Origin of the sequence: Halalkaliarchaeum sp. AArc-GB (assembly GCF_031432225.1) — an archaeon.
GTDB lineage: Archaea > Halobacteriota > Halobacteria > Halobacteriales > Haloferacaceae > Halalkaliarchaeum.
In genome coordinates, this window is sequence record NZ_JAVKGM010000007.1 from 54483 (window position 1) to 111055 (window position 56573).

Annotated in this window: 53 protein-coding genes, 4 tRNA genes and 1 pseudogene (1 of these 58 only partly in view); 24 read left to right on the top strand and 34 right to left on the bottom strand. The window is 64.8% G+C overall.

The window, feature by feature from the left end; translation table 11 throughout:
• Nucleotides 1-116: the 3' portion of a RimK family alpha-L-glutamate ligase gene (locus RH858_RS08725; protein ID WP_310561619.1), read on the top strand. The gene continues 1234 nt to the left of window position 1, outside the view; only the last 116 of its 1350 coding nucleotides appear in the window; its start codon lies beyond the left edge, outside the window; the stop codon is at nt 114-116.
• 13 nt (nt 117-129) lie between these two features.
• Here RH858_RS08725 and RH858_RS08730 read toward each other — a convergent pair whose 3' ends face one another.
• Both RH858_RS08730 and mvaD read right to left on the bottom strand, forming a co-directional pair.
• Complete coding sequence (locus RH858_RS08730; protein WP_310561620.1) at nt 130-1377, bottom strand: FAD-dependent oxidoreductase; 1248 nt, start codon at nt 1375-1377, stop codon at nt 130-132.
• Nucleotides 1378-1451: 74 nt separating this feature from the next.
• Nucleotides 1452-2447, bottom strand: a complete 996-nt coding sequence (gene mvaD, locus RH858_RS08735) for a phosphomevalonate decarboxylase MvaD (protein ID WP_310561621.1) — start codon at nt 2445-2447, stop codon at nt 1452-1454.
• 132 nt (nt 2448-2579) lie between these two features.
• Here mvaD and RH858_RS08740 point away from each other — a divergent pair, with 132 nt between their 5' ends.
• The 6 genes and pseudogenes from RH858_RS08740 to RH858_RS08765 form a co-directional block, all read left to right on the top strand.
• Nucleotides 2580-2924, top strand: a complete 345-nt coding sequence (locus tag RH858_RS08740) for a 2Fe-2S iron-sulfur cluster-binding protein (protein WP_310561622.1) — start codon at nt 2580-2582, stop codon at nt 2922-2924.
• Between the two features lie 82 nt (nt 2925-3006).
• Nucleotides 3007-3921, top strand: a complete 915-nt coding sequence (gene pyrB / locus RH858_RS08745) for an aspartate carbamoyltransferase (RefSeq protein WP_310561623.1) — start codon at nt 3007-3009, stop codon at nt 3919-3921.
• A 5-nt stretch (nt 3922-3926) separates the two neighbouring features.
• Nucleotides 3927-4388 carry an aspartate carbamoyltransferase regulatory subunit gene (gene pyrI / locus RH858_RS08750; RefSeq protein WP_310561624.1) on the top strand — a complete coding sequence of 154 codons (462 nt, stop codon included), beginning with the start codon at nt 3927-3929 and terminating at the stop codon, nt 4386-4388.
• 177 nt (nt 4389-4565) lie between these two features.
• On the top strand, nt 4566-5432 hold the full coding sequence (locus RH858_RS08755) for a hypothetical protein (RefSeq protein ID WP_310561625.1): 867 nt from the start codon (nt 4566-4568) through the stop codon (nt 5430-5432).
• Nucleotides 5433-5458: 26 nt separating this feature from the next.
• The gene (locus tag RH858_RS08760; RefSeq protein WP_310561626.1) at nt 5459-6343 is read left to right on the top strand and encodes a dihydrodipicolinate synthase family protein; all 885 of its coding nucleotides are present in this window, start codon (nt 5459-5461) and stop codon (nt 6341-6343) included.
• A 199-nt stretch (nt 6344-6542) separates the two neighbouring features.
• Nucleotides 6543-7331, top strand: a pseudogene (locus RH858_RS08765) (formate/nitrite transporter family protein); the annotation flags it as partial.
• A 122-nt stretch (nt 7332-7453) separates the two neighbouring features.
• Here the strand turns inward: RH858_RS08765 and RH858_RS08770 are convergent.
• The 6 genes from RH858_RS08770 to RH858_RS08795 form a co-directional block, all read right to left on the bottom strand.
• Nucleotides 7454-8860, bottom strand: coding sequence for a class II fumarate hydratase (locus RH858_RS08770; RefSeq protein WP_310561627.1), 1407 nt, complete (start codon nt 8858-8860; stop codon nt 7454-7456).
• A 93-nt stretch (nt 8861-8953) separates the two neighbouring features.
• Nucleotides 8954-9223: a BolA family protein gene (locus RH858_RS08775; protein ID WP_259533952.1), complete on the bottom strand. Its 270-nt coding sequence runs from the start codon at nt 9221-9223 to the stop codon at nt 8954-8956.
• A gap of 67 nt (nt 9224-9290) precedes the next feature.
• Nucleotides 9291-9848 (bottom strand): class I SAM-dependent methyltransferase, encoded by a 558-nt coding sequence (locus RH858_RS08780; protein WP_310561628.1) that lies wholly within the window; start codon nt 9846-9848, stop codon nt 9291-9293.
• 64 nt (nt 9849-9912) lie between these two features.
• Complete coding sequence (locus RH858_RS08785) at nt 9913-10926, bottom strand: A/G-specific adenine glycosylase (RefSeq protein ID WP_310561629.1); 1014 nt, start codon at nt 10924-10926, stop codon at nt 9913-9915.
• 58 nt (nt 10927-10984) lie between these two features.
• The gene (locus RH858_RS08790; RefSeq protein WP_259533949.1) at nt 10985-11185 is read right to left on the bottom strand and encodes a hypothetical protein; all 201 of its coding nucleotides are present in this window, start codon (nt 11183-11185) and stop codon (nt 10985-10987) included.
• A 342-nt stretch (nt 11186-11527) separates the two neighbouring features.
• Nucleotides 11528-11631: transfer RNA gene (locus RH858_RS08795), tRNA-Arg, on the bottom strand.
• Nucleotides 11632-11740: 109 nt separating this feature from the next.
• On the opposite strand from RH858_RS08795, the gene RH858_RS08800 reads away from it, so the two are divergent.
• The 3 genes from RH858_RS08800 to RH858_RS08810 all read left to right on the top strand — a co-directional run bounded on the left by RH858_RS08800 (nt 11741) and on the right by RH858_RS08810 (nt 13406).
• On the top strand, nt 11741-12301 hold the full coding sequence (locus RH858_RS08800; protein ID WP_310561630.1) for an AAA family ATPase: 561 nt from the start codon (nt 11741-11743) through the stop codon (nt 12299-12301).
• Nucleotides 12298-12723, top strand: a complete 426-nt coding sequence (locus tag RH858_RS08805; RefSeq protein WP_259533946.1) for an RNA-binding domain-containing protein — start codon at nt 12298-12300, stop codon at nt 12721-12723. The genes RH858_RS08800 and RH858_RS08805 overlap by 4 nt, the downstream gene beginning before the upstream one ends.
• Nucleotides 12724-12785: 62 nt before the next feature.
• Entirely contained in the window at nt 12786-13406 is a 621-nt protein-coding gene (locus RH858_RS08810; protein ID WP_259533945.1) for a methyltransferase domain-containing protein, read from the top strand.
• 65 nt (nt 13407-13471) lie between these two features.
• Here the strand turns inward: RH858_RS08810 and RH858_RS08815 are convergent, their stop codons facing one another.
• Nucleotides 13472-13954, bottom strand: coding sequence for a type IV pilin (locus tag RH858_RS08815; RefSeq protein WP_259536446.1), 483 nt, complete (start codon nt 13952-13954; stop codon nt 13472-13474).
• A gap of 192 nt (nt 13955-14146) precedes the next feature.
• On the opposite strand from RH858_RS08815, the gene RH858_RS08820 reads away from it, so the two are divergent.
• On the top strand, nt 14147-14599 hold the full coding sequence (locus RH858_RS08820) for a hypothetical protein (protein WP_259533944.1): 453 nt from the start codon (nt 14147-14149) through the stop codon (nt 14597-14599).
• Nucleotides 14600-14625: 26 nt separating this feature from the next.
• On the opposite strand, the gene RH858_RS08825 is transcribed toward RH858_RS08820, so the two are convergent.
• The 4 genes from RH858_RS08825 to RH858_RS08840 form a co-directional block, all read right to left on the bottom strand.
• Nucleotides 14626-16953, bottom strand: coding sequence for a heavy metal translocating P-type ATPase (locus RH858_RS08825; protein ID WP_259533943.1), 2328 nt, complete (start codon nt 16951-16953; stop codon nt 14626-14628).
• Nucleotides 16954-17013: 60 nt separating this feature from the next.
• On the bottom strand, nt 17014-17988 hold the full coding sequence (locus tag RH858_RS08830; protein WP_310561631.1) for a glycerophosphodiester phosphodiesterase: 975 nt from the start codon (nt 17986-17988) through the stop codon (nt 17014-17016).
• A 207-nt stretch (nt 17989-18195) separates the two neighbouring features.
• Complete coding sequence (locus tag RH858_RS08835; RefSeq protein WP_259533941.1) at nt 18196-19371, bottom strand: lycopene cyclase domain-containing protein; 1176 nt, start codon at nt 19369-19371, stop codon at nt 18196-18198.
• A 104-nt stretch (nt 19372-19475) separates the two neighbouring features.
• Nucleotides 19476-20174, bottom strand: coding sequence for a carbonic anhydrase (locus RH858_RS08840; RefSeq protein WP_259533940.1), 699 nt, complete (start codon nt 20172-20174; stop codon nt 19476-19478).
• Nucleotides 20175-20289: 115 nt separating this feature from the next.
• On the opposite strand from RH858_RS08840, the gene RH858_RS08845 reads away from it, so the two are divergent.
• The gene (locus tag RH858_RS08845) at nt 20290-20751 is read left to right on the top strand and encodes a transporter (protein WP_259533939.1); all 462 of its coding nucleotides are present in this window, start codon (nt 20290-20292) and stop codon (nt 20749-20751) included.
• A 9-nt stretch (nt 20752-20760) separates the two neighbouring features.
• On the opposite strand, the gene RH858_RS08850 is transcribed toward RH858_RS08845, so the two are convergent.
• Nucleotides 20761-21963, bottom strand: coding sequence for an MFS transporter (locus tag RH858_RS08850; protein WP_310561632.1), 1203 nt, complete (start codon nt 21961-21963; stop codon nt 20761-20763).
• A gap of 144 nt (nt 21964-22107) precedes the next feature.
• Here RH858_RS08850 and RH858_RS08855 point away from each other — a divergent pair, with 144 nt between their 5' ends.
• From RH858_RS08855 to RH858_RS08865, 3 genes are all read left to right on the top strand, one after another.
• Nucleotides 22108-22704 carry a helix-turn-helix domain-containing protein gene (locus tag RH858_RS08855; protein ID WP_259533937.1) on the top strand — a complete coding sequence of 199 codons (597 nt, stop codon included), beginning with the start codon at nt 22108-22110 and terminating at the stop codon, nt 22702-22704.
• A gap of 133 nt (nt 22705-22837) precedes the next feature.
• Nucleotides 22838-23377 carry a winged helix-turn-helix domain-containing protein gene (locus RH858_RS08860; protein ID WP_310561633.1) on the top strand — a complete coding sequence of 180 codons (540 nt, stop codon included), beginning with the start codon at nt 22838-22840 and terminating at the stop codon, nt 23375-23377.
• Entirely contained in the window at nt 23377-23865 is a 489-nt protein-coding gene (locus RH858_RS08865) for a hypothetical protein (RefSeq protein WP_259533935.1), read from the top strand. The genes RH858_RS08860 and RH858_RS08865 overlap by 1 nt, the downstream gene beginning before the upstream one ends.
• 263 nt (nt 23866-24128) lie before the next feature.
• Here RH858_RS08865 and RH858_RS08870 read toward each other — a convergent pair.
• The 3 genes from RH858_RS08870 to RH858_RS08880 form a co-directional block, all read right to left on the bottom strand.
• A tRNA-Phe gene (locus RH858_RS08870) sits at nt 24129-24202 on the bottom strand.
• Between the two features lie 70 nt (nt 24203-24272).
• The gene (locus tag RH858_RS08875) at nt 24273-24482 is read right to left on the bottom strand and encodes a hypothetical protein (RefSeq protein ID WP_259533934.1); all 210 of its coding nucleotides are present in this window, start codon (nt 24480-24482) and stop codon (nt 24273-24275) included.
• Between the two features lie 179 nt (nt 24483-24661).
• A tRNA-Lys gene (locus tag RH858_RS08880) sits at nt 24662-24735 on the bottom strand.
• Nucleotides 24736-24833: 98 nt separating this feature from the next.
• Here RH858_RS08880 and RH858_RS08885 point away from each other — a divergent pair.
• Nucleotides 24834-26303 (top strand): DHH family phosphoesterase, encoded by a 1470-nt coding sequence (locus RH858_RS08885; RefSeq protein WP_310561634.1) that lies wholly within the window; start codon nt 24834-24836, stop codon nt 26301-26303.
• Nucleotides 26304-26338: 35 nt separating this feature from the next.
• Here the strand turns inward: RH858_RS08885 and RH858_RS08890 are convergent, their stop codons facing one another.
• The 3 genes from RH858_RS08890 to RH858_RS08900 all read right to left on the bottom strand — a co-directional run bounded on the left by RH858_RS08890 (nt 26339) and on the right by RH858_RS08900 (nt 29538).
• Complete coding sequence (locus RH858_RS08890) at nt 26339-26638, bottom strand: PRC-barrel domain-containing protein (protein ID WP_259533932.1); 300 nt, start codon at nt 26636-26638, stop codon at nt 26339-26341.
• A 70-nt stretch (nt 26639-26708) separates the two neighbouring features.
• Entirely contained in the window at nt 26709-28907 is a 2199-nt protein-coding gene (locus RH858_RS08895; RefSeq protein ID WP_310561652.1) for an LUD domain-containing protein, read from the bottom strand.
• A 76-nt stretch (nt 28908-28983) separates the two neighbouring features.
• A complete protein-coding gene (locus tag RH858_RS08900) occupies nt 28984-29538 on the bottom strand; it encodes an LUD domain-containing protein (protein ID WP_259533931.1) in 555 nt (184 codons plus the stop codon).
• Nucleotides 29539-29939: 401 nt separating this feature from the next.
• Here RH858_RS08900 and RH858_RS08905 point away from each other — a divergent pair, with 401 nt between their 5' ends.
• The gene (locus RH858_RS08905; RefSeq protein WP_259533930.1) at nt 29940-31730 is read left to right on the top strand and encodes an L-lactate permease; all 1791 of its coding nucleotides are present in this window, start codon (nt 29940-29942) and stop codon (nt 31728-31730) included.
• Nucleotides 31731-31870: 140 nt separating this feature from the next.
• Here RH858_RS08905 and RH858_RS08910 read toward each other — a convergent pair whose 3' ends face one another.
• The 4 genes from RH858_RS08910 to RH858_RS08925 form a co-directional block, all read right to left on the bottom strand.
• A complete protein-coding gene (locus tag RH858_RS08910; RefSeq protein WP_259533929.1) occupies nt 31871-34963 on the bottom strand; it encodes an FAD-binding and (Fe-S)-binding domain-containing protein in 3093 nt (1030 codons plus the stop codon).
• A 54-nt stretch (nt 34964-35017) separates the two neighbouring features.
• Nucleotides 35018-35920, bottom strand: a complete 903-nt coding sequence (locus RH858_RS08915) for an EamA family transporter (protein WP_310561635.1) — start codon at nt 35918-35920, stop codon at nt 35018-35020.
• Nucleotides 35921-36047: 127 nt separating this feature from the next.
• The gene (locus RH858_RS08920; protein WP_259533927.1) at nt 36048-37343 is read right to left on the bottom strand and encodes an MFS transporter; all 1296 of its coding nucleotides are present in this window, start codon (nt 37341-37343) and stop codon (nt 36048-36050) included.
• A 114-nt stretch (nt 37344-37457) separates the two neighbouring features.
• Nucleotides 37458-38276 (bottom strand): HD domain-containing protein, encoded by an 819-nt coding sequence (locus RH858_RS08925; protein WP_259536441.1) that lies wholly within the window; start codon nt 38274-38276, stop codon nt 37458-37460.
• Between the two features lie 179 nt (nt 38277-38455).
• Between RH858_RS08925 and RH858_RS08930 the strand changes: the two genes are divergently transcribed.
• The 3 genes from RH858_RS08930 (at nt 38456) to RH858_RS08940 (ending at nt 42935) form a co-directional block, all read left to right on the top strand.
• Entirely contained in the window at nt 38456-39232 is a 777-nt protein-coding gene (locus tag RH858_RS08930) for a ZIP family metal transporter (RefSeq protein WP_259533926.1), read from the top strand.
• Between the two features lie 102 nt (nt 39233-39334).
• A complete protein-coding gene (locus RH858_RS08935) occupies nt 39335-41827 on the top strand; it encodes a DNA topoisomerase VI subunit B (RefSeq protein WP_259533925.1) in 2493 nt (830 codons plus the stop codon).
• 13 nt (nt 41828-41840) lie between these two features.
• A complete protein-coding gene (locus RH858_RS08940; RefSeq protein WP_259533924.1) occupies nt 41841-42935 on the top strand; it encodes a DNA topoisomerase IV subunit A in 1095 nt (364 codons plus the stop codon).
• Between the two features lie 23 nt (nt 42936-42958).
• Here RH858_RS08940 and RH858_RS08945 read toward each other — a convergent pair whose 3' ends face one another.
• The 4 genes from RH858_RS08945 to RH858_RS08960 all read right to left on the bottom strand — a co-directional run bounded on the left by RH858_RS08945 (nt 42959) and on the right by RH858_RS08960 (nt 47063).
• Nucleotides 42959-43198, bottom strand: a complete 240-nt coding sequence (locus RH858_RS08945; protein WP_259533923.1) for a CDGSH iron-sulfur domain-containing protein — start codon at nt 43196-43198, stop codon at nt 42959-42961.
• Nucleotides 43199-43284: 86 nt separating this feature from the next.
• Nucleotides 43285-44097 carry an alpha/beta hydrolase gene (locus tag RH858_RS08950; RefSeq protein ID WP_310561636.1) on the bottom strand — a complete coding sequence of 271 codons (813 nt, stop codon included), beginning with the start codon at nt 44095-44097 and terminating at the stop codon, nt 43285-43287.
• 192 nt (nt 44098-44289) lie between these two features.
• Nucleotides 44290-45936 (bottom strand): thermosome subunit alpha, encoded by a 1647-nt coding sequence (thsA, locus tag RH858_RS08955; protein WP_259536440.1) that lies wholly within the window; start codon nt 45934-45936, stop codon nt 44290-44292.
• A gap of 152 nt (nt 45937-46088) precedes the next feature.
• Entirely contained in the window at nt 46089-47063 is a 975-nt protein-coding gene (locus RH858_RS08960; protein WP_310561637.1) for a HAMP domain-containing sensor histidine kinase, read from the bottom strand.
• An 81-nt stretch (nt 47064-47144) separates the two neighbouring features.
• Between RH858_RS08960 and RH858_RS08965 the strand changes: the two genes are divergently transcribed.
• Nucleotides 47145-47822, top strand: a complete 678-nt coding sequence (locus tag RH858_RS08965) for an HAD-IIB family hydrolase (protein WP_259533920.1) — start codon at nt 47145-47147, stop codon at nt 47820-47822.
• Nucleotides 47823-47844: 22 nt separating this feature from the next.
• Here RH858_RS08965 and RH858_RS08970 read toward each other — a convergent pair whose 3' ends face one another.
• A complete protein-coding gene (locus tag RH858_RS08970) occupies nt 47845-48972 on the bottom strand; it encodes a tRNA (guanine(26)-N(2))-dimethyltransferase (protein WP_259533919.1) in 1128 nt (375 codons plus the stop codon).
• A gap of 128 nt (nt 48973-49100) precedes the next feature.
• Here RH858_RS08970 and RH858_RS08975 point away from each other — a divergent pair, with 128 nt between their 5' ends.
• Nucleotides 49101-50732 carry an amidohydrolase gene (locus RH858_RS08975; protein WP_310561638.1) on the top strand — a complete coding sequence of 544 codons (1632 nt, stop codon included), beginning with the start codon at nt 49101-49103 and terminating at the stop codon, nt 50730-50732.
• A gap of 8 nt (nt 50733-50740) precedes the next feature.
• On the opposite strand, the gene RH858_RS08980 is transcribed toward RH858_RS08975, so the two are convergent.
• The 4 genes from RH858_RS08980 to RH858_RS08995 all read right to left on the bottom strand — a co-directional run bounded on the left by RH858_RS08980 (nt 50741) and on the right by RH858_RS08995 (nt 54067).
• Entirely contained in the window at nt 50741-51517 is a 777-nt protein-coding gene (locus tag RH858_RS08980; RefSeq protein ID WP_310561639.1) for a LysR family transcriptional regulator, read from the bottom strand.
• 64 nt (nt 51518-51581) lie between these two features.
• Nucleotides 51582-52394, bottom strand: coding sequence for a phosphate ABC transporter ATP-binding protein (locus RH858_RS08985; RefSeq protein ID WP_310561640.1), 813 nt, complete (start codon nt 52392-52394; stop codon nt 51582-51584).
• The gene (locus RH858_RS08990) at nt 52391-53131 is read right to left on the bottom strand and encodes an ABC transporter permease (protein ID WP_310561641.1); all 741 of its coding nucleotides are present in this window, start codon (nt 53129-53131) and stop codon (nt 52391-52393) included. Before RH858_RS08990 ends, RH858_RS08985 begins: the two co-directional genes overlap by 4 nt.
• Nucleotides 53132-53158: 27 nt before the next feature.
• Nucleotides 53159-54067, bottom strand: a complete 909-nt coding sequence (locus RH858_RS08995; RefSeq protein ID WP_310561642.1) for a substrate-binding domain-containing protein — start codon at nt 54065-54067, stop codon at nt 53159-53161.
• A gap of 193 nt (nt 54068-54260) precedes the next feature.
• Here RH858_RS08995 and citZ point away from each other — a divergent pair, with 193 nt between their 5' ends.
• Together citZ and RH858_RS09005 are read left to right on the top strand one after the other, a co-directional pair.
• Entirely contained in the window at nt 54261-55436 is a 1176-nt protein-coding gene (gene citZ / locus RH858_RS09000; RefSeq protein ID WP_310561643.1) for a citrate synthase, read from the top strand.
• A gap of 70 nt (nt 55437-55506) precedes the next feature.
• Nucleotides 55507-55929: a CBS domain-containing protein gene (locus RH858_RS09005; protein WP_310561644.1), complete on the top strand. Its 423-nt coding sequence runs from the start codon at nt 55507-55509 to the stop codon at nt 55927-55929.
• A gap of 265 nt (nt 55930-56194) precedes the next feature.
• Here RH858_RS09005 and RH858_RS09010 read toward each other — a convergent pair.
• Nucleotides 56195-56265 (bottom strand) — tRNA-Gly (locus RH858_RS09010).
• Nucleotides 56266-56573 lie beyond the last annotated feature (308 nt).

Sequence of the window (56573 nt, forward strand, 5' to 3'; positions counted from 1 at the left end):
ACAGGGCACACATGAGCTATCCGCTGCTGCTCGGTCGTGACGTGTTGAAACACTACCACCTGGACGTGAGCCGTCGGGTCGACGCTGCGAAACCCGATCGGCGTCGCGAGGAGTGAGGAGTGAGGCGGGTTACCGTTCGGCGAGGTCAGACAGGCCACGCTCCGGCAGGCCCAGCTCCGATTGCACCAGCTGTATCGCCTGCCGGGTTGCGCGGGTCGACGCCAGGTAGCCGCCGCCGATGGCGGCTTTCAGCTTCCGTGCGGCCTGCCCGGTGAGAACCTGTCCGCCGACGACGGCCACGGCCTCGTCCCCGACGGAGACTGCCCATCCCGGAACCGAATACCGGTACCGCTCGAGCGACGGCTCGAACTCGCTGCTTTCATCGAGAGCGTGTTCGACGAGTCGCGTGAGGTTCTCGGCGGCTGTTTCGCTCGCCCGGATGGCCGCCGAGGCCGTCGCCGGAACCGACCGGCCGTCGGCGTCGACGATCCGGCCGGCGTCGCCGATGAGGAACGTCGACTCGGTCAGTCGGAGGTCGGCACGTACCGTCGGCCGTTCCCCCGCGGTCGCATCCGGCCCCCGAATGCCGCCGGCCCACACGAATAGGTCTGTTTCGAGGGTTCCCGCGTCGGTTTCGACTGCGTCGGCGGTCGCCTCGCGCACCGGCGTTTTCGTTTTGACGTCGACGCCGTGGTCGGCGAGGGCTGCCCGGATCGCTCGCTGGAAGGAGGAGCCGAACCCGGGGGCGAGCGTCTCCAGCTGTTCGAGGAGCACGATCTCGATCCGGCCCGCGTCCGTCGCGTCGGTTCCGTTTACCGGTCCGACCGGAACGTTCCGTTCTCGGGCGAGCGCGGCGAGTTCGCCGGCGATCTGGATGCCCGAAAGCCCGCCGCCACCGATCACGACGCGACACGTCTCGCCAGTCTCGGCGGTCTCACAGACGTCGAGGAAGCGGTCCCGGATCGAAAGCGCGTGTTCCTTCCGCTTGAGCGGGATCGCGTGCTCCTCGACGCCCGGCAGATCGTAGAAGGCAGTTTCGGAGCCGAGACAGACGGCACCGTAATCGTACGCCAGCGTCCCGTCCTCGCCTGCGACCTCCGGCACCCGTCCGTCCCGGAACGTCGCGAGGCCGGCCTCGGGGTCGATCCCGTCGACGCGACCCGTCACCACTCGGGCGCGATCGAGTACCGACCCCAGCGGCACCTCGATCGCGTGGATCACGTCCGGCCGCCGGATCAGCCGGTGGAGTTCGTGTCGAACGAGATGTGTTTCAGTCTCGTCGACGAGCAGCAGTTCGACCGAATCCGGTAGGCTCGATTCGAGCCGCTGTGTGAGCGTCAGTCCTGCATAGCCCGCGCCGAAAACCACGACTCGCATATCCGAAGGGAGGTGCTGCAGCCTCTTGAGCCTCCGGGCCCGACTGGCGGACCTCGCGCGAGTCGAGCGATCACTCAAAACAGCGCGTCGCTCGGTCCGAGGACCTCCGCCGGCCCGCCGACGCTCCAGATTTCGGTGTCGACGCCGATCTCCGCGATCCGCTCTTCGACCTGCTCCTCGTAGCCCTTCCGGGTGTTCACGTAGACGGAGGCCCCGGTGTCCGTCGAGAAGTAGACTGGGACGTCTTCCTCCTGCCGGAGCTCCCGGACCACGTTGAAGACGGCGATCGTCTCCGGCTGCCAGTACACCCACCCGGAGGGCCCGGTCATCGTCGCCGCGGTGAGGGAAAGCGAATCGTGTTCGGCGAGCTCGAAGATCCGGTCGAACGAGCCGGCCCGGAGCGCGTCGCGCATCTCCCCGAGCTGTTCGTGGATGTGCGCCAGCCGCGCCTGGAACATGTGGCTCTCTTCGGCCTCCTCGTGGGCCCGTTCGGTCTGCTTGTACGCCGGCACGTGCACCGCGATCGTCCGGAGGTCCGTCTCCGGATGGAAGCCGTCGTCACCCGTGCCCGTCGGGAGCCGCCGGGAGATGCAGTCCTCGTCGTTGAGGCCCGCAAACAGCTGGGAGTAGGCGCCGGTGACCGATCGCGCCGCCGAAAGCGACCCGCGGCGGGCGACCGCGGAGATCTCCTGTCGGGAGAAGTCCAGCCCCGCAGCCTCGGTCAGCGCAAGCGCCGCCGCCGCGAAGCCGGACGACGAGGAGCCGAACCCGATGTTCGACGGGAAGGAGTTCACCGACTCGAAGCGGATCGGGTGATCGATCCCGGCGAGCTCCCGCACGTGGTCGACCACGAGCTGTATCCTGTCTTCGGCGTGGCCCTCCACCTCCTCGCCGTCGATGTAGAAGGCGTCCTCGGCGGCGTCCGGCTGCCACTCCACGGTCGTCGTGGTGTGTGTCGGCGCGGTACACACTGAGATACTGTCGTGGTACGGGATCCGCGGGTCGTTTTGCTTGAGTCCGTGATACTTCACGAGCCCCTGAATGGGGTGTGCTTTCGCTGTCGCCTTCATCGTTTACCGGGTTGGGGGCCGGAGACCGGTTAGTCGTTCCGTTTTGTGCGTCGTCTGCGGGAACCGTTCGACTCCCCCGACGCCCGCAGGCAGTGACAAGAGTTTTGCTACCCGTGACCGAAGCGGTTCGACATGGCCGAGTACACGGTGGAGTTCGTCGGCACCGGCGAACGCGTTCGGGTGTCGGACACGCAGACGGTTCTCAACGCCTGTATCGAGGAGGGTATCGCCCACGAATACTCGTGTCGAGTCGGTATGTGTCTCGCCTGCTCGGCGCGGATCCTCGAAGGCGAGGTGGCTCAGCCGGCCGCGATCGCCCGTGGACTCACCGAAACGGAGGCCGAAGAGTTCGCGCTGACGTGTATGGCGCGTCCCCAGTCGGACCTGCGGCTCCGGCGCGGCGAGTACCCGCCCAGCATCGAGGGCGAAGAAAGCGAGCCCGCAGCCGGCGAGGAAGCCGCAGGCGCCGACGACTGACGATTCTATCCACGTTCGTGGATGTCACCTCGCGATCCGACACCCGTGAGATTCAAGTCGATGACACACGCGGTGTACAGTGATGCGTCACGACCATCTCATCTCGGCGGCACAGCTGTCCCGATCCGACATCGAGACAGTCCTCGACCGGGCCGGCGAGGTCGCCAACGACCTCGGGGCCTCCCGGGACAGCCATCCCGGCCTCGTCCTCGGGCTCTGCTTTTTCGAGCCGAGCACGCGGACGAAGATGAGCTTCGATGCGGCCGCAAAGCGTCTCGGCGGCAGCACGATCGACATGGGCTCGGTCGAATCCTCGTCGGTAACCAAGGGGGAATCGCTGGCTGACACGGTTCGGGTCATCGAGGGGTACGCCGACGCGATCGTGCTGCGTCATCCAAGCGAGGGGGCAGCGAAGCTCGCGAGCGAGTTCGTCCACGTGCCGGTGATAAACGCGGGCGACGGCGCCGGCCAACACCCGAGCCAGACGCTTTTGGACCTGTACACGATTCGGGAGGAACACGGCCTCGACGACCTCACGGTCGGGATCATGGGTGACCTGAAGTACGGGCGGACGGTCCACTCGTTGGCGTCGGCGCTGGCGAACTTCGAGGTGAGACAGCACTTCATCAGCCCGGAGTCGCTTCGACTCCCCCGAAGCGTCCGGTTTGACCTCCACGAGGCCGGCGCACAGGTTCGAGAGCACACCGATCTCGAGCCGGTGTTGTCGGAACTGGACGTCCTGTACGTGACCCGGATCCAGCGCGAGCGGTTCCCCGACGAGACCGAGTATCGCGCCGTCGCCGGCGAGTATCAGATCGACGCAGAGACGCTCGCGGCCGGCCCAGACGATCTCACGGTCATGCATCCACTCCCGCGGGTCGACGAGATCGCCCCGGACGTCGACGAGACAGACCACGCGAGCTACTTCCAGCAGGCGCACAACGGCGTTCCCGTACGGATGGCGCTTCTGGAGATGCTGCTGGAGAACCACGGGTGATTTCCATGAGTGACTACCAACTCCGCGTTTCGAAGATCCGGAACGGCACCGTCATCGATCACATCGCTGCCGGCCAGGCGCTCAACGTGCTCGCAATTTTGGGCATCGACGGCTCGGATGGCCACGGCGTCTCGATCGGGATGAACGTCTCCTCCGACCGCCTCGGCCGGAAGGACATCCTGAAGGTCGAAGACAGGGAACTGAGCCAGTCGGAGGTGGATGTCCTCTCGTTGATCGCGCCGGAGGCAACGATCAACATCGTCCGCGACTTCGACGTCGTCGAGAAGAACCGCGTCGAGCGTCCCGACCGCGTTTCGGGGCTGCTTTCGTGTCCGAACCACAACTGTATCACGAACGCAGACGAGCCCGTCGAGACTGCCTTCGACGTCATCTCCGACGGCGTTCGGTGTAACTACTGCGGGACGATCATCCACGAAAGGATCGCCGAGCATCTCGCAGTGGAGTGAGTTCCCCCGGCACGGATCGGGGACGCCGAAGCGTTTTAGCCGCCAGGGGTTGGACGTACGCGTATGTCCACGAAAGCGAAGCTGCTCTTGGTCGTCGTGTTCCTCGTCCTAGTGTACGTCCTCTTCTCGGGGGACAAAGAGCCCGTCGAGGTCGAGGTTCAGGAGTAACGCGGCTGGATGTACGGAATCGTCACGCGGAACGAAGACGAGACCGGCTGGCCGGAATTCGACCGCGGGTTCTACGAGGTGAAAGATGTCTCCGGACGCGGTGGCGAGCCGATTGTCGACGCGGTCAACATGGTGTCGTGTTTCGGGGACAACGCCGCCGTCCGGGGTGACCCGTCGCTTGCGGCAATCAACGCCGACGGCGAACCCGCCACCCGGGAGCGCCCGTACTTCGACTGGTCGTACGTCTGCCCGACTCACGAGCGCTACCGCGAGGGGTTGCTCGAGACGATCGCGGACTGTGCCGCCGCGGAACCCGACGTCAGGCTCGACGACGTCGGCTTCCCCCGGGAGGGGTACTGCCGGTGTAAGCGGTGCGACCGGCTGTTCGAGGAGAGTTCGCACGACGATCGCGACGAGTGGCGCGAGGCAGTCACCACCGAGTTCGTCGAGGAGGCGGTCGACCGGATCGCCGGCCGGTCGTATCTGACGCTGTATCCCGACCCGTACCCCGGCCATCTCTCCAGACGATCGGGGCTGGACGTCGACGCACTCGCCGAGGTAGTCGACGAGTTCGTCGTCCCCCTCTACGATCTGGACTACGGGACGACCTACTGGCTCGAGTCGATCGCTCGGGGGTTCCGGTCCCGGCTGGGCGGTTCGTACGACCCCGACGGGGAGCCGCCGTCGACGCCGTTCTCGATCGAACTGTACGCGGTCGACGTCGAGATCGAGAACCTCCAGCACGCGACGGAAGTCGCAAACCGGTACGCCAAGGACGTCTTCTTCGGCTACGACGCCTCGCAGGCGGCGGCGACGATCCGCCGAATCCGGGCGGAGGAAAGCGACGAGGGGAAAACGCACCGCCCGGACGAATAAAGACCCCTCTGGACGTAGTCGTCGGCATGAACGGGATCGGACCGCCGCTGGTGACGCCGTTCGACGAGGTTGGCGACGTCGACTACGGGAGGCTCCGCGAGCTCGTCGACTGGGTCGAGGATCGGGGCGTCGACTTCCTGGTGCCGTGTGGGTCAAACAGCGAGGCGGAACTCATGACCGCCGCCGAGCGGACGCGGGTGATCGAGACGGTCGCCGAGGAGGCGTCGGTGCCGGTGGTCGCCGGCACCGGGAGCCCGGGGCTCCGGGAGACGCTTTCGGCGACCCGTGCGGCGGCGGACGCCGGTGCCGACGCCGCCCTCGTCGTCACACCCTTTTATTACGACCACGACCAGGCGACGCTGGAGGCGTACTATCGAGAACTCGCCGGCGACGCACCGCTGCCGATCTACCTCTACTCGGTGCCGGCGTACACCGGCGTCCGGCTGGAGCCGGACACCGTCGGTCGGCTCGCGTCACACCCGAACGTCGTCGGGATGAAAGATTCCCACGCCTCGCTGCCGGAGTTCGTCCGGACAAAGCGACGGATCGCCGAGGCGATCTCCGACGCCGGCGGCTCGGCTGGGGAGTTCGACCTCATGATCGGAAGCGGGAGCGTCCTCGCACAGGCACTTTCTGCCGGCGGGGTCGGGGGCGTGCTCGCGCTGGCGAACCTCGCGCCGGCGGCGACCGCCGAGGTGTACGAAATCCACGAGGAGGACCCCGAGCGCGCTAGGGAACTGAACGAGGATCTCGTGGAGCTGAACACGGCGATAACCGCCGATTACGGCGTCCCGGGTCTGAAGTGGGCAATGCGCGAGCGCGGCGCGTCCGCGGGGTATCCCCGGTCGCCACACCGGGAGCCCGACGCCGAGGCACGGGGACGACTTCAGGCATTGCTGGAAGAGCTCTGAGAGGAGGTGGCGTGGTGAACAGTCGTCCTCCGCCTTTAGCTGAAAGAGAGGGCGCTACCCCCCGTCCTCAAGGAGCCGCCGAAGGCGGCGAGTAGGCAGGGGTAGTTCACGAGGAGAAGAATGGCAACCATTCTGAATATCTGGGAGGGGGACATCACGAAGGCGAGTGCTTATCCTTTTTCTAGTATAAGCACCCAATATGACAAATGAAGGAGAAAGCGGAAGGGATTTATCCCAAAGTGCAGTTCTCCGCGACCGGTTCACGTCACACGAAATCTTCGAACGTGTGATCGTTGATGCAGACGAAGAAATCTCGCGGAGTTTTCGTGAACTCTTTTTTAGCGGCCTTGCTGCCGGCTTTGCCATCACGTTGACTGTCTTGCTGTATGCTTCGATGACACACGCCACGGATGGGATCCCGATAGTCGGCGCACTCCTATATCCAATCGGATTCGTGTACATTATTTTGGGTAATTATCAGCTCTATACAGAAAACACGCTGCCTCCTGTTGCCTTGGTCATTGAACGGATGGCGAGCGTGCCTGCTATGCTCGGGATGTGGTGTGTTGTCTTATTAGGGAACGTCGTGGGAGGAGCATTGGGTGCGACGGCATTGGCATATGGTGGCGTATTCTCCCCTGAAGCGGCACAAACCGCCGTAGAGATCAGTATGAGTGGCGTCGAAACAGACTGGATCGCGTTGTTCTTCAAAGCTGTGTTTGCAGGCCTGATCGTCGCAGGTGTCGTTTGGCTGGATTTCAGTGTGACCAGTGCGACGGCACGATTTCTCCTCATATATATGGCGTTCCTTGCGATCCCTCTCGGGAATTTGTTCCACGTCGTGGTTGCGAGTACTGAGGTCGTGTATCTCGTTCTTGTCGGGCAGATCGGTCTCTTGTACGGGGCGTATAACTTCGCCCTCCCGGTTCTGCTCGGGAACACCTTCGGCGGTGTCTTACTCGTCACCGTCGTGAATTACTTCCAGACGCCGACGTATATTCAGGAGGACCCGAGCAACCGACTCAGTCTCAAGCAATGGCTGTTCACTTGGGACAGGGGCCGGGACAAAGAGGAACTCGAACGGATGCTCGCTGATTGACGTCTTGTATTTCAGTCGCCGCCGAGAATGCCCCGGTGGGTCATCTTTTCGGGGTCGAGCACCTCATCGGCCTCCTCCTCGGTGAGATGTCCCTCGGCGATCGCGACCTCTCGGACGGTCTTGCCCTCCGCGAGCGCCTGTTTGGCCACCTTCGCGGCGTTGTCGTAGCCGATCGCCGGATTGAGCGCCGTCGCCAGCGCCATCGCCTGCTCGACCTGGTCACTGCAGTGCTTCTCGTTCGCCTCGATCTTCGCGACGAACCGTACGCCGAACGTCTCGGCGGCGTTCGCGAGCAGCTCACTCGACTGCAGGAAGTTGTGCGCTAGCACCGGTTTGTAGAGGTTGAGATCCAGCTCGCCACGCGCGGCGCCGGCCGAGACCGCGGCGTCGTTGCCGACGACCTGTTTGTGGACCTGGTTGACCGCCTCCGCGACCACCGGGTTTATCTTCCCGGGCATGATGCTGCTTCCGGGCTGGTTTTCGGGTTGTTCGATCTCGCCGAGCCCGTTTCGCGGCCCCGACGCGAGCAGGCGGAGGTCGTTTGCGATCTTGTTCATCGAGCCGGCGACGGTCCGGAGCGCGCCGTGGGCCTCCCCCATCGCGTCGTGGGCCGCCTGCGCCTCGAAGTGGTCGTCTGCCTCCCGGAACTCCGTGCCGGTCTCCTCGGAGATGTACTCCGCGGCGAGCCCGGGAAAGTCCGGATGTGTGTTCAACCCGGTTCCCGTCGCAGTACCGCCCAGCGCGAGTTCGCGGAGGTGATCCTGGACGTCGGTGACGCGTTTGATTCCCTTCTCGATCTGCGTGCGGTAGCCGCCGAACTCCTGTCCCAGTCGGACGGGGGTGGCGTCCTGGAGGTGGGTCCGCCCGGTTTTGACCACGCCGTCGAACTCCGTCTCCTTTTCGGCGAGTTCGGCCTGCAGCGTCTCGAGGGCGGGCACGAGGTCCTTCTCGACGGCCTCGAGAGCCGCCACGTGCATCGCCGTCGGGATTACGTCGTTGCTCGACTGGCCGTAGTTGACGTGGTCGTTCGGGTGGACGACCCGGTCGCCGATCTCGGCGCCCATGATCTCGGCGGCCCGGTTGGCGATCACCTCGTTTGCGTTCATGTTCGAGGAGGTTCCCGAGCCGGTCTGGAACACGTCGACTGGGAACTGGTCGTCGCGCTCGCCGGCGATCACCTCGTCTGCGGCTTCCACGATGGCGTCGGCGACGTCCGCCTCGAGGAGGCCCAGCTCGCGGTTCGCCTGTGCGGCGCCTTTCTTCACCACGCCGAGCGCACGGACGAACCGTCGCCCGAACGTGATCCCCGAGATCGGGAAGTTCTCTACTGCGCGCTGGGTCTGGGCCCCCCAGTAGGCGTCCGCCGGTACCTGCATCTCGCCGAGACTGTCCGCTTCGGTTCGGTAATCCTCACCCATAAATCGAACCTCCGCCGGACGGCGAGTAAAAACTACCTACATCGATCAGATATCCGATGGATCGACCGACGAATCCCGTCGGCGTCCGGTCGGCTACGCGCCCCCGCCGAACTCCTCGTACTCTGCGGGGGTGTACGTCTTGATCTCCAGGGCGTGGATCTCCTCGGTCATCCAGTCGTCGAGCGCGTCGTACACGAGCTGGTGTTGCTCGACGAGCGAGAGCCCGTCGAACGCAGGGGAGACGACGACGGCCGCGAAGTGTTCGTCCTCGTGATTCTCGTCGTATGTCCGCGGTCGCGAGACGGTCGCCTCCGCGTCCGCGATCGCCTCCTCGATCCGCGCCTCGATTGCCTCGACGTCCATGCCAGAAGGGACAGGGTCGGAGGGGTATAAGGGGCGGGGTCGGAGGAGTATAAGGGACAGGGTCGGACTACGACCGGATCGCCACGACGAGGAACGTCTCGTCGCGCTCCTCACCTCGGACCACCCGAAAGCCCGCCTCCCCGAGGGCGTCTGCGGCCCCCGCGAGCTCCTCCCGTTCGTCGACCGGCGGGCCGGATTCGCCGTCGCCGCGGCCCGACCAGTCGACGACGACGAGACGCCCGCCCGGGCGGATCACGCGCGCGAGTTCAGCGAGCGCGCCGTCGCCGACGAACTCGTGGTAAGTCATCGTCGAGGCCGCGCCGTCGAGTTCGTCGTCCGAAAACGGCAGGTCCGACACGTCGGCCGTGACCGGCTCGACGGAGCCCGGGAGGCCCTTCTCGCGGTAGTACTCGTGCATCTTCGCCTGGACGTCAACGGCGTACAGCGTCTCGACGTCCGGCGCGATCAGGTCGGTATAAAAGCCGGTGCCGGAGCCGAGATCCGCCAGCGTCTCCCCCGACGCCGGACGGACCAGCGACCGGAACTCCTCGGCAGAGAGATAGCGGTAGCGTCCCTCGTCTTCCAGGTTCTCGGCCTTCTCGATGTCGAAGGTGTGATGGCCCATACGCGACGGTGGGACGCCGGGAATATAACCGGCCGGTCGCGAGGTCGGCGCGTCCCGGCGTCGGTCACCGTCGCAAGCCGACCGTCAGTTTGTCGGATTCGGTGCCGTCTTCGTCGTCCCGGGCGTCCTCCCCGTTTCGGCAGTCGAGTTCGACGAGCCCGTCGTCTTCCAGCCCGGAGAGCAGGTCACGGAGCCACTCCCGACCGTGGTCGCCCGCCGGCGAGTAGTCGACGCGCACGCGCGGTCCGAGTTCGTCGAGCGCGAGTTCGTCGTACTCCGACAGCGCCCGAATCACCCGTCCACGGAACTGCCGGCGGCTCCCCTCGAAGCTCGGCTGTTCGGGGACGTCCGGCGCGGTGAAGTCGCCCGTTTCGTAGGCGCGACACCACTGTCGCCACGGACAGCCCGCTTCGTCGCAGTGTGGCGTCTGCCCACAGGCGACCCCGCCGAGTTCCATGATCGCGTTGTTCCAGGCCCGGGACTCGCCCGGCGGCATGAGCCGCGTGGCGACCCGTTCGAACGTCCGGTCGTCGTCGGGGACTGAAAAGGCGCGGTACAACACTCGTTTCACGTTCGTGTCGACGACGGCGTCGCCCGCGTTGAACGCGAACGACGCCACCGCGTTAGCGGTGTAGGGCCCGACGCCCATCAGTTCCTGGAGATCCGCGGGCGTTTCCGGAACGTCGCCGTCGAACTCCTCGATGACCTGGTTTGCGGCCTCGTGGAGGTAGCGTGCCCGATTGTTGTACCCCAGCGAGTGGTCGCTCCAGAACGCGACGACGTCGGCCCGGTCGGCCTCGGCGAGGGATTCGACCGTCGGCCACTCCTCGAGGAACGCCTCCCAGGCGTCTATCACCCGGTCGAGCTGGGTCTGCTGGCTCATCACCTCCGAGACGAGAACCGGGTACGGGGCGGTCGTCTCCCGCCACGGGAACTCGCGGTGGTCCGATTCGTACCACTCGATGAGGGCGGTTTGGATCGGGTTCAGATCCGACGGAAGGGCGATTTCGCGCTCTTCGGGATCGGAATCGGGAGTCTCGCGCTCGGCGGGGTCGGCGTCGTCGCCGGCGTCCGGCATACGCGTTCGGAGGAGGGCTCGACGCTAATGAGTGTGGCCATCTCGTGTTCGAAGCTCCTCACTCCCAGATGCCGGGTTCGATGCCGAGATGCCGGACCGTGAAGGGATACAGAACGACGATTACCAGTGCGAGCCCGAACTCCGCTGGGAGGGAGACGTCGCCCAGATACATCCGGAGGGCGGCGACGCTGATCACGATGAGGAAAAGCATGGCGAAGTAGTGGGGTATCAACTCGAGTATCATACGGGAGTCGACCATGGCGTCGGGGTGGACGAGGGCGGCGAATTTATAAAGCGTGTCGGTTCACTCACCTCGCTTGCGGCTTCGCCGATCGCTTTTCGAGGCGCTCGCTGTGCTCGCGCCTCGCATCTCACGGGCACGGTGGGATTCGAACTCGATGGCGAGACTCACTGCGTTCGTCTCGCGTAGTTCGAATCCCGGGTGCCGCTGCTGCTCACTCACGTTCGCAGACAGCGGGCACGGTGGGATTCGAACCGAAATCAGACGTGCTCGCTCGCGTCGCTCGCTGCGCGCGACTGATAGGCTTCGAATCCCACCTCGAGAAAGTTCGACACGGCTCGCTTACGCTCGCCGGTCTTACGGGCACGGTGGGATTCGAACCCACGACCATCGGATGTCTTCCCCACCCACCAACCTGGACGGGATAGAAGTCCGACGCTCTATCCTGGCTGAGCTACGTGCCCTCACTACCGGATTACCTGCCGTCGATACAAAAGGGATTTGGGTCCGGGCCACCGAAGCGGACGGTCCACATCCGTGTATATAAGTCCACGACGCCAGTAGAACCCCTCGATGAGAGTTATCGGGACTGTCGGCCTGCCGGGCAGCGGGAAAGGGGAGGCTGCGTCCGTGGCCCGCGAGGAGGGGATCCCGGTCGTGACGATGGGCGATGTCATCCGCGAGGAGTGTCGCGACCGCGGGCTCGACCCGGCCGAACACCACGGCGACGTTGCGAAGGCGCTCCGGGAGGAGAACGGCCCGGACGCGGTCGCGGAGCGGTCGCTCCCGCTGATCGAACGCGAACTCGACACCGCCGAGACGGTGCTCGTCGACGGTCTCCGATCGATGGTCGAGGTCGAGCGGTTCCGGGAGGCGTTCGGCGACGGCTTCCTCCTGGTCAGTATCGAGGCGCCGTTCGAGCTTCGTGTCGAACGGCTCGGCGAACGCGGCCGGGACGCCTCCGACGTGAAAACCGAAGCCCTGCGGGCCCGCGACGAGCGTGAACTCTCCTTCGGCATGGGCGAGGTGATGGAGCAGGCCGACCTCACCGTCGAGAACACCGACTCTCTCGAGGCGTTTCGACGGACGGTCCGTCGGATCCTCGAGGACGGACCCGAGGCGATCGAACAATGATCTACAGCATCGACGTCCACATCGAGGCACCCGTAAACGACACTGAAGTGACCGACCGGGTCGCCGACGCGATCCGAAATCTGTTCCCGGACGCCGAGATCGAACAGCAACCGGGTCGGCTCGTCGCCGAAACCCACACGCTGGATCCGCTTTCCGACCGGCTCCACGAACAGGAGATCCTCGACACTGCGCGTCGGGAGTTCCTGAAAAACGCACGCAAGGGCGGCTTTTCGTTCCGGCTCAAAAAGCAGGCGGCGTTCCAGGGCGTGATCAACTTCGCCGTGGGGAACCCGGACGAACTCGGCGACGTCGAGGTCGACGTGATCGTCCGCGAACCCGACGTCGAGACGTTCCTCGACCACGTCGTGCCGGAGACGGAGGACGGCCAGCCGGTCGATCCCGATCGAATCGGGGGAGAGTAATCCCGCTATCGGGAGCCGGCAAAAAGCTGGAGTTATACCGCCGGAAGCCCAACCAACCGGCGATGGGAATCCTCGAGGACAAAGACCGCGCGCGGCTGTTTTACAAGTACCTCTCGAAGGTGTACGACCGCGTGAATCCCTTCTTCTGGACCGAGGAGATGCGGGCGGAGGCACTGGAGTTGCTCGACATCCAGCAGGGCGACCGGGTGCTCGACGTCGGCTGTGGCACCGGGTTCGGAACCGAAGGGCTGCTCCAGTACACCGACGACGTCCACGGGCTCGATCAGAGTCGCCACCAGATGGAGAAGGCGTTCGAGAAGTTCGGCAAGCACGACCGGGTGGCGTTCTACCGTGGGGACGCCGAACGGCTCCCGTTCGTCGACGACAGCTTCGATTACGTCTGGTCGTCGGGCTCGATCGAGTACTGGCCCAATCCGGTGACCGCCCTGCGCGACTTCCGGCGCGTGGTCGAACCCGGTGGTCAGGTGCTCGTGGTGGGGCCCAACCACCCGACGAACCCGATCAAGGCACGCATCGCCGACGCGATCATGCTGTTTTACGACGAGGAGGAGGCCGACCGGATGTTCCGCGAGGCCGGCTTCACCGAGATCGACCACCACGTCATGGGGCCGCCGCGGAACCCCGACGTCGCGATTACGACCGTCGCTACCGTCCCGGAGTGAACGTCCGGAACTCGAAATCACTCCACGGATCTCACCTCAATCCCGTCCGTGGCACGGTCCCCGGTTCAGTCCCCCTCTGCGGTCGTCTCCAACGTTGCCACCGGTGTGCTCCCGACGTACACCTCGATCTCGACCAGAGAGCCGTCATCCACCGTCGGTTCGTTCGTGCCGGCTACCTCCAGCGAGGCAGACTCCCCAGCCCGCCAGGTCGGCTCCGCCGCCGGGTTGAACGGTCCCGTCGGACCGCTTTTGAACCCCTCCGCAGAGAAGAACGGTACCGGCGGCTGTCGAGCCAACTCTTCGCCGTCCACGCGAACCCGAAGCCGGAGCTCCCGCACGTCGAGTGTGTCGCCCCCCTCGTGACGTAGCTGGATTCGTCCCTCGCCCGTCGCCGATGCGGAAAGCGACGCCGATGCTGTCGATCCGAACCCGAGCTCCTCGGAGTCGGGGGACTCGGCGTCGAACCCGTCGGTCCCGAGTACGCCACTTCCCAGCGCGGCCGCGCCGACGCCGGTCGAGAGCGCGACCGCGAGGCCGACGAGCAACACCACGCCGACGGGGGCACTGGCGCGGACGCCGTTCGGATCGCGGGAAGGGGGGATCGACACGTGAACGGCTCCCGCGTCCCCGGATAAAAGTCCGAGGACGCCCGGCCGCTCGGTCGGCGCAGCTTTTTTTTCACCCCGTTCGGCGCTCGAACCGGCAGTATTTATATGTGGATTCCGCGCTTCACGCGGCGTATGCGTGACGCCCTCCCGACCGAGTTCGTTCGGTCGCACACGTCCAACAGCCGCCTTCGAGATCACGTCCGACTACCGGTGCTCGTCGGCGGCCTCCTCCAGGCGGTCCTCCTGGGGTGGTACGTCGTCAGCTACGGAACGGAGCCGGAGATATTCGCCGTCGGAACGGTCGGCCCGACCGTCGCCGCGCTGCTCACCCAACCCGACGCGGGGTGGGTCGACGCCCCGCTCGCGGGCGTGTTGGGTGGCTGTCTGTATCTGCTCGGCGTGCTCGTTTACGGGGCGTACGTCGCTTCGGGCTTCGAGTACGTCCTCGCGACGTGGATGTTCGGCGAGTACATCACTCTCGCGCTCTCCCAGGCGGTGATGCTGTTGCCGGGATTCGTCTTCTTCGGGGTCGTCGTCGGCGGGACAATCGGATGGGTGAAGCTGTTCTGGCGACGGCGGAGGTGAGCACCAGTGGACGCTGGTGATAGCGGCTACTCCCGGAAGCCGAGCAGCCGGAGCCCGTTCAGCGAGACGAGGACGGTCGACCCTTCGTGACCGACGACGGCGATCGGAAGTGGGATTCCCCGCGTGAGGATCGCCACGAGCATGATCGCGATCGCGCCGAAGGCGATCCCGAAGTTCGCGAACAGGGTCCGGCGGGTACGTCGCCCGAGACCGAAGGCGTACGGGATTCCTCCGAGATCGTCGGACATCAACACGACGTCGGCCGTCTCCAGCGCGACGTCGGTGCCGGCTCCGCCCATGCCCACCCCGAGCGTCGCCCTCGCCAGTGCCGGCGCGTCGTTCACTCCGTCTCCGACCATTGCCACCCCGTCGTGTCGTTCCACTAGCTCCTCGACGTGTTCGACTTTCTGCTCGGGCAACAGCTCGGACCGGACCTCGTCGACGCCGACGGCCTCGCCGACGTGTCGGGCCACGCGATCGTTGTCGCCGGTCAGCATGACCACGTGCTCGATGCCGAGCGCCCGGAGTCGCTCGATCGTCTCGGCGGCCGCCGGACGGATCGTGTCGGTGAATGCGAGCCAGCCGAGGACGGACATCCCGTCGTCCGACTCGCGCACGACCAGAACGCTCGTTTTCCCGTCGGCCTGGAGCGACTCCAGCGCGGTTGTCCCCTCCCGGATCCCTTCGATCGGCTCGTTCTCCAGCCTTGCGACCGGTTGCTCGGTCGATCCCGCAAGCGACGCAACGTACCGGGCGTTGCCGATGTGGATCGTCTCCCCGTCGACGCTTGCGCGGACGCCCTTGCCGGGTGTCGCTTTGAATCCCCGAGCGTCGGGTATCTCCAGATCCTGTTCCTCGGCGGCCTCGACGGTCGCCCGGGCGAGGTGGTGTTCCGATCGTCCCTGGACGGCTGCCGCAAACGACAACAGTCGGTCGTCCGTCGCCGGCGACCCGTCGACCGTCGCTCCCGACCGCGCGGTCGCGTCGGTCAGCCGGGTGTTGCCCTCGGTGAGCGTCCCAGTCTTGTCGAACGCCACCGCGTCGATAGTGGCGGCCACCTCGACGTGCTCCCCGCCTTTGAACAGGACACCCCGGCGTGCCCCCGCAGTGATCGCCGACAGGACGGCCGCGGGCGTCGAGATGATCACCGCACACGGGGACGCGGCGACCATCAGCGTCATCGCACGGTAGAAGGTGCTGTCGAACGCGTAGCCCAGCGATAGGGGGATCGCGATCGCGGCCGCGGTGAGCCCGAACACGCCCAGCACGTACGGCTGTTCGAACCGATCGATCAACCGCTGAGTCGGCGCCTTCTCGCTTTGAGCCTCCTCGACCATGTGGATCAGTCGGGCGATAGCCGACTCGTGTGCCTCCCGAGTCACCCGGACCTCGAGGCTCCCGTCGCCGTTTATCGTCCCGCCGTACACCTCCTCGCCGGGCTCTTTCGACACTGGCATCGACTCGCCGGTGAGCGACGACTGGTCGACCGCGCTCTCTCCGGACTCGACGGTGCCGTCCAGCGGGATGCGGTCGCCCGGTCGCACGAGGAACACGTCGCCGACCGACACCTCGTCGATCGGCACCGTCACCTCCTTGCCGTCCCGAAGCAGCGTCGCGGACTCCGGGCGCAGTTCCATGAGCGACTCGATCGCCCGCCGCGAGCGTCCGATCGCGTAGCCCTGCAACACGTTCGAGAGCGAAAACAGGAACAGGAGCATCGCCCCCTCGAAGGGCGCCCCGACGACCAGCGCGCCGAGCGCGGCTATCACCATCAGCAGATCGATGTCGACCGCGCGGTGCCGGAGCGTCTCGATCCCGGCCTTGAGGCCGTACCACCCGCCGAAGACGTACGCCGCCCCGTAGCTCCCCCAGACGACCGCCTGTGCAGCGTCCAGCCAGCTTCCGAGCAGCCCGACCGTCATTCCCAGGAACGTGAGCGCGACGAAAACTGTCTCTCGACGGAGTTTCGATCCGTCTACGACGTCTGTGGGATCTTCACCGGGGGAATCGATCCCGGAAGCGTCCACGTCGCGAACGGTCGCACCGTACTCCTCGGTGAGCCGTTCCAGTTCCTCGGGGGAGATGGCGTCCCCATCGTGCCTGATCCGGACGACGCCGCCGCGAGACGACGCCGAGACGTCGTACACGCCGTCGGCGCTGGCGAGCTTTCGCTCCAGCGCCAGCGCACACGACTCGCAGCTTCGTCCCGAAAGCGGATCGATCCGGATCGTACACGCTTCGAGGGAATCGATAAACTCGTCCGAAAGATCCGCGTCCGACGCGTCCGGGGCCGGCCTGCAGGGAACCGGGGCGTCCTCGGAACTGGGGGGTGACGCCCCTGGCGAATCACTCATTGACGGCTCGAAATTGGGCCGGGGTGGGCTTGAACGCGTCGCCGGATCACTCCCCTCTGCTCACCGCGAATTGCCCCAGTGGACGGCGCCCGGATAGTCCAGGAACAGTCCGTCGACGCCGACGGCGTTCAGCTGTTCGGCCTGGTGCCACGTCTCGACGGTCCAGACGTGGATCGGGAGCCCACGATCGTGTGCCTCCTCGACGAGATCGATTGGGGCGTGGCTGGTCGGATCGAAGTACGGCGTTCCGAGGATCATCCGTACGGGTGCACTCACGGCCGCCGCATCGTAGTCGTCAGTGACCGATAGTCCTTCCCGGATCGACTCCGAGAAGATGTACGCGATCGGTATCTCGGGGTCGATCTCGCGGAGCGCAAACAGTGCGCCCTCCCAGAAGGACGAACACAGAACCTCGTTGTCGTGTTCCGACAGGACGTCGACCACGGTCTCCAGCCACGCCCACTCCTCGCGTTCCCCGGGCGGATCGGCGACTCGCCCGCGTTCGACGCTCCCGGAACCGTTCTTGATGTCCACGTTGACGCCGACGTCGGCTGGAATCGTCGCCATCGCATCTGCGAGCGTCGGCACCGTATTTCCGCTCTGGAGTATCTCCGCCGAAAGAACGTCCGCCGCGGGGGTTTCGTAGATCACTCCACGGGCGTCGGTCAGTCCGCCGAGCTCCTCGTCGTGGAACACGACGATCTCGCCGTCGCTGGTCGGAACGACGTCGAGTTCGATCCAGTCTGCAGGGCGGGAGAGTTCGTCGTTGCCACGCGTTCCGGCTGCCGCCTCGAACGCGTCGATCGTGTTCTCGGGATACGTCCCCGCAAACCCCCGGTGGGCGATGGCGGTCGGCCGGTCGTCAAATTCGTAGTGGTCTGTGGCGGCGGTGACGGCATCGGAGGATCCGTCAGCCTCCTCACCGACCTCGCTTCCGTCTTCGCTCCCGTCGAGACACCCCGCCATCGCGGCGCCGGCACACGAGGCGGCGGCCAGCAATCCACGGCGGCGGAGCATGCCCGGTCCTCCGTCCATAGACTCGAAACGGGTGACTGCCACAAGTAGCCTCCGACCGGCTGCAGTTCTGGATACTCTCTCTCGTCCGGTTCGCCGAGGGGTTCGGGTTCATCACGCTGATCACGCTGTTGCCTACTACATCACCGTCCTCGATCCGTCAGACACCACGATCCTGGGAGTGACGATCGGGGCCCGGCTCATCGTCGGGCTGTAGCACCACCGGATTCACCCGTGATCCGACTCCGCAGAGAGCTTCGTTATCGTCTCGTGTAACCCGACCACGAGCGCCGGGACGACGATCATGAACAGGTGTTCCTCGATCGGGATTCCAAACAGGTCGTAGCCGGTGCGCATCCTGATCTCGAAGACCCCGACCTCGAGCGTATACCAGTCCCAGACGTACGCCACCGGGTACAGCGCCGCGATCGTTCGGGCGGCGCTCCGGAGTGCGTCGGCGTAGTACAACAGCCCGAACGCGATCGCCCCGAAGAACACCTCCGTGGCGAGATACGTGTAGGGACCGAGGGCCGTGATATCGGGGAGCGGTGTACCCGACAGCGGCCGAAACCACACCGACACGATCAACACTGCAAGGAAGACGTACGCCCCACGAACCAGCAGCATCGTCGCGAGCGTCGGTGGGGCCCGCCGTGCGACGAGGACGATCGACCCGAACGCGAGTGCCCCCGCCGGCGCCGAGGGCGGGAACAGTCCCCCGACCGTCCCCCAGAGCACCCCCACGAGTCCGAGAAACAGGAGAGAAAGTGCCAGACTTCTCGCCCGAGTCGGATTCAGCAGCACCGCGACCGTCCGTTTGTCGATCGACCGGTCGTACGCGTAGTCCTGCTCGTCGTCGATGATTTTCACTCCCGCGAGGGTTACGAGGAACACGAGTGCAAACCCCAGCGCCGGTGGCGTCACTGCAGTCGTCTGGACGTAGAACCCGCCCAGGATCGCAAGCGCGATCCCGACCGGATAGCCGAGCGTCGCCGTGACCGGATTGGTGTCGAGCTGTGGGGCGTGCAGATAGCCCAGAAACCAGACGGGGAGCGTGACAAGCGCCGCACCGATCCCGACGACGACACCGAGCAGTGCGGTACAGATCGCGAACCCGGCGGTGGCTGCGACGAGCGCGATTCGACAGCCGCGAACCGTCATCGGGTGATCGTCGTCCTCCCCGCGTCGGTAGAAGTCGACGTAGCCGTCCTTTACGTGGGCGGTGTACACCGCGAAAAACATCGCCGCCATGTGCACGGTGCCGATCCCGACCGAGAACTCGCCGGCCACGACGGCGCCGAACCACGAGGCGGCAAGCGGCGGCAGCATAAAAACGGGGTGGACCTGCGAGAGTAGCGCCCGCAGATCCGCCCGAATTCCCCTCCCGTGGCGGGCGATTGTCATGGATTGACAAAGGGCTGAATACGATTAACGCTGTTGGCACAGCGACAGGTTCGGCCGACTGTTCCCGAGCCGGCCTCCGGGGCTGGGAGCCCTTATTGCCGTCGCTACAGGAGCCGCAGGACTCGGTCGGTGAACTCCTCGTCGACCAGCTCCCGGAGGTGATCCGGCTGTGTCTCCCCGTCTGCGTTGACCAGATACGCGCGTCCCCGATCGTCGCCGTACACGCCCTGGAAGTCGTAGACGAACCCGTACACCGTCTCCTCGTCGGGGACGTCGTCGCTTTCGAGCAGGAACTGCACCTGCCTGTCGACGTTGTACTCGACGAGTTGATCGACGAGACTCGCCTCCCTGTCCGGATCGACGCGGTCGTCGGCGAGGCCGTCCTCGATGACCGGGACGAGGAGGTCGATCCACTTCGCGATCCCGGCTGCATCCCCGTCACTACCGTCGTCCGTGCGTCGAACCGCATCCAGGGCCGCAGTCACAGCCCCACAGCCGGTGTGTCCCACGACCAGAATCACTCCCGTGTCTGTGTGTGTCACCGGATACAGGACGCTGCCGTCGACGACGATGTCGCCGTCGTATCGGTCCCAAACCTGGTTACCGATCGTGCTCGGTGTAAACAGGAATCCGGGTTCGGTGACGTCCCACATCCCTTCCTGGGACACACGAGAGTCGGAACAACAGACGGAGACGGCCGCGGGCTCCTGTCCGGCTTCCACCGCCGAGAAGTGTCCGTCCGGGAGCGAGTCGACGTGGCGGGCGTTGCGCTCCAGCAGTTCCGCCAGCGTGGTTTCGGGCATGCGTGATGGTGGGGCCCCGGTTCCCTTTTACTCCTCTGGTCCCGGTGGACAACTCGTCTGCGTTACCGCAAACCGAGGCACCAACCTTGATTGTTCCTGACGCACGACTGCGGGTATGTCAGTTCTCGCTACCGCGATGGTGTTCTTGCACAACCTGTTTGCGATGCTCTGGGTCGGAACCGTCCTCTTTTTCTCCTACGCTGTGCTTTCGTCGGGTCGCGGCGGGGCTCTCGGCCGTGAACCGCTGGAGGATCTCCTCGGCGGGTTGACGACAGTGACGCGGGTGAGCGCGCTGGTGCTGTTGCTCTCGGGGATCCTCATGGGTCTGAATCTGTACACAGTCGACCGGTTACTCGGAACGACGGACGGGTGGCTGGTGATCGGGAAAGTCGTCCTGTGGGTCGCGCTCGCGGGAGCGGTCGAGGCCGGGGCCGGGAAACTCGAAAGTGAACTCGACGGAGGACAGGTGAGCGATTCGGTGGAAGCCACGGCGACCCTGTTTTACGTCGCCTCGGCGATCGCAGTCCTGTCGGCGCTTTTCGTCGCGCTGCTCGCGACCGGCGTCCCCCTGCAATGACTGGTAATTTCAGACTTCCGGCATCCGGAGCGTCAGCAGGATGACGACCACCATGATGGCACCGAGGAGGAGATACCCCTCGTCGAAGTAGCCGCGATCCGCGATCGCGCCGAACACGACCGGTCCTGCCGCCCCGAGTGTCGCTGCAGTCGTGCGGACAATCCCCAGTCCGGTCCCGCGCATGTCGTCGGCGAACAGCTCACTGAGATACGACTGCGTGATCGCGCCGGTCCCGAGCATGGTGCTGACGAGGGCGGTGATGCCGACGAGGGGCCAGAAGCCGTCGACGGCCGGCAGGAGGAACAGCCCGAACACCGGGCCGACGAGCGCGACTGCGAGGGAGGTCCGCATGCCGACCCGGTCGTACGCCGAGCCAGCAAGCGGCTTGACCACGACGCCGAACGCGAAAAACAGTCCGAAGAGCCCGCCCGCAAGCGAGGGGGACAGCCCCTTCTGTTCTGCGAGATACGTCGGGTAAAACGCCGAGAACGTCTGCCAGATGAAGATGAACAGGAACAGCACGACCGTCATGAAGATCAACGCCGGATCGTTCAACTCTCCGAGGACGTATCGCGCTCGCTCCCTCGAGAGGCCCTCGCCGTCTGATTCCTGTGGGGTGGGATTCGGCAGCGTGATCCAGAGCACGAGGGCCGAAAGGAGGAGAAACGGGATCACGAAGGCGAATCCGACCTGCCAGGCGAGCGCGGCCGCCAGAACCCCTGCAAGCGGAGGCAGAACCGTCTGTCCGAGGTCTCCCGTTGCCATCGTGACACCGAGCGCGCTGCCGAGCCGGTCCGGATAGATCTCCGTGAGGATGGTGATCCGGGCGATCGGATACAGCGACAGTCCCAGTCCGACGAGTCCGGTCGCAGCAAAGAGCACGCTCGCGGTCGGTGCGAACACGACGGCTACCAGCGCGCCCGAAACGACGAGCGTGCTCGAGACCATTACGGAGCGCTCACTGAACCGGTCTGCGAGCATTCCGCTCGGGAGCTGTCCGATCGCAGAGCCCAGCCAGATGACGGTGACGAGCAGGCCCGCAGTCGCGAGATCCAGATCGAAGCTTCGCCGGAGCGACGGGAGCAACACCGGATAGATCATCCGCGTGCCGATCAACAGCCCCCACCCGACTGCGATCGGGACGAGCAGCTTTCCCTTGCCTCTCCCTAGCAGCGCGCTTGCTTCCCGTTTGATGGATGCGACGATCTCCATTCAGAACGTTCCGTATCGTGGTTTCGAGAGGGCCGGGATACTGTTTTTGCAACCGTACGGCGTTACCGATTTTTCGACCGTCTCCGTCCTGCTGACGAGGTCTCCACGAAAACCTTTTGCTCGTTGTGGCCGACGGTATACAGAATGGTCTCCCTCGACGTCGGAACGAACGGGACGGAACGCCCGAGACTGTACGAGTGTTCGGAGTGTACCGCGACACTGATCGCTTCCCGGGATCCCGACGGTGTGGTCTGTTGTGGGGAGCCGATGACGCGGGTCGACCGCGTCTCCACCCCGCTTCAGGATCCGGATCTCGAAGCCGTTCTCGAGGAGGTCCTCGGCCTCTCGCGGAACACCATCGTCGTCTGCATTTACGTCATGGAGCGCGGCCCGACGACGGTTCCGGAGATCGCCGAAGACGTGGGGTTAAGCGAGAGCGCGGTGTCGACGAAGCTCACGCACCTCGTCGAGGCGGGGATCCTCGAGCGGTCACAGCGCAACCTCACGAACGGCGGTTCGGTGAACGTTTACACGGCGGTGTCTGCAGAAACCCAGCGTCGGATCTACCGGCGGGGGCTGTACCAGTGGTTCCGGGAGGCGATCGAACTGATCGACGAGTTCGACCTCGAGGAACTCAAAGAACGGTATCGGAAAGAGGAGTCCGAGACGGAGACGGATACGGAAACGGAGCTGTCGTCGGTCTACTGGGACTCCGACTCGAGTGTGTCGTCTTCGGATTGAATCAGCTCTGCGATTCCGAGTGACGCAAACAGCGGTCCGTTCGACGAAACGACGGGTGTTTCGAGCCGGTTCCTGTTTCAATTATTTGAAAACTACTAAATTATTTGAGTTAGCGGGCTGTAGACAGCTACAGATGGTCGAATCGAATCCGGGCTCGTGGACGGAGAGTACGAGCGGTCGCGAGCGCGTCCGGCACGTCGTGGAACTGCTGGACAAACCAACGCCGGTGCAGGAGATCGCCGACCAGGCAGATGTCTCTCGCGCGACAGCCGACGATGAACTTCAGCGACTGGAGAGTGACGACTGGGTCACTGAGACGACTGTCGACGGGACGAAGGCGTACGACCTGAATCCGGTGCGGATGCTCTTCGACGAGGTAACGGACCTGATCGAGACCCACTCGCGTGACAAGCTGGAGAGCCGACTTACGGAGCTAAAAGAGGAACAAGAAGAGTTGGTGTCGGAGCACGACGTCAGTTCACTTGGCGAGTTCCGGCAGCAACTCGCCGCCGATGAGTTCTCGGCAGCGGAACTCCGTGAGCGTCGCAATGTGATCGCCACGTGGGAAACGATCAACACGGAACTCGGGCTCGTGAGGCACGCCCTCCAACTGTATGACGACGTTATCGAACTCTCGTCAACGCGGACGGACTCTCCCTCGACACTCGCCTGATGGTCATTTTCCTCGCTAACCGGGCGAACCTGCAGAGCAAGCGGCTCCACGACCGTATCCAGAACCGCCTCAGCGGAGCGTTCGAGAGCGTTCATCGACGACGTGCTGAACCGCGTGAAGCAGGCCCGTACCGGGTCGTCGCTGAGGTAGACCCACGCCAATTCCTCGGTGATGACGACTACCCGGTGACGGCCGCGCGGGTTGAGATAGGGTTTCAACTGCAGACTGGGGAGCCACACGAGTACTATTGGTTCAACTGGATCGAGCCAGATCGAAGTCTGCTATTGGACTGTCATCAGGACGACACGCACGACGACCTTGGGCCAGTTCATCTGCAGGTGAACGACGGCGCGACACCCGTCGCCCACGAACCAGCGCAGTTCATCGACTCACATCCGCTGGATGTCGTCGAGCGCAGACTCAGCTCGCTTCGAGACGCGATCCTCGCGGTCGAGTGGGAGCAGGGACGGCCCGTCGGACTTGATTAGGCCCATATTTTACTGCATTCTGGGCGACACCAGAAGTCAGGTCGTCGCTCGTGGCCGGTGAGTTGGTTCCGAGAAACTCTGGCAAATCACCTGCGCTCCACCGCAGGCATTTGAACCGTGAGTATGATGCCGCCTCCCGGATTTGAACCTCGCCGAGACGGTCCTGCTCGGCCTGTGGCCTGCGCGGGCTGCGCCTCGTCTGGTTCAAATCGCGGTCGGCGTCAGTTTCTACACCCGCTCGCTACGCTCGCGGGTTTGAAACATGCCGCCTCCCGGATTTGAACCGGGGACAGCTCGATCTTCAGTCGAGTGCTCTCCCAGTCTGAGCTAAGGCGGCGTGCATCCTACCCAAGGCCGATTCGGGACAAAAGGATTTCGAAAGCCGGCAACCAGATCCGGCCGACGACTCACTCCGACACCGCGTGCCAGATCCCCAGCGAAATGAAATACACCGCCACGAACGCCCCGAAACCCACCAAGAATCCAGAAAACGCCGGATCTCCGGGAGTGACGGTTCCAGTTTCGATCACGATCGCCACGGCGACGACGAACACGAGCACCGAGAAGAGCCCCGAAACGGTGTACACGCCAGCGTCTGTTCGGAGCCACTCCAGCATGGCTTGCTCGACGGGACTCCGAAGGAAAACGATGTCGCCGACGTCGGTCTTTTATAAGCGGGCCGGGAGGGATTTGAACCGAAACCGGACGTGCTCGCTCACTCCGTTCGCTGCGCGCGACTGGGAGGATTCAAATCCCTCCGTAGCCGCTTCGCTCCTCCCTTCGGTCGTCGCAGAAGCGGGCCGGGAGGGATTTGAACCCCCGACCGACGGATTAAGAGTCCGTCGCTCTCCCTAACTGAGCTACCGGCCCTCGAATCCGGATAACACAGGGGGCGGTAAAGGGATTTCCATTCCCGACCGACTGCGAACGAGTGGCGTTAAGTGTCGTGCCGGAGAAAGAGGATCGTAATGAGCGCTGCCGGAATCGGCTCCTCGCGGTCGACGTACGCCATTTTGGGCTGCGGGAGCGTCGGACACGCAGTCGCCGAATCACTTGTGGAGGACGGCGAGGACGTCCTCCTGCTCGACTGGGACGAATCCCGGGTCGAAGCGCTTCGCGATCAGGACCTCAACGCGCGAGTACAGGACATAAGCGACCCCGAAGTCGCGGAGGTCGTCTCCGATCGCGACATCGTGCTCGTGCTCGCCTCCGACGTCGAGGTGAACAAGGCGGCCGTCTCGGCGATCCGCAATCGGGGTGGCGACCAGTATCTCGTCGTCCGCGCCTCGGATCCGATCAGCGAGGACGAACTCCACGAACTCGGTGCCGACGTCGTCATCAACCCCTCGACGGTGATCGCCGACTCCGCGCTTCGGAGCCTCGAAACCGGGGAACTCGAGTACAAAGCCCGCCAGCTCGCGGAGATCTTCACCGAGTCGGCCGGTCGGATGGCGATCCTCATCCAGGACACGCCGGATCCGGACGCGATCGCCTCCGGGACGGCGCTGCGGGCGATCGCCGAGGCCTACGACGTGGAGGCCGACATCGTCTACGACGGCGAGATCGGGCACCAGGAGAACCGGGCGTTCGTCAACCTGCTTGGGATCGAGCTGCTCTCGCGCGAGGAGGCTGGCCCGATCGACGAGTACGACACCGTCGCGCTGGTCGACTACGCGAGCGCCGAACGGGACGCCGCCGGCGCTCCGGAGTTCCCGGCGGTTGACGTCTATCTCGATCACGTCGAGCCGGAAGAGGAACTCGACGCCAGGTTCGCGGACGTCCGAACGAACGTCTCCTCGACGTCGACGGTGTTGACGAAGTATCTCCAGGAGTTCAACCTCTCCCCCTCGGAGACGGTCGCGACCGCGCTTTTGTACGGCATCCGCGCGGAGACGCTCGACTTCAAGCGCGACACTACGCCCGCAGATCTCACCGCGGCGGCGTATCTCCACCCGTTTGCCAACCACGACACCCTCGAACAGGTGGAGTCGCCGTCGATGAGCCCGGAGACGCTGGACGTGCTCGCGGAGGCGATCCAGAACCGCCAGGTCCAGGGATCACACCTGTTCTCCTCGGCGGGCTTCATCCGGGATCGGGAGGCGCTCACCCAGGCGGCGCAACATCTCCTGAACCTTGAGGGGATCACGACGACGGCCGTACTCGGAATTGCCGACGAACGGATCTACCTCGCGGCGCGCTCGAAGGACATCCGGATCAACATCGGCCGGGTCCTCGAGGACGCGTTCTCGGAGATGGGCGAGGCCGCCGGCCACTCCACGCAGGGCAACGTGGAGATCCCGCTGGGCATCTTCCAGGGGATCGAATCCAGCGGGGAGAACCGCGACACCCTGTTGCAACTCACCGAGGAGGCGGTCCGGCGCCGGCTGTTCGACGCGATGGGCGTGGAAGGAACGGGCGAAGGCGGGAACGGTTCCTGAACGGCAGCGGTTCTCCGCCGGGCGAGAGCAGGCGATCAGGCGACGACTTCCTCGTCCTCGGAGGAGTCGTCGTCGGTTTTCATCCGCTCGACGACGTCGTTTACGAGCACGACGTCCCCGACCGACCGAACCCACCGGTACGGGACCAACACGCCCTTTCCGGGGTCGACCTGCGTCGAGAACAGCTCCCTGTTTATCTCCCCGACGGCGAGTCCGGTCACGACTTCCTGGTCCAGGTTGAGCCTGACGTCCTCGATTTCGCCGACGAACACGCCGTTGTTCGAGTACACCTCGCGGCCCACGAGTGTGGTGATCTCCTGTGAATCGCCGTTCATGCTCCGAACGTGGTGTGCCCGGCTAATAAGCGTTCGTTGTCGGCAGACGCCCGTCGGACGCGCGGACAGTCTACTGGGGGTCCGGCGCCACCACCTCGACGGCGTGGCGACTCTCCCGCGGCAGCAGCGACTCGAGCTGCTTGTGACAGGAGGTCCCGCTGTCGACGACTGTCCGTCTCCGCGTGTCGGCTGCCGTGAACTGGTCTTTCAGCGTCTCGCCGACGTCCATACTCAGCTCGTAATACTCCGTCTTGTAGCCGAACGAACCGGCCATCCCGCAGCACTCGACGTCCGACGTGACGACGTCGTAGCCGAGCTCCTCGAGCAGCGCCACCGTGAACTCCGCTTTCCGGATCGTCCTCTGCTGGCAGTTGGGATGATACGCCACCTCTCGGGACCGATCGTCGGCGGGCGATCGCAGCACCTCGAGACCCGGCCCGCCGTCTTCGGACGCCAGTTCGAGGAGGTACTCCATCACGTCGTAGCTGTTTTCGGAAAGCCGTCGAAACGACTGTTCGGGGAGCAGCTTCCCGTACTCACTCTTGAACATTGCCAGATCGCTCGGCTCGATCACGACGACGTCGCGGTCGGCGTCGAGATGCAACGCTAGCCCGGAGTAGACGTCCTCGGCGTGCTCGCGGGCGGTCGCGATCATCCCCTGCGAGAGGGGCGCCCGCCCCGTCGACCGGACGTCGGGGATCACGACCTCTGCGCCAAGCGCCTCCAGCGCCCGCACTGCGGCTTTCCCCCGCTCGACCTGCATCGTGTTCGTGTACAGGTCCGGATACAGCACGACCTGCGTTCTCGGCGCCGACACCTTCGGCCCCCGGTCGTCGTACCACTTCTTGAGGGTCATCCGCTGGAAGGTGGGCAACTCACGCCGCCGGTCGACACCGAAGACGCGCTCCATGACCCGACGACTGACCGACAGGTCGGCCAGCCAGTTCGAGACTGGCGCCAGCGCGCTCCCGAGCCCCGCGAACGTCTCGAAGTTGCCGAACAGACGCTTCTGGACGTCCATCCCGCCCGGTTCCTCGTCCGGGACCAGCCCCTCGACCAGCCAGTCGGCGTTGCTGTCGGCCTGGCGGTTGATCCGGTCGCGAACGACGGTGTTGATCCACGGGATGTCGATCTTCACCGGACAGGCGTTCACACACCGGCTACAGCTCGTACAGAGGTCGTTGAACTCGCTGGCGACGTCCAGGCCTTCGATCCCGGCTTCCCAGCCGGTCGCGATGCCGCCGGAGTACGTCTCCCCGCCGAAGACGTGGCCCCCGACGCTCTGGAAGTTCCCACAGGAGTTCGAACACGCCGAACACCGGATACAGTACAGCGTCTCCTTGAGATCCTCGTCCTGGCGCATCGCGAGCCGGCCGTTGTCGATCAACACCAGGTGGAACTCGCGGTCGGGGTTGTCGCCGGCGCCGATCCCCTCGTGATCGCCAGCGAGCGCGGCCCCACCGTCCTCGAAGTCCGGCACCGGTGAGGTACCCGGCGGCGTCAAAAGCGAAATGTAGGAGGTGATGTCCTGTCCGGTTCCCGACCGACCGATGAGCTCGACGAACGGCGAGAGATCCTCGACCCGCGGGATCACCTTCTCTACGCCCGCGACCGCGATGTGGGTGTCCGGGACGACGGCCGATTTCCGGGCGTTGCCCTCGCTTGTCACCAGTGCGATCGTCCCCGAATCGGCAGTGATGAAGTTCGCACCCGTCATCCCGACGTCGGCCCCCTCGATCAACTCGCCCAGCCGATCGCGGGCGAACTTCGTGAGTTCCTCGGCGGTCTCCAGCTCCTCGTCGGGATCGAACACCTCGTTGAACAGCTCGGCGATCTCCGCTCTGGATTTGTGGATCGCGGGCGCGACGATGTGGGACGGCGCCTCGTCGGCCACCTGCAGCACCCACTCCCCGAGGTCGGTTTCGACGACTTCGACGCCGTCGGCTTCCAGCGCCTCGTTCACCTCGATCTCCTCGGTTGTCATCGACTTCGACTTCACCAGCCGCTCGGCGTCCTTCTCGGCGACGACCTCCCGGATGTAGCGGTTCGCGTCCGCGGCGTCGTCGGCGAGATACACCGTGCCGCCGTTCTCCTCGACAGTTTCTTCGAGCAGGTCGAGGAGTTCGGGCAGTCGCTCGATCGCGTCCTCCTTGATCTCGCGGGCCTCCGATTTGAGCTCTTCGTAGGCTGCGAGGTCGGCGACCGAGTCGTACCGCCCCTGGTTGAATCCACGGGTGTTCTCCGCGACGGCGGCGCCCTCCGACTCCATGATCTCGCGGATCCGGGCGGCCTTCCTCGCCCGTTTGGATCCTCGGTTCCCCTCCTGGTCCCCGGGCCGAACCTCGCTACTCATCGATGCCCCCCGCTTCCGGTCCGGAATCATCGGGTTCCGTCCCCTCATCGGCGACGAGTACCACGTGTACTTCCTCGGGACCGTGTGCCCCACGTACGAGCCCGCCCATGTCGGCGGTCGCGCTCGGCCCAGTTGCGATGATCTCCGAGGACCGCTTCTCCCTGAGTCTGGGGCCGAGCCATTCGAACGCCTCCCGCATCTCTCCGACGACGTCGGATTCGTGCAACACGGCGACGTGGAGCTCCGGGAACACGCTTGCGATCTCGCTTCCGAACGGATCGATCTCGAGAACGACGCTCCCGTACTCGGCGATCCCGAGCGCTGCCGGGGTTACTCCAGTGCGTGCGGCCCGGACGTCCTCGATGGTCGGCTCCATCTCGACGATGTCGGGAAGCGACCCGCTGTCGGTGCCGACTGGAACGCCTACCGCTGGCGTTCGAACTACCCTGTCGAGGGTTCCCGCGAGCTCTCCCCGTTCGATCCGCGAGACGGCCACGTCGATCTCGTCGAGCTTCGACGCGAACGTCTCGACCGTGTTCGTTACCATGTCGACACCTTCGCTCGAACTCGCAATAAATGCGAGGTGGAATCTCCCCTACAATCGGCCGGAAAACGAGTCCGGCCGCGACAGTCAGAATTTGCTGAAATCGTTCGCGAGAGGCACGTTTTCGCGTGAAGAACGAATCAATCGTTCGAACTGGCCGTTCGCACTACGGGGTCGGGAGGCAGCCCACGGAGCGTACTATCCGGCTGTCTTTTCGACATCTGTATTGATGTAGATAAATTATAATAACTATTATTCGTGTGGGTTGGGGGTAAATATATAATTAAATAGTGACAATTAGGGAAGTCTTTATGTCACGAGGTTTTGTCAGATCTCACGAGGTATGTGGCAGGCAAACACACGTAATGGACTCGTACTGATCGGGCTATCCGTGGGGGAGAACCATGGTTAGCGCAGTCGAACTACTCCTCGCGGCGTCGCCGTTACTGATCGCCGGGATACTGCTGGTCGGCTTCCTGTGGCCGGCGACCCGCGCGATGCCGATCGCGTGGATCGCGGCGTTGCTCGTCGGCTACTTCGTGTGGGAAAACTCCGCCCTGTGGCTTGCAGGAGCGTCGATAACCGGAATCATAACGGCGTTGACCATCCTCTGGATCGTCTTCGGCGCGCTGGTGTTGCTGTACACGCTGATGCAGGCGGGGGCGATCGACGTGATCAACCAGGGGTTCGCCGCGATATCGGACGACCGACGCGTCCAGATCATCCTGCTGGCGTTCTTCCTCGCGACGTTCATCGAGGGGGCGGCAGGCTTCGGGACGCCCGCGGCGGTCGTGGCACCGCTGCTGCTCGCGCTGGGCTTCCCGGCGCTCGCGGCGGTGGTCGCGGCACTGATCGGTCACATCATCGCGGTCACCTACGGCGCGGTCGGGACGCCGATCGTCATCGGTATACGGGACCCGCTCGACGGGCCGCCGTACATCGATCGCATCATGGAGGGGGCCCCGTATGCGGGCCTCGACGAGGCGGTGGCAGTCACGCAGTTCTCGAACGACGTCGCGGCCTGGGCGGCGACCTACCACGCCCTTGTCGGGTTCGTGATGCCACTGTTCGCCGTCGGGATGATCGTGTACTTCTTCGGCGATCCGGACGACCGGTCGCTTGAACCGGTAAAAGAAGTCGTTCCCCTGGCACTGTTCGCCGGGATCATCTTCGCGATTCCCTACTGGATCTCGGCGTGGTTCATCACTGCAGAATTCCCAGCACTCATCGGCTCCATGGTCGGTGGCGGGATCACGGTGGCCCTGCTGCGGAGAGGATACCTCCTCCCCGACGACGAGTGGGACTTCCCGCCGAGGGAAGAGTGGCCCAGCCACTGGGTCGGGACGATCGAACCCGGTGCGGAGGGCGTCCGGTCGAACGCGGACACCGGGGAGATGGGACTGCTCAAAGCCTGGTCTCCGTACATCATCCTGGTCCTTCTCCTCGTAGTGACGCGTGTCTCCGATCCGATCAGCGGCTTCATCAACGACGCTGACCTGGGCGTCACGATCGGCGACGTCACGATCGGAATGGTACTGGTGTGGGAGAACATCCTCGGTACCGGTCTCTCCGACAGTATTGCCTGGGTTAACGTCCCCGGATTCTGGCTCATCCTGTCGGCGATCATCGCGATCCCGCTGTTCGGCATGAACGGCCAGCAGGTAAAAGACGCCTGGGGCGAGGCGGCCGAAAAGATCGTTTCGCCGTTCATCGCGCTGGTGTTCGTCATCGCGATGGTAGAGGTCATGCTCTCCTCGGGGCTGCCGGCAGTCGATCCGGAGACGTTCGCCGGGACTGCCGCGTACGATCAGAGCATGATTGAGGTGCTCGCGGTCGCGACCGCCGGCACGCTCGGGAGCGCCTACCCGTTCGTCGCGTCGCTCATCGGCGCGCTCGGGGCGGCCATGGCCGGATCGAACACCGTCTCGAACATCACGTTCGGCGGCTTCCAGTTCACGGCCGCACAGGAACTGGGCATCTCGACGCAGATCATCGTCGGCGCGCAGGCGGTCGGGGGCGCGATCGGGAACCTCGTGGCGATCCACAACGTGGTCGCCGCGCTGGCGACCGTCGGCCTCGTCGGGCAGGAGGGTCGCGTGATGCGGCTCAACCTGATCCCGCTGTTCTACTACGCGCTGATGGTGGGCATCCTGACGATGCTGTTCAGCTACATCCTGTTCCCCGGCCTGTTCTGAGGCCGACACAGGATCTTTCCGGTTCGCGGCTCGGGGCTCGGGACTCGCGGCTCGGGGCTCGGGGCTCGCGGTTCCACCGACGGAATTTGATCGGATTTTTGAACGATCGTACGGAAAAAGCGACGGCAAACTGCTTGTCGCTACTCCAGGGCGTCGGCGACCATCTGCACCGGATGGGGCGGCTTCTCGCCGAGCCCGTCGCCGATCTGCTTTTTACAGGATGCGCCGGTGGCGACCACCGTGTCGCCGGGGCTGTCGTCGATCTGCCCGCGCAGGATCTCGAACACCGACTGACTCAGCGAGTAGTGTTCCGCCTCGTAGCCGAACGAGCCGGCCATCCCACAGCAGGTACTGTCGAGGTAATCGACGTCGTAGCCGGCCTGTGCCATCACGGTCGCGGCGTGGTGACCCTTTTTGGTCGCCTTGTGCAGACAGTTGCCGTGGTAGGTGAGCGACTCGTCGACCGCGCCGAACGTCAGGTTCTCGACGAGCCCGAACGTGTCCAGATACTCGAGGGTCGAGTAACTGTTCTGGGAGACGGCGTCGACGCTCTCCCCCGATATCAGGTCCGGATAGTCCGACTGGAACATCACGGACGCCGATGGTTCGACGGTCACGACGTCCCAGCCCTCGCTGATCTTCGGCGCCAGCCGGGCGACGTTCTCGCGGGCCGTCTCGCGGGCGACGTCGATCAGCGCCTTCGAGTACGCCGGCCGACCGGTGTCGGTCACCCCCTCCGGCAACTGGACGCGACAGCCCGCCGCCTCGAGCACGCGGATCGCCGCCTTCCCGCGTTCGACGTACATGTAGTTCGTGTACGGATCCACCACGAACAGCACCCGGCGATCGGCGTCCGACTCCGGAACCGCTGGGCCGCCGCGGTCCTCGAACCAGTCGACGACGGTGTTGCGTTTGAACTCCGGTAACGCCCGCTCTCGGGCGATGCCGATCGTCTTTTCCATCACCGTTCCGACGCCGGGCAGCCGCATCGCGACGTTCGAAAGGGGGGCAAAGGCGCTGCCGACCTTCAACATTGTCCCGGCGTTGCCGAACAGCTTGTCGCGGAGGCTGGCGCCGCCGTGTTTTCGCTTGTAGTGGTACTCCACTTCCGCCTTCAGCTTCGCCATGTCGACGCCGCTGGGGCAGTCGTTCATACAGCCTTTGCAGCTCACACACAGGTCCAGCACCTCGTGGACGAACTCGTCGCTGAACAGCACGTCGTCCTCGAGGTTGCCGTTCATCGCGTTCCGGAGCATGTTCGCCCGCCCCCGGGTCGAGAGGATCTCCTCTTCGGCCGCCCGGTAGGTGGGACACATCATGCCGCCGGTGTGTTTCTGGTCGCCACGGCAGCCGGCACAGCCGTGACACAGTTCCACCATTCCCTGGAATCCGTTGTCGTTCTCCCAGTTCAGCGTCGGCTCGAACGGGAAGTCGAACTCGTAGTCCGGACCGAACCGGAGGTTCTCGGTGAGTTTGACGTCGCCACACACCATCCCCGGATTCAGTATCCAGTCGGGATCGACTGCGGTCTTCAACTCCCGCATGGCCTGCCAGAGCTGTTCGCCGTACAGCTTCCGGTTCCACTGGGTCCGGGCGCGTCCGTCGCCGTGTTCGCCCGATATCGAACCGTTGTACTCCACGACGAGGTCGGTGATCCCCTCGGCGATCGATTCGATGTCCTCGGTCCCCTCGACGGTTTTCGTGTTGATGAGGGGGCGGATGTGAAGCACGCCGGGGCCGGCGTGGGCGTAGTAGGACGCGAACGTGTCGTGGTCCTCCATGATCTCCCGGACGTCGGCGACGTACTCCGGAAGGTTCTCCGGCGGTACCCCGGTGTCTTCGTTGAACGCGATGTGTTTCTCGTCGCCCGTCCGGGACAGCAGGATCGGCAGGCCGGCCTTCCGCATCGTCCAGAACTCCTTTTGGGTCTTCGCGTCGTGGGCCTCCAGCGCCCGTTTCGCGTACACCCTGTCGCTGGTGACGTTCCCGGCGTCGCCGTCGGGCTCGACCGTCGGCGTCGCGTCCGGAAGTCGATCCGCGAGCAGGTTTGCGACCTTTCGTTTCCCGTCGGCGTCGCTGTCGGCGTAAAACTCCACCAGCAGCGTCGAATCGGTGCCCTCCGGGAGAATGTCGACGACGTCGGCGAACTCGGGAGTCTCCCGCGCTAGATCCAGGAGGACGTCGTCCATCACTTCGACCGCGGCGGGATCGTGCTCGAGGATCGGCGCGACGTCGTTCATCGCGTCCATCACGTCGTCGTACGTCAGCATGACGACCGACTTCGTCTCGGGGATCGGCTCCAGCGACACCGTCGCCTCCGTGACGACTGCGAGCGTTCCCTCGCTGCCGGCCAGCAGGCGGGCCAGGTTCACGGTCCCGGGTTCGCTATCCGGATCGAGCCCCGAGTTGTCCGGGAGCCGGCGCTTCCCCTCGGCCTCGTCGACCAGCATGTCGAAGTTGTACCCGGAGACGTTGCGCTTCAGCGTGGGGTATCGATCTTTCACCTCCTCGGCGTGCTCCTCGAGGATCAAGCTGGCGACCGCGTAGAGTCGTTCCTCGAGATTGCCCTCCCGGTCGCCCCGCGCTTCGAGTTCCTCGACGGTCACTTCTCCGAGGGTCGTGACCGTCCCGTCCGCGAGAACGACCTCGGCCTCCTCGAGGTAGTAGTCGGCCTTCCCGTACTTCAGGGAGTGTGCGCCCGTGGTGTTGTTGCCGATTGCGCCGCCGAGGACGCTTTTGTCCCCCCAGGCGGGGTCCGGCGCGTATTTCAACCCGTGCTCCGCGAGGGGGTCGTTCAACTGTGCGAGGGTGATCCCCGGCTCCGCGGTCGCGAGTCGCCCGTCCGGATCGATCGACACCACGTCGTTCATGTACCGGGAGAAGTCCAGCACGACGGCCTCGTTGACCGTCTGTCCCGCGAGGCTCGTCCCGCCCCCCCGGGGCAGAACCGGGATCTCCCGTTTCGCGCAGTACTCGACGACGGCACTCACGTCGTCAGTGTGTTGTGGGAAGACGACGCCGATCGGCATGGCCTCGTACATACTCGCGTCGGTCGCGAACATCTCCCGGGTGAACTCGTCGAAACGGACGTCGCCGTCGACCAGCGGCCGAAGCTCTTCGACGAGATCCGGCCGATGTATCGGACCGCCCCGATAGTCGTAGTTCGCACGGCGCTCTTGTGATGGATCCGCACCGCGTGTGATCGCCGGAGGTTCCGTCGGCTTGCCTGCCATGGTAATGGTCCTCAAAGAGATATTGTAGAGGAGACCCTTCAACCGGTCGGTCGGTTACTGGGGCGTCCGAACGTCGCCTGCCGCGTCCGTCTGGATCAAGGCGACTCCGAGCAGCACCAGCGCCCCACCGACGGCGACGGCTGGCGTGACGACCTCGCCCAGCAGGGCGACGCCGAGGAGCACAGTCACGAGCGGTTCTGCGGTCCCGAGGATGCTCGCCTGACTGGCTTCGATGTGCTCGAGGCCGGTTACGTACAGGAAGATCGGGAGGGCGGTCCCGATCACCGCGATCCCGAGGATGATCCCCCACTGCTGGCCACCTGCCGGGACGAACAGCCGTCCCGAAACGAAGCCGAATCCGACGAACGAGATCGAGGTGGCGATCAACACGACCCCTGCGAGGAGATCGGGAGCGATCGACCCGAGCGCCGCGCGGCTCCCCGCGATGTAGAGTGCGTATCCCAGCGCGGCAAGCAGTATCAGCGCGATCCCGAACGGGTCGATCGCGGCGGTGTCACCGCCGACGATCAGGGCGACCCCGAACACGGCAACCACCAGCGCGACCAGCTTCAGCCGGGTGAGCTGTTCGTTCAAAACGCTCACCGAGATGGCGTACACGTACGCCGGATACGTGTAGAACGCGATCGCCGCGACCCCCGCCGGAATGTACAACAGTGCCCAGAAGAACAGTGCCGAAAAGGAGGCGTACAGCAGTCCCAGCGCGAACGCGACCTTCAACTGTCCCGCCGGGAGGCGACGAGCCCGGCCGAGAACTGCCAACCCGACCCAAAGCAGGCCAGCACCGATAGTGAACCGGAAGGCGAGAAGCGTCGTCGTGTTGAGGCCTGCCGCTTCCGCGAACTTGCCGAAGATGGCGAGCGTCCCGAACCCCGCAGAGGCAACGAGTACCAGCAGGACACCGAACGTGTGTCGCTTCACTGTGTCCGGGTTCGCCACCGAACACCGTAAACCGAACGTTTGCGGTGTCGCGAACCGGTTCCTCGTAATGATTATTTTCGGCCGTAACCGGACGATCGGCCCACGGGGTGGCCCACTGACCGGTAAATCACTACACTAATTATCATCAGTCACCGGGGATCGGTTCCCCGGACGTGCCGGTCGTTCGTGCCCGGGATGCCATCACCGTGAACCCGCCGGTGGCAAAGACGATGAACCCTGCCGCGAGCAGGAACCCGGCCTCGGTGGAGACGAAGTCCATCGTCGTCCCGACTAGCACTGGGCCGGTAACCTGGCCGATCTTCCAGGAGAGCGACCGCAAGGACATGCTGGAGGCTACCGAGTCGTACGCCTCCCCCTCCTCGACGAACAGCGCCATGCTCGCGGGCAGCCGGATGCTGTCGGCGAGCCCGAGCACTGCGTAGGCGGAAAACAAAGCGAAGAACGCCCCGCCGAGCACCATCGAATCACCGAAGAAGGAGACGTGGTACGGCTCGATCCGGCCTTCGAAGTACGCGGCAAGCGGAATCAGCCCGGTGCCGAGGCCGTAGAGGATCGCCCCGACTGCGACAAAGTAGTGTTTGTGACCCAGGCGGTCGGTGAGATCGCCCACGAACCCTTGCGTCAGCGCCTTGGTTAGCTTCCCGCCCGCCATGATCCACCCGATCGCGAACGCGGAGATGCCGAACGACGTCCGAGCGTAGATCGGGAGGAAGATAATGACCGCCATCTTTCCTACGCTGAACGTGAATCGAAAGACGATCAGCGCACGCAGCATCGGCAGGTCGAGCAGGTCGCGGAACGTCTCGACGCCGCCTGCCTCATCGGGATCCTTCCTCCCGCCGGGGTTGTCACGCAGGAATCCGAACACGAGAACGAATGCGCCCAGCGTGACGCCCGACAACACAACGTACGTCGTGGTGAAGCCGTGTGCGTACAGGAGGTAGCCCCCAACGACGTCGCCCGCCAGCGAGGAGAAGGAGGCGAACTGGTTGTATGAGCCGAGCCACCGTCCCCGCTCGCCGTCGGGGCTGATCTCGCCGACGATCGTCGATCCCGTAATCCACAGCACCGACGCGCCGAGGCCCTGGAGCATACGGACGAGAACGACGTGAATCGAGTTCTGGACCAGGATAAAGCCGACGAACACGCCGACGTTGATCAGAAACCCCGCAAGCAGGAACAGCTTCGCGTTTCCGGTGTCGACTTTCCGTCCGAGTGGCAACACGACGAACAGCTGGACGATCGCGAAGGCAGTTCCGAACAGCCCTTCGACGAAGCCGGAGGTCCCGAACGCGTCGGCGTACAGCGCCAGTGCGATCAGAATCGTCGAGTACGCCTGGCTCCTCGCGAACGCCGTTCCCGCGAGGGCGGCGAACTCTCGATCCTTCAACAGTCCGATCGAGCTCCCGAACCCGGCCACTGTTACGTTTCGAAACACCCCGGTGGGCAGACAAAAAAGACACTATTGCCGTCCGTCGCGCCGTCGATTGCCTCCCGTCCACTCCCCTCCGGCCGTGAACCGCCCGGGGTCTCTCTACAGTTCGATCCGCTCGACGAGTCGATCTTCCCGTTTCGTGTTTATGGCGATGATCCGAACCAGGTCCTCGAGCAGCGAATCCTCGAGTTTCGCCTTGAGGAGGTTGTCGACCTGGTAGACGCCGGCGGCGTTCGTCATCTCGATTTCGACGTACACGGGACTGGAGTTACCTTCCTCCAGCCGAACAGACTGGATCGCCTGCGAGGAGAGTGTGTTGATCCCGCGGCCGCCCTGTTCGTACGGCGCCCGGGAGCGACCCCGCTCCATGTCGAGGCCATCCGCCACCCGGATGATTCCGGCCTCCCGGGAGAGCGGGATCTCCTCGGTGTGGTGACAGAGGATTGCGTGTAGCGTCTCTGATTTCACCTTGACCGCGTCCTCGGGGCTATAAAACTCCGGCAACAGCCGGTCGAGGACGTCCGCTGCCAACGGAATCGAGTAGTAGACGTGTTCGTCGCGGTGAACTACGTGGCCGATGTCGTGTAAGGTGGCCGCCAGTGCGACGATCACCGCCTCGTCGGCCTCTTCGAGCCCCTGATCGCGGGCGCCGTTGAACTCCACGCCGCCGCGCTTGAGCAGGTCGTACAGCCTGAGCGCCCGGTTGCGGACGATCTCGACGTGTTTCTTCCCGTGGTCGTTGTACCCCATTCGGTCGACCGGGTTGACGTTCTGGGCCCGGAGATACGTCCGGATTTCGGGATCCGACTCGATCGCTTTCAGGACGCGATTCACCTTCTCGTCGGGGAAGTCGTGTTCCGCCTCGGGATCGTACTCCCGACCACCGCCGCCCTCCTCCGACGCCGGGGGGAGGTCCATCTCCTCGGGGGTGACGGGTTCGGAGTCGACGTCCTCGGAGTCGACGCCGTCGGGATCGACATCTTCAGAGTCGATGTCCTCGGGGTCGACGTTTTCGGTCATGTCCCCTGCGAGGGTGTCCCGGGAGAAAACGCTGTTGCCTTTTATATGAATGGGAGTAGAACCCGCAACCGACTCGAATGACGGACCTCGGTACGGTGATCCTCGTGACGTTTCTCGCCGGCGCGGCGACGGGTGTGGGTGCGCTCCCCGTCTTCTTTCGAACGGATGTGAGCCACCGGACCTACGACGCCGCGTTGGGGCTCGCCGCCGGAGTGATGGTCGCCGCCAGCGTCTTCGGCCTCATCGTCCCGGGGATGGAAGAAGGATCGCTGCCGGTCGTCGTCGCCGGCGTGTTCGCCGGCGGGGCGTTCCTGCTGGTCGCAAACAGGTTGATTCCACACTTCCACGCCCAGTACCGGGGGCTCGTCGGGGAGGGCGGCGCCGACGAGGCGGCACTGACGCCGACGATTCGGCGGGCGGTGCTCGTCGGGGCGGCGATCACGCTGCACAACGCCCCGGAGGGGCTGGCGATCGGGGTCGGGTACGCCTCCGGGCTCGAGGAGGTTGCGCTGGTGCTCGCGATCGTGATCGCGATACAGAACGTCCCGGACGGGTTTGCCTTCGCCGTGCCGTTCGGCGAAACGGGAATCTCCAGGAGTAAACTGCTCGCGTACACGACGCTGTCGGGAGTCGTTCCACAGGTCGCGGCCGCCGTCGCCGGCTTCCTGTTCGTCGCCCTCTTCGAGGGACTGTTCCCCTTCGCAGCTGGGGTCGCCGCCGGCGCGATGCTCGCGGTCGTCTTCCGGGAGATGATCCCGTCGAGCCACGGCCACGGCTACGCGGACGCCGCGACCGCCGCGTTCCTCGTTGGCTTCGCGTTGATCGTCATCGTCGACACCGTGGTCGTCACTTGACCGAAGGGAGTCGTCGGGCGGGCGCAGTCCCGGGGTTCGGTTCACTTTCACCGCGATGGCGGAGAGGTTTTACGTTCCGGCGGGGAAGGGGCGGGCACACGAATGACGTCCTTCCAGTCGACGCTCGGCGAGGATGCCGGGATCGCCGAGGAGCTGGCCGAGGGCCAGCGGCAGATCTCCATCGCCGAGTTCTTCGAGAAGAACAAGCACATGCTCGGGTTCGATTCGGGGGCCCGAGGACTTGTTACAGCGGTAAAAGAGGGTGTAGATAACGCTCTCGACGCTGGAGAGGAGGCAGGAATCCTCCCCGACATCTACGTCGAGATCGAAGATGTCGGCGACTACTACCGTCTCGTGATCGAGGACAACGGGCCCGGGATCACCAGAGAGGAGATGCCGAAAGTATTCGGAAAACTCCTGTACGGCTCCCGGTTCCACATCCGGGCTCAGTCGCGCGGTCAGCAGGGGATTGGAATCTCCGCGGCCGTCCTGTACTCCCAGCTCACCTCCGGGGAGCCCGCGAAGATCACGTCTCGACCGAAAGGGGCCTCGGAGGCGGAGTACGTCGAGTTGATCATCGACACCGACGACAACGAGCCGGAGATCAAGGAGGCGAAAACCACCAGCTGGGACCGCCCGCATGGCACGCGGATCGAACTCGAGATGGAGGCGAACATGCGCGCCCGGTCCCAGCTCCACCAGTACATCAAACACACTGCGGTGGTCAACCCCCACGCCCGGATCGAGCTCCGGGAGCCCAAACTCGACGAGCCGCTGAAGTTCGAGCGCGCGACCGACCAGCTCCCCGCCGAGACCAAGGAGATCCGCCCACACCCCCACGGCGTCGAGCTCGGGACGCTCATCAAGATGCTGGAAGCAACCGACTCCTACTCGGTGTCGGGTTTTCTCCAGTCGGAGTTCACAAGAGTGGGCGGAAAGACGACAGACAGCATCGTGGCCGCGTTCCGGGACCGACACTACGGCCGCGAGATGTCCTGGACGCCGCCCCGGCCCCACGAGGACGCCGACGTCGGGGCGGCTCTCGAGGAGGCGGTCGCCAACAAGGGCAAGGAGGCGACCGCAGCGTTCGCCGAACGGGTCACTGACGCGCTGGCCGATCGCGACCGGGTGACGCATTTCCAGCTCCGGAGCCTGATCGAACAGGCCGCCGAGGCGATCGAAGACGAGACCGGAAAGACGTTCGGTGAAACGGTCCGGGAGAAGGCGCTCGACGCCGCCTGGAACGAGATCACCGACGAGGGGCTCGACGATCCGGAGGCCGACGAGGTCGACCGGGGGGACGTCAGCGCCGGAGACGGGGCGGGCGGTGCCAGCGCCGGTGGATCGGACCGGGGTCGGCTCACAGCCGACCTGTACGCCCTGGTGGACGAGGCGACCAGCGAGCGGAAGGACGACGCCACCGTAGAGGCGCTGGCCCGGCGGATCGCCCGGAAGTTCGCGTCCGGGGACGAGCGCCACCGTGTCACTCGCGAGGGGCTCCGGACGTACGTCGACGACGCCGCGGAGGCGACGATGGAGTACGACGGCGCAACGGTCGGCGAGACCGCTCGGGAGAACGTCACCGAGACGTTGTGGGCGACGATGGCGACCGTCCCGGACGATCCGCCGAAGGTGAAGGTCGTTGCCGACGAACGAAATGCCGCCAGAGACCTGCTCGAGGCGATGCGGGAGACGGACATCCTCGCGCCGCCGACGGACTGTCTGGCGCCGATCACCGCCGAACTCGTCGAGGCGGGGCTCCGCAAGGAGTTCGACGCCGACTTCTATGCGGCGGCGACCCGCGACGCCGAGGTACACGGCGGCGATCCGTTCATCGTCGAGGCCGGGATCGCCTACGGCGGGGCCTTGCCCGCAGAGGGGAACGCCGACGTGCTCCGGTTCGCTAACCGGGTTCCGCTGGTCTACCAGCGCGGGGCGTGTGCGACCACCGACGTCGTGAAACGGATCGGCTGGCGCAACTACGGGCTCGACCAGCCCGGCGGCAGCGGCGTCCCCAATGGGCCGGCGGTGATCATGGTCCACGTCGCGTCGACGAACGTTCCCTTTACCAGCGAGTCGAAGGACGCCATCGCGAACGTCCCGGAGATCGAAGACGAGATCGAGCTGGCGATCCGGGAGGCGTCCCGGGAGTTGAAGTCCTATCTCAACCGTCGGCGGTCGATGCAAAAACGCCGGGAAAAGCAGGACGTCCTCGGGCGGATCCTCCCGGAGATGGCCCAGAAGGTGTCGGAGGTGACCGGCCGGGAGCCGCCCAACATCGACGGCGCGCTCGCGCGGATCATGAACAACGTCAGCGTCGAACGGACCGTCGAGAACGGGAGCGTCACGCTGCACGTCGAGAACTACTCTGATCGGGGGGAAGAGCTCGAGATCACCGAAATCGTGAGCCAGAAACCCTCCTCGATCGGCGACGGCGCGTCGGCAGTGGAGGTCGACGGGGAGTATTTCCTCACCTGGACGGTCGACGTCGCCGCCGGCGAGGAGGCACAGCTCAGCTACGACGTCGACGGGGAGGCGACGTTCGACATCAACGTCGACGGGATCGACGCCGAGAAACTGACGATCGACACCTGATCACGGATAATACATGAGCACACAGGATTCACAAGCGGACGCACGCGAGGAACTCATCGCCCTCGCCGCGGAGTTTTACGACCAGTTCGCCGAGGGGCAGATCCCCGAGATGACACTGCCCACTCGGACGAAAAGCAACATCGAGTACGACGAGGAGAAGGGCGTGTGGGTGTACGGCGACCGAACGTCGACTCGATCGGCGAATTCGGTTCGCGGGGCCCGGAAACTGCTGAAGGCGGCCTACACGATCGAGTTCCTCGCAAACCAGCTCGAAGAGGGGCGTTCCTCGACCCTGCGTGAGCTGTACTACCTCTCGGAGTCGTGGGACAACGAGGAGGCGCAGTTCTCGAGTCAAGACGAGTCGAACCAGCTCGTCGAGGACCTCGAAATCGTCTCGGAAGTGACCCGCGAGGACTTTCACATGCGCCCGGAGGAGTCGGGCGCGACGCTGATGGGTCCCCTCGAACTCCGCGAGCAGACCCGGCGCGGGGAGCGGGAGATCCACTGCCAGAAGGACGTCGGCGAGGGGGGCTACCAGATCCCGAACAATCCGGACACGATCGAATTCCTCGATCACGACGTCGACTTCATGCTGGCCGTCGAGACGGGCGGGATGCGCGACCGGCTGGTCGAGAACGGCTTCGACGAGGAGTACAACTGTCTGGTCGTCCACCTCAAGGGACAGCCGGCGCGGGCGACCCGTCGAATCATCAAGCGGCTCCACGACGAGCAGGGGATCCCGGCGCTGGTGTTTACCGACGGCGACCCGTGGTCCTACCGGATCTACGGCTCGGTGGCGTACGGCTCGATCAAGTCGGCACACCTCTCGGAGTATTTGGCGACCCCGGAGGCCGAGTACGTCGGCATCCGGCCGGAAGACATCGTCGAGTACGATCTTCCCACGGACCCTCTTTCTGACTCGGACGAAAACGCCCTGGAGTCGGAGCTGGAAGATCCGCGGTTCCAGACCGACTTCTGGGAGGAACAGATACAGCTCCAGCTCGACATCGACAAGAAGGCCGAACAGCAGGCGCTTGCCTCCCGCGGACTCGACTTCGTTACCGACACGTATCTGCCCGAGCGGCTCGACGAGATGGGCGTCTTGTAGAGCGCCCTCACGTTCGGCTGCCTTCAGCTTTCGTCGCGGAACACGATCTCTTCGATTTCCCTTCGAGGGCCGTCGCTGTCGTCGTTTTCGTACTTGTACACCGCGCCCTCCTCTTCGTCGCGGGTCGCGTTGTGTGACCCGTCACAGAACGGCTTGTTCGCGGAGAGCCCGCACCGACAGACGAAGATCGCCCCGTCGTCGCCCATGTCGTCCTCGTCGAGCCGCTGCGGTCCGGTTTCGGTGTGTGTGACTTCTCGCGCCATGCGAAGTAGGTGACTCCGTGACGTGGTAAACGTGTGGACATGGGATCGATTTGCTGCGATCGGTTCGAGCGGCGGCCGTCACCCGATCACAGCTCGTCAGTGAGGAACGCCGTGACGGTCGCGTCCCAGTCGCCGCGTCGCTCCTCGTAGGCGGCATGGCCGGTGCCGCCCAAAAGCGCCAGCTTCGCGCCGTCGATCCCGGCGGCAGTCTCCCGCAGGGTCGACTCCGGGAAGAAGTGGTCGTGACTCCCACCGACGACCAGCGTCGACGCCTCGATCTTCGACAGCGCCTCGCGCCCGTCGTGGTCGCGACACGCCGCACACGAAACGACGAAGTCGTCCGGCGCCGCGGGCTCGCGCAACAGCCGGGACGCCACTCGCACGATCGGCGGGTACAGCAGCTTTCGGTACCCAGTGTACGACACCTCGACGGCGTCGAGGTACACGTCCCGGAACCGGTGTTTTCCGCCCCACGCCGCCCAGCGGTCGAGCGTCTCCCGCCCCTCTGGACCGACACGGGCGCCCGCGACCCCCAGCACCAGCCGTCGGACCTGTTCGGGGTGCTCCGCCGCGAGATGCTGGGCGATCAGTCCGCCCATCGAGAGCCCGAGCACGTGGGCCTCGCCGATCCGATCTAACAGCGCGGCGTAGTCGTCGGCCATCGACTGAGTCGTCGCTTCCCCGGGGAGATCTCGAGGTCGACTGACGATCCACACGTCGTACTCGCGGTACGCTCTGAACATGCCGTACTGGAGCAACGCGCCGGTGACTGTGGACGTGCCAGCCGGTCGGAGCGCGTCGCTTATCCCCGGAAGCACGACGAGCGGAACGTCGCCGCTCCCGAACCGGTAGTACGGGAACACGCGATCGCCGACGAGGTAGGTGCCGTGTTCGGCCATGTGCGACAGTTGGGGTGGCAGGGATAAAAACATCAGCCAGATGAAACTGTGCCGGGGATGCCGAGGACGGACTGTTCGGTCGATGGTCCGACGCGAAAGAAACGAAGATCGGAGCGGATGCGGCGATCGGACGCCGGTCCGGTGGTCGAACGGCGATCCGGCGGTCGGATGGGTGTCAGGCTGTGGCCGACTTCACATTGCGCCGCCCATGCCGCCCATACCGCCCATACCGCCCATACCGCCGGCACCGCCGGCGGGCATATCGTCGTCGCCGCCGTCGTCGCCGGAGGCGCGGAGGTCGCCCGCAGCGATGACGTCGTCGATCCGGAGGATCATCACGGCCGCCTCGGTGGCGGATTCGATCGCCTGAGTCTTCACGCGGAGGGGTTCGACGACGCCCTCCTCCTGCATGTCGATGACGCCGCCGGTGTAGGCGTCCAGCCCGGCCGCGCGTTCGCCGCCGTCGTGGCGGGCGCGCAGGTCGACCAGCGAGTCGATCGGGTCGAGGCCGGCGTTCTCGGCGAGCGTGCGCGGGATGACCTCCAGCGCGTCGGCGAACGCCTCGACGGCGAGCTGCTCGCGGCCGCCGACGGAGTCGGCGAAGTCACGCAGGTCCAGCGCCAGCTGTGTCTCGGGTGCGCCGCCGCCGGGCAGCACCTGTCCGTCCTCGAGAGTCGTGCGGACCACGCCGAGGCTGTCGATAATCGCACGCTCGACTTCGTCGACGACGTGTTCGGTGCCGCCCCGGAGGATCAGCGTAACCGAGCGAGCCTCCTCGACGTCCTCGACGAAGATGCGCTCGTCGCCGCCGACGTCCTTCTGGGCGACGGAGCCGGCGAAGCCGAGGTCCTCCTCGGAGAGGTCATCGAGGTTGGAGACGACCTGACCGCCCGTCGCGCGGGCCAGCCGGCGGAAGTCGTCACTTTTGACCCGGCGGACCGCCAGGATGCCCTCCTGGGCGAGGTAGTGCTGGGCCATGTCGTCGATTCCGTCGCCGACGAAGACGACGTCGGCGCCGACGTCGACCAGCTTGTCGACGTACTCGCGGAGCTGCTCTTCCTCCTGGTCGAGGAACTTCTGGAGCTGGTCGGGGTCGGTGACGTTGACTTCGGCGTCGATTTCGGTCTCCTTGACCTCGATTGCACCGTCGAACAGCGCGACGTTCGCGTCCTCGACCGCGTAGGGCATGTTCTCGTCGACGCGCTCCTTGTCGACGATGACGCCCTCGACGAGTTCGGAGTTGTCGATGGAGCCGCCGACGACCTTCTCGACGGAGACGTTGTCGGTGTCGACCCCGTCGTCGTCGGCGACCGCGGTGACGGCGTCGACGACGAGTTCGGCCAGCAGGTCGCGGGCCGACTCGGCGCCTTTGCCCGTCATCGCCGTGGCGGCGAGCTGGGTGAGCACCTCGCGGTCGTCCTCGCTGACGTCGATGGCCTGCTCTTCGAGCAGTTCTTTGGCCTTCTCTGCGGCCTGGCGGTACCCCTGAGCGAGCGTCGTCGCGTGGATGTCCTGGTCGAGCAGCTCCTCGGCCTGATCGAGGAGTTCACCCGCGACCACGACCGCCGAGGTCGTCCCGTCGCCGACCTCGTCCTCCTGGGTCTCGGCGACCTCGACGATCATGTTCGCCGCCGGGTGGTCGATGTCCATCTCCTTGAGGATGGTGACGCCGTCGTTCGTGACGACGACGCTGCCCGTCGAGTCGACGAGCATCTTGTCCATCCCTTTCGGGCCGAGGGTCGTTCGAACCGACTCGGCGACGGCCTTGCCGGCCGTGATGTTCATCGTCTGGGCGTCCTTGCCGGACGTCCGCTGGCTCTCCTCGGAAAGTACGATCATGGGCTGGTTGCCCATGCGCTGTCGCTGAGACATAGTCGTTCCCCGATTGTTTGTGATTCTATATAAATCCTTTGTTAGCGGTCGGCCGGAGAGACTCTACAGCCCGTCGAGCGCCCCATGTCATTCCTTCACGCACAGGGTTTAAATAGTGTTCACGCCGGAACTGGCGCTGAATCGGGAAGCGATTCTCTGGCTCGTTCGATCGCCGCTTCGACGCTCACCGGTTCGGTCGCTGCATGGAATCGAAGCGTCGCGGAGGTTCCGTCGTTCCCGGTTTCCACGTCGATCGTCCCGTCGTGTACTTCACAGACCCACTTCGCGATCCACAGTCCGACGCCGCTCATGTGCCGGAGTTCAGACTCCGATTCCGCCTCCAGGGGAGCCAGTTCGTGCGGCGGGATTCCGGGGCCGTCGTCCGCGATCACCAGCTCGATCTCGCCGTTGGTCCGGCGAATCTCGATCGTGAGCCGAACCGCGTCGTCGGCGCCGTCGGCGTGTTCGATCGCGTTTTCGAGCAGTTCTTCGATCCCGTGTCGTATCGCCGGGGTCGCCTGTACCGGTGCTCGTTCGGGAACAGTCGAGGTAACCGTGATGTCGGGAGTGTCCTCGAAACTGGCCTCCTCGAGACAGCGTTCTGTTACCCGAACGAGATCGACTGTCCCGTGGGTTTCGTCGGTGATATCGAGCTCGCCCAGGATCCGGATCTTGTCGCTCATCGTCGCGATCCGTCTGGAACGCTCGAGGGCGTGGTCGAGTTTTGCTTTCGATTCCGACGTATCCAGTTCGTCGTAAACCATGTCTACGTAGCCGTGAATCACGTTGACGTCGTTCCGGATGTTGTGCCGGAGCACCCGGTGGAGTACCTGGATCTGCTCGGTGGCGGTGCGGAGACGCTGTTCCGACTGTTCGAGCCGTCGCTCACGCACCCGCGTGAGTCCGAAGATCAGACCCGCTGACAGTGCCACAAAGACCCAGCCTTTGATCGTCTGGAGGAAGGTAGCGACGTCCGGGTCGGCGACGAAAAGCACGACGGCGGAGTCCGTGGTTGCGATCCAGAGGATTCCGAACCCGAGGTACACGAACGTAATATTCACCGGGGACAGGGCGAGCAGCCGGCGTGTGGACATACTGTACCCCAGAGACTACTCCCTCAATAATTCGGGGGATAGAATCGGGAGCGTTTTCCGGGCGGAACGCCGCTCTGGAGTATGGCTGTTCCGCTCGCACTGGACATCGACGGGACGCTCACGACGCCGACGGGCCGGCTGGATCCCCGCGTCTTCGAACTGCTTCCGGGGTGGGACGCCCCGGTGATTTTGGCCACCGGGAAGGCGTTTCCGTATCCGATCGCACTCTGTCACTTCCTGGGACTTCCAGAGCGGATCGTCGCCGAAAACGGCGGAGTCGTCCATGTCGACGGCGAGACCACCCTCCGGGGCGACCGGGAGGCGGCGTGGGCCGCCCTCGAGGCGTACGCCGACCGGGGCGGAAGCCTCGAGTGGGGGCCCGACTCGACGGTGAACCGGTGGCGCGAGACAGAGGTCGCGCTGTCGCTTTCGGCCGACGAGGCGCTGCTCCGGGAGGTCGCAGACGAGTTCGGACTCGTCGTCGTCGACACCGGGTTCGCGTACCACCTCAAGTCGCCGGAACCGACCAAGGGCGAGGGGCTGGCGGCGATCGCCGACCGGCTCGGCGTGCCCGCAGAATCGTTCGTCGCGATTGGCGACTCCGAAAACGACGTCTCGACGTTCGAGCTGGTCGCCGAGTCGTACGCCGTCGGCAACGCCGACGAGGCCGCCCGGCACGCTGCCGACACGGTGGTGTCCGAAGAGTACATGGACGGTACGGCGACGCTTTTGCGGGAACTTCGCGAACGAGACCGCTGAGCGGTTCGGGTCCGCCGTCCGTTTATCCGTCGTCGCCGGTCGCGTCCCGCATCTCGGGGATCGTCGCGTCCGTCTTGAACGCCGTCCCGCTGTAGTGCGCTCGCGTCGCTTCGAACCCCGCATCCCGGAGCCGGTCGACGAACTCGTCCATCCCGATCGCCGGCCGGCCCCACTGTTTGCACAGGCGGTGCTGGTCGTAGTGGGTCGGCGTCTCGAGTTCGCAGGCGACCGTCTCCAGGAGTTTCCGAGCGCGCTTTGCTTTTCCCATGTCGTCGGTGATCGCATCGCGGACGCTCACAACGAACTCCGCGTCCCGGATCGGGCCGAGCCACAGGGGGCCGGCCGTGAGCACCCGTTCGCTACCACAGACCGAACACGAGTCGGGAGCGTCGGCGTGGAAGCCGCGCTCGGCCTCCCGGTGGAGGCAGTCCTCGCAGTGGTAGACGTGACCTAGCTCCTCAAGGAGTTTGTCGGCCGCGCGTGCGCCCGATTCGAGTTCGAGATACGTCCGGGCGTAATGTCGGGAGACGTGCGAGCAGATCGGGGTCGCGGCCCGGTCGTAACGGGCGGCGGTCCGCACGAGCGCCGACAGAAGCGTTCGGAGGCCCATCTCCGGGTGGTAGTCGGTGTTCCGTGGCACTGCACCGTACTTCCGGATCCCGCTGGCGAGGTGGGCCCCACAGAGCGGTGCGGTGTCGGTCGCGGTGACACACACCAGATTCCGGGTGTTGGCGAACGCGGCGTCCGCGAACGGGATCGGCGTTCCGTACGGGTCCAGGTCGGTCACGTCGAACACACGGTTGCGGTCGTGGAGCAGCGCGTTCACGTCCCGGCGGACGACCTCGCCGTCGAGCCCGTTCCGGTCGAGGTTTCCGCGGGCCAGTTCGACGGCGTCGGTATCGACGTCACAGCAGGTGACGTCGTACCCCTCGGCGGCCGCTCTGACCCCCCTGATTCCGGAGGCGGCCATTGCATCGAGATACGACTCCACGCGGTCGTCCCGATTCCGATACGCCCGGAGAACCGCGACGGTCACGTCTCGGTTGAGCTCCTGTTCGGGGTTGAAAAACACCCCGTCGCCGGTGCCGTCGCTGGCGCCGTCCCGGGCGTCGGTCACGTCGATCTCGACGCCGCCCTCCTCGATTCGCATACCCGCAGGTGGCCGCCGGGGGTATAAAAGGCCACGCTCCAGCCCCGCGGTCGTCGCGTTCCCGAACGTACCGGTCACGATCGTCGCGTTCCCGAACGGTTAACCGCCCCGCGTTCGGCGTTGCACGCATGACGCAGGCTGCCGATCTCGTGCTGCTGAACGGCGAGATCCACCCGTTTACTGCGAGAGCTGACGCGAGCGAATTCCACGCCGGACCAGGCGCCGACCTCCCGGAGGCGCTAGCGATCCGGAACGGGAAGATCGTTCGTCTCGGAACGACGTACGACGTCGAGTTCCTCGCGGGCACGAACACGACGGTCGTCGATCTCGGCGGCGCGGTGGTCGTCCCAGGGTTGATCGACGCCCACACCCACATGACGACCACCGGTCGCTATCTCGTCCACGCCGACCTCTCGGACGCCGGGAGCCCGTCGGAAGCGCTCGGCAGGCTCGAAGCCAGGGCCGAGGAGCTCGACGTCGACAGCCCCGACGGGGATGATGGCGATGGAGGTGACACCGACGGCGACGACTGGATCCTCGGGTTCGGCTACGACGAATCCAGCTGGGAAGAGTCCCGGTATCTCACTCGGGAGGATCTGAACGCCGTTTCGGATACCCAGCCGGTTGCGGCGTTCCGGGAGGACATGCACGTCGCTTCCGTAAACTCGGTCGTCCTCGACCGGCTCCGGTCGTCGATGCCCGACGACGACGTCGAGACCGAAGCGGGGAAGCCCACAGGCGTGCTCGTCGAGGAGGCGGTCGATCCGGTGTACGACGCGATCGAGCCGGGCCCCGACGAGACCCGGAGCCTGCTTTCGGCGGCGACCGAGCACGCCGCAGGACTCGGCCTGACAGGCGTCCACGACATGGTCCGGCGATCGTACGCCCCGCAGGTGTACCGGGGTCTGGATCTCGACGGCGAGCTCCCGATCCGGGTGCGACTCAACTACTGGTCGGATCACCTCGACGCGCTCGCGGAGCTGGGGCTCCGGACGAACCACGGCAGCGACAGGGTGCAGGTCGGCGGGGTGAAAACGTTTACAGACGGTTCGATCGGCGGTCGCACCGCGAAGCTGTCGGCGCCGTACGACGACGGCGACGGCACCGGACAGTGGGTCGTTTCACCCGCGGAGCTGTCGACGCTGGTCGAGCGGGCCGACGACGCCGGCTTCCAGTTGACTGTCCACGCCATCGGCGACGAGGCGATCGACGCGACGCTCGACGTCTTCGAGGAGCACGCGACGGATCCGGGGGCGTCCAGACACCGGATCGAACACGTCGAACTCGCGACTGACGAGGCGATCGATCGGTTCGGCGAGCTGGGCGTCGTCGCATCCATGCAGCCGAATTTCCACAAGTGGGCGGTGTCCGGGGGGCTGTACGAATCCCGGCTCGGCGACCGTCGCCCCCGGACGAACCGCCTCTCCAAACTGCGCGATGCGGGCGCGCCGCTGGCGTTCGGTAGCGACGGGATGCCGCTCGGGCCGCTCGTCGGGATCCACTGGGCGGTGAATGCCCCCGCCGAGAGCCAGCGGCTGTCGGTGACGGAGGCGATCAGGGCGTACACGCACGGGGCAGCCTACGCCGGCTTCGACGAGGACCGGCTCGGGACGATCGAACCCGGTACGTGTGCGGACCTGACTGTGCTCGCCGAATCGCCCTGGGAATCGCCCGACCGGATCCGGGAGATCGACGTGGCGATGACGATCGTCGACGGGGAGATCGTGTACGACGGCCGGGGCGACGCGTCCAGACTGTGAGTTCGAGGCTACTCCGACCTCGTGGGATTGCCACTCACGCCTTGGATGACCCGCGTGGCTGTCGCCTTCCAGGTGAGCGCAACCTCACAACCCGACTCGACGTCGAGTCGGCGTGCGCTGTCTTTCGTGAGTAATGCTCGGAACGTGATATCGTCGCCGTCACTCCCACTGTCACTCCCACCGTCGCTTCCGCCGTCGCGTTCTCCTGGAACGTCGATCCGGACCGTGAACACTGTCTCCCCGGAGTCGACGCCGGCGACGACCCCCTCGAGCCGGTTGCGGGCGCTGGTGGCGTCCGGCTCCGGCACCGCCCCTGATTCGTGGAGCGTCACCGCGTCCGCGCCGATCCGGATGTGGGCGTCGTCGCCGACTGCTACCCCCTCGTGGAGGCCCCGAAACCGCCCGACGTCGGTTTCGAGCGTCGCCATTTCGCCGTCGATTTCGCGAACGACGCCGGACAGCACTGTTTCGGGTACGGTTGCCGTCGCCGAGACCGCTGCCGAGAGGCGGTCGTAGCGATCGAGCAGGCGGCGACCGGTTTCGGTCAGCCGGCTTCCCCCGCCGCCCGAGCCTCCCCGCCGGCGTTCGACGAGCGGACCGAACGCCGCTTCGAGAGCTTCGATTCGACTGAGCGCTCGTGCCCGGGAGCGCCCCAACTCCGTCGCTGCAGCTGCGACCGACCCAGTCCGGTGGATCATCCGCAATAGCACTGCATCGCGCGTGTCGAACTCGACGTCGCCTTCAGCGAGCGTTGCCTTCGCTCGGCCGGCCGGACTCTCGTCCATACGGTCTGTTTTGACTCCGGCGTAGTTAGTCGGTTCGCCTGCTGCAGGCGGACCGTCCTGCCAGTCAGTACACGAGCTCCCCGTCGATGAATTTCTGCACTCGTCGGTCGTCTGGATCTGTAAAGACGCGGTCGGTCGGCCCGACCTCGATGAGCCGACCCTGCAGCATCACCGCCACCCGGTCGGCGACGCGTTCGGCCTGGTTCATGTCGTGGGTGGCGATCCCGACGCCCAGGCCCTGGTCGCGGGCGGTCTCGATCGCCTCCTCGAGGACAGCGGTGTTGCGGGGATCGAGGTCCGAGGTCGGTTCATCCAGGAGCAGGAAATCCGGATCGTACGCCAGTGCCCGGGCGAACGCGACGCGCTGGGCCTCCCCGCCGGACAGCGAGGACGCGTCCTGCGTAGCCGCCTCCTCGAGCCCGACGATTTCGAGCGCTTCGGTCGCCACTGTGCCGTTTTTCTTGCCGATGAGACGCGAAAACCACTGATTCAGTCGGTCATCCCAGTCGCGCCGGATCTGCAGTCCGTAGCTCACGTTCCGACGAACCGAGGCGTCGAAGAGGTTCGGCTCCTGAAACACCATTCCGATTCGCCGTCGGGCCGCGAGACGATCCCGTTCGGATTGGGCCCAGACGTCTGTCCCGTCGAGGTGAATCGACCCGACGTCGGGTCGGTCGAAGAGCGCCAGCAGCCGCAACAGGGTGGTCTTTCCGGTACCGGACGGGCCGATGATCGCGAGCACCTCTCCCGGGTTCACCGAGACAGTGACGTCTTCGAGCACGGCCTCGCCATCGAAGCCGTGACTCACGCCTGCGACGGCGATCCCGTCTGCTGTTGTAGACGGCTGTCGGTCGATCCGGGCCGTCGAGTCGCTCATATCCGGCCACCCCCCAGGCGGAGGACGACGCCGTTGATGAGTAACACGAGCGTGACTAGGATCGCTCCCAGGATCAAGGCGAGTTCGAACCGGCCCTGGCGGGCCTCGAGCTGGATTGCAGTCGTGAGTGTGCGGGTGACAGAGTGTCCTTCTGCGCCCGCGATGTTGCCGCCGACGATCAACACTGAACCGACTTCGCTTATGGCCCGCCCCAACCCTGCAAGTATGCCTGTGACGATGCCGTATCGAGCTTCCTTGATCGTGACGAGCGCAACGTCGAGGCGGGTTCCGCCCATCGCGTACGCGGCGTCACGGACCCCTTGCTCGACGCTCGTGACCGCTGCGAGGCTCACACCCGTTATCACCGGCGTGGCGAGCACGAACTGGGACATGATCATCGCTTCTCTGGTAAACACCAGATCGAACGCTCCCAGCGGTCCCTGACTGGAGACGGCAAACAGGACGACCAGCCCGACCACGACGCTCGGGAACCCCATTCCCGTGTTGATGACTGCGACCACGAATCCCTTCCCTGGAAAGTCGGAGAACCCGACGAGCATGGCCACTGGAAGGCTAAACAGCGTGCTCAACACCACCGCGGTGAGACTCACGTACAGCGAGACGTAGATGATGCTCTCGACGTAGTGACGCTCGAACGGAAAATCGACGAACAGTACGCTCCAGCCGGCCTCCAGCGCCGCCGCGAAGGGGGGTAACGCCGCCGATGCTCCTATCATGGGTTGGTTCGCTGGTCCGTTCTCCAGTCAGTCGGTCGTCGAACTCCAGTCTTCCGGTACGTACTGTTGGAAGTTGGGATCGTCTGAAACCGCTTCGGGGAAGAACAGCTGTTCTCCCTCGACAGTGTACTCTTCGATGAGTTGCTGGCCTTCCAGGGATGTCAGGAATCCGATGTACGCCATGGCGAGATCGTAGTTGACGTGGTCGTGAACGCCCGGATTGACGGCCACGATCCCGTAGGGGTTTTCGAGCAGTTCAGGCCCTCCCTCGATCGGCCCTTCGACCCTGATGTCCAGATCGATCTCCGCCTGCATCGAGAGGAACGTCCCCCGATCCGCCAGGGCGTACGCGCCGCTCTGGCTCGCCTGGTTCAGCACTTCGCCCATCCCCGACCCGGCTTCCCGATACCACTCTCCACCCGGTTGGGCCGCCGATTCGTCCCAGATCGAGAGTTCTTTCGCGTGGGTGCCGGAGTTGTCTCCCCGGGAGACGAAGACCGATTCCGTGTCCGCGATCGTTTCGAACGCTACCGTCACTTCGTCCATACCGTCGATTCCGGCGGGATCGTCGTCCGGGCCGACGACGACGAAATCGTTGAACATCAGATCCCGTCGGTTCACGCCGTATCCGTCCCGTATGAACTCGTCTTCCAACTCTCGCGCGTGAACCATTACGACGTCGGAGTCGCCGTTCCGTGCCGTCTCGAGGGCGGCACCTGTCCCCTGGGCGACGGCCTCGACACGTGCGCCGTAGCGCTCCTGGAATGCGACATTTATCTCGTCGAGCAACCCCGTGTCGTAAGTACTCGTTGTCGTCGTAAGTGTGAGCGTCTCGTCCAGGATCTCTGCGTTGTGATCCTCGTCGTTATCGCCCATACAGCCGGCCAGTGCTGCTGTGAGTCCGCCAGCTGCAGCGAGGACCGTTCTCCGTTGCATCTTCTATGATACAACCACTATTGGATACGTACTTAGAACTTTCCTTATAACGTAACTGGTAGTGGTTTCAACATGGGAAAACAGTCAGTCTTGTACGGACGTCGGCGGTCAGTCGTCTGCCCCGATCGACCACCGCTTCGACGCGGCGAGAAAAGTAGCATGAATTTTCATGTGTGTCTACAAATATTGACGTATGGTCGAGCTCCTGCAAGAAGTCACGCGACCGGAACTGAACCGTGGACTCGAAGGCGTGGTCGTCGACCGCTCCGAGTTGAGCGACATCGACGGCGACGCCGGCCGACTCATATACCGGGGTTACGAGATCGAAGACCTCGCGACGGGAGCGAGTTTCGAGGAGGTGCTTCACCTGCTGTGGCACGGGGAACTCCCCGACCGCGACGAACTCGAGGCGTTCGTCGAGCCGATGGCACAGGAGCGGCAGGTCGACGACGGCGTGCTGGAGCTCGTGGCTGAACTCGCCCATCAGGACGAGGATCCGATGGCTGCCCTCCGGACGGGGGTGTCGATGCTGTCGGCGTACGATCCGGAACCCGACGCCGAGCCCGAGGACAGTGCGGCGATGGCCCGGGACGGCCGGCGGATCACCGCCAAGATCCCGACTGTCCTGGCGGCGTTCGATCGCTACCGGCGCGGCGAAAAGCCGATCGAACCGCGAACAGATCTCGGCCACGCCGAGAACTTCCTGTATATGCTGACCGGCGAGAAACCCGACGAGATTGCAGCCGAGACGTTCGACATGGCGCTGACGCTGCATGCCGACCACGGGCTGAACGCCTCGACGTTCACGACGCTGGTGATCGTCAGCACGTACGCGGACGTCTACAACGCGATCACCGGCGGGATCGGCGCGCTCGCGGGACACTGGCACGGCGGGGCCAACCAGGACGTGATGTACACTCTCATGGACGTCGACGAGAGCGGCCTCGATCCGATCGAGTGGGTCGAAGAGACGCTCGATGAGGGCGGTCGGGTCCCCGGCTGGGGCCACCGCGTGTACAACGTCAAGGATCCCCGCGCGAAGATCCTCGAAGAGCGAAGCGCGCTGCTGGCGGAATCGACCGGTGAGACGAAATGGCACGACTACACCACCTCGATCGAGCGCTACCTCACTGAAGAGATCGGGTTGCCCGAGAAGAACATTGCGCCGAACGTCGACTTCTACTCGGGGTCGGTCTACTACCAGCTCGGTATTCCGATCGACCTGTATACGCCGATTTTCGCGATGAGCCGGGTCGGCGGCTGGATGGCCCACATCCTCGAATACGTGGAGGACAACCGACTCATTCGCCCGCGTGCGCGATACGACGGCCCGACGAGCCAGGAGTTCGTTCCGCTCGAGGAACGGTAGCGGTTCCGCTCGACGGGAATCTCCGACCGTTTTTTGACATATTGCGTGAAACTACTCGAAATACAGACACATGACCGTCCAATACATCGCCCGAACTGACGTGGTAACGGTATCGCCGGATGCCTCGGTCGAGGAAGTCGCAACGACGATGCGGGACAGACACATCGGCAGCGTGGTGGTCACGGAGGGCGACGAACCGGTGGGAATTGTGACCGATCGGGACGTCGGTATTGGGATCTGGGAGTTCGACGACCTGCGGGCGGCGACAGTCGCCGACGTCATGACGACCGATCCAGTCACCGTCGAGAGCAACGCGACGATCTATGAGGGGTTACAAACTGCCCGCGAAGCGGGGGTCCGTCGGATCCCGATCACCGAGGACGGCGATCTCGTGGGAATCTTCACGATCGACGACGTCCTCGTGCTGATCGGGGGTGAACTGGGCCTGATTTCCGAGGTCGTTCAGTCACACTCGCCGCCGTACGAAGAATAACCTTGCGTAATAACCCGCGTCTTCCGAGAAACCGGTTTCATTCGATCACGGGTTGCTCGCGACACCTGCGGGTCGCTCGCAGTATTGTGATCGAGAGAAGTGCGCTGGCGGGGATTTGAACCGAGTAGAGACGTTCCTGCTCGCTCACTTCGTTCGCTGCGCGGGCTGCGACTCTCCGGGTTCAAATCCCCTCATAAAGGCATTCGTCGAACACGTTGTGCGAGCGACACCTGCGGGTCGCTCGCAGTATTGTGTTCGACAGAAGTGCGCTGGCGGGGATTTGAACCCCGGTTGCGACCATGGCAAGGTCACGTGATACCACTACACTACCAGCGCGCACCGCGCTTCTTCGCATCCGAAAGTAACTGGAAGCGTCCTCTTAAGGCTTCCGAAAACAGGACCGAATCGCTATGCGGCGTGGGGTACGTTCGCACGTTTTCGGCGGTCGAGCGCTTACGGAAAGACGAGGCGAAAGCCTCGCGGTTCACCGCGGGGATGAAGTCAAGTCATCGTTCGGGCGCGACGCGCGATCGAGCAGGATCGTTTTTAAGGCTATTTGGCCGGATTCGTCCGGTATTTATAAGTCTCCTTCGAGGAGACCTGGCTATCAGTGTATTCGGCGTCCACCATCCGGATACCCTTGA

Coding starts and splice junctions, on each gene's coding strand:
- RH858_RS08890 (WP_259533932.1), bottom strand. CDS start 26,638: ATGAACGGCGATTCACAGGAGATCACCACACTCGTGGGCCGCGAGGTG.
- RH858_RS08840 (WP_259533940.1), bottom strand. CDS start 20,174: ATGCCCGAAACCACGCTGGCGGAACTGCTGGAGCGCAACGCCCGCCAC.
- RH858_RS08755 (WP_310561625.1), top strand. CDS start 4,566: ATGTACGGAATCGTCACGCGGAACGAAGACGAGACCGGCTGGCCGGAA.
- RH858_RS08875 (WP_259533934.1), bottom strand. CDS start 24,482: ATGCTGGAGTGGCTCCGAACAGACGCTGGCGTGTACACCGTTTCGGGG.
- RH858_RS08850 (WP_310561632.1), bottom strand. CDS start 21,963: ATGGAGATCGTCGCATCCATCAAACGGGAAGCAAGCGCGCTGCTAGGG.
- RH858_RS08975 (WP_310561638.1), top strand. CDS start 49,101: ATGACGCAGGCTGCCGATCTCGTGCTGCTGAACGGCGAGATCCACCCG.
- RH858_RS08895 (WP_310561652.1), bottom strand. CDS start 28,907: ATGGAGTCGGAGGGCGCCGCCGTCGCGGAGAACACCCGTGGATTCAAC.
- citZ (WP_310561643.1), top strand. CDS start 54,261: ATGGTCGAGCTCCTGCAAGAAGTCACGCGACCGGAACTGAACCGTGGA.
- RH858_RS08960 (WP_310561637.1), bottom strand. CDS start 47,063: ATGTCCACACGCCGGCTGCTCGCCCTGTCCCCGGTGAATATTACGTTC.
- RH858_RS08775 (WP_259533952.1), bottom strand. CDS start 9,223: ATGGACGTCGAGGCAATCGAGGCGCGGATCGAGGAGGCGATCGCGGAC.
- RH858_RS08785 (WP_310561629.1), bottom strand. CDS start 10,926: ATGCCGGACGCCGGCGACGACGCCGACCCCGCCGAGCGCGAGACTCCC.
- RH858_RS08925 (WP_259536441.1), bottom strand. CDS start 38,276: ATGGACCTCCCCCCGGCGTCGGAGGAGGGCGGCGGTGGTCGGGAGTAC.
- RH858_RS08950 (WP_310561636.1), bottom strand. CDS start 44,097: ATGGCCGAACACGGCACCTACCTCGTCGGCGATCGCGTGTTCCCGTAC.
- RH858_RS08845 (WP_259533939.1), top strand. CDS start 20,290: ATGTCAGTTCTCGCTACCGCGATGGTGTTCTTGCACAACCTGTTTGCG.
- RH858_RS08970 (WP_259533919.1), bottom strand. CDS start 48,972: ATGCGAATCGAGGAGGGCGGCGTCGAGATCGACGTGACCGACGCCCGG.
- RH858_RS08835 (WP_259533941.1), bottom strand. CDS start 19,371: ATGACAATCGCCCGCCACGGGAGGGGAATTCGGGCGGATCTGCGGGCG.
- RH858_RS09005 (WP_310561644.1), top strand. CDS start 55,507: ATGACCGTCCAATACATCGCCCGAACTGACGTGGTAACGGTATCGCCG.
- RH858_RS08770 (WP_310561627.1), bottom strand. CDS start 8,860: ATGGGTGAGGATTACCGAACCGAAGCGGACAGTCTCGGCGAGATGCAG.
- RH858_RS08995 (WP_310561642.1), bottom strand. CDS start 54,067: ATGCAACGGAGAACGGTCCTCGCTGCAGCTGGCGGACTCACAGCAGCA.
- RH858_RS08940 (WP_259533924.1), top strand. CDS start 41,841: ATGAGCACACAGGATTCACAAGCGGACGCACGCGAGGAACTCATCGCC.
- RH858_RS08910 (WP_259533929.1), bottom strand. CDS start 34,963: ATGGCAGGCAAGCCGACGGAACCTCCGGCGATCACACGCGGTGCGGAT.
- RH858_RS08825 (WP_259533943.1), bottom strand. CDS start 16,953: ATGAGTGATTCGCCAGGGGCGTCACCCCCCAGTTCCGAGGACGCCCCG.
- RH858_RS08810 (WP_259533945.1), top strand. CDS start 12,786: ATGGGAATCCTCGAGGACAAAGACCGCGCGCGGCTGTTTTACAAGTAC.
- RH858_RS08900 (WP_259533931.1), bottom strand. CDS start 29,538: ATGGTAACGAACACGGTCGAGACGTTCGCGTCGAAGCTCGACGAGATC.
- RH858_RS08935 (WP_259533925.1), top strand. CDS start 39,335: ATGACGTCCTTCCAGTCGACGCTCGGCGAGGATGCCGGGATCGCCGAG.
- pyrB (WP_310561623.1), top strand. CDS start 3,007: ATGCGTCACGACCATCTCATCTCGGCGGCACAGCTGTCCCGATCCGAC.
- RH858_RS08820 (WP_259533944.1), top strand. CDS start 14,147: ATGCGTGACGCCCTCCCGACCGAGTTCGTTCGGTCGCACACGTCCAAC.
- RH858_RS08855 (WP_259533937.1), top strand. CDS start 22,108: ATGGTCTCCCTCGACGTCGGAACGAACGGGACGGAACGCCCGAGACTG.
- RH858_RS08885 (WP_310561634.1), top strand. CDS start 24,834: ATGAGCGCTGCCGGAATCGGCTCCTCGCGGTCGACGTACGCCATTTTG.
- RH858_RS08760 (WP_310561626.1), top strand. CDS start 5,459: ATGAACGGGATCGGACCGCCGCTGGTGACGCCGTTCGACGAGGTTGGC.
- RH858_RS08830 (WP_310561631.1), bottom strand. CDS start 17,988: ATGGACGGAGGACCGGGCATGCTCCGCCGCCGTGGATTGCTGGCCGCC.
- RH858_RS08985 (WP_310561640.1), bottom strand. CDS start 52,394: ATGAGCGACTCGACGGCCCGGATCGACCGACAGCCGTCTACAACAGCA.
- RH858_RS08990 (WP_310561641.1), bottom strand. CDS start 53,131: ATGATAGGAGCATCGGCGGCGTTACCCCCCTTCGCGGCGGCGCTGGAG.
- RH858_RS08800 (WP_310561630.1), top strand. CDS start 11,741: ATGAGAGTTATCGGGACTGTCGGCCTGCCGGGCAGCGGGAAAGGGGAG.
- RH858_RS08865 (WP_259533935.1), top strand. CDS start 23,377: ATGGTCATTTTCCTCGCTAACCGGGCGAACCTGCAGAGCAAGCGGCTC.
- RH858_RS08905 (WP_259533930.1), top strand. CDS start 29,940: ATGGTTAGCGCAGTCGAACTACTCCTCGCGGCGTCGCCGTTACTGATC.
- RH858_RS08790 (WP_259533949.1), bottom strand. CDS start 11,185: ATGGTCGACTCCCGTATGATACTCGAGTTGATACCCCACTACTTCGCC.
- RH858_RS08930 (WP_259533926.1), top strand. CDS start 38,456: ATGACGGACCTCGGTACGGTGATCCTCGTGACGTTTCTCGCCGGCGCG.
- RH858_RS08945 (WP_259533923.1), bottom strand. CDS start 43,198: ATGGCGCGAGAAGTCACACACACCGAAACCGGACCGCAGCGGCTCGAC.
- RH858_RS08730 (WP_310561620.1), bottom strand. CDS start 1,377: ATGCGAGTCGTGGTTTTCGGCGCGGGCTATGCAGGACTGACGCTCACA.
- pyrI (WP_310561624.1), top strand. CDS start 3,927: ATGAGTGACTACCAACTCCGCGTTTCGAAGATCCGGAACGGCACCGTC.
- thsA (WP_259536440.1), bottom strand. CDS start 45,936: ATGATCGTACTTTCCGAGGAGAGCCAGCGGACGTCCGGCAAGGACGCC.
- RH858_RS08980 (WP_310561639.1), bottom strand. CDS start 51,517: ATGGACGAGAGTCCGGCCGGCCGAGCGAAGGCAACGCTCGCTGAAGGC.
- RH858_RS08860 (WP_310561633.1), top strand. CDS start 22,838: ATGGTCGAATCGAATCCGGGCTCGTGGACGGAGAGTACGAGCGGTCGC.
- RH858_RS08780 (WP_310561628.1), bottom strand. CDS start 9,848: ATGGGCCATCACACCTTCGACATCGAGAAGGCCGAGAACCTGGAAGAC.
- RH858_RS08740 (WP_310561622.1), top strand. CDS start 2,580: ATGGCCGAGTACACGGTGGAGTTCGTCGGCACCGGCGAACGCGTTCGG.
- RH858_RS08965 (WP_259533920.1), top strand. CDS start 47,145: ATGGCTGTTCCGCTCGCACTGGACATCGACGGGACGCTCACGACGCCG.
- mvaD (WP_310561621.1), bottom strand. CDS start 2,447: ATGAAGGCGACAGCGAAAGCACACCCCATTCAGGGGCTCGTGAAGTAT.
- RH858_RS08805 (WP_259533946.1), top strand. CDS start 12,298: ATGATCTACAGCATCGACGTCCACATCGAGGCACCCGTAAACGACACT.